Source organism: Pseudonocardia sp. 73-21 (assembly GCF_001899645.1).
Classification (GTDB): Bacteria; Actinomycetota; Actinomycetes; order Mycobacteriales; family Pseudonocardiaceae; genus Pseudonocardia.
Genome location: NZ_MKVV01000062.1, coordinates 7703 through 63029, shown reverse-complemented (window position 1 = coordinate 63029; position 55327 = coordinate 7703). Strand labels below are relative to the sequence as shown.

Annotated in this window: 53 protein-coding genes and 2 pseudogenes (1 of these 55 only partly in view); 17 read left to right on the top strand and 38 right to left on the bottom strand. The window is 73.5% G+C overall.

The annotated features are described in order from the left end of the window. On the bottom strand, positions 1 to 361 hold the beginning of the coding sequence (locus BGP03_RS20745; RefSeq protein WP_298799185.1) for a carboxyl transferase domain-containing protein. Its footprint begins 1172 nt before the window's first position; only the first 361 of its 1533 coding nucleotides appear in the window; the start codon lies at positions 359 to 361; its stop codon lies beyond the left edge, outside the window. A 112-nt stretch (positions 362 to 473) separates the two neighbouring features. On the opposite strand from BGP03_RS20745, the gene BGP03_RS20740 reads away from it, so the two are divergent. Continuing rightward, positions 474 to 2204, top strand: a complete 1731-nt coding sequence (locus tag BGP03_RS20740; RefSeq protein ID WP_298799184.1) for a biotin carboxylase N-terminal domain-containing protein — start codon at positions 474 to 476, stop codon at positions 2202 to 2204. 103 nt (positions 2205 to 2307) lie between these two features. Here BGP03_RS20740 and BGP03_RS20735 read toward each other — a convergent pair whose 3' ends face one another. The 9 genes from BGP03_RS20735 to BGP03_RS20695 all read right to left on the bottom strand — a co-directional run bounded on the left by BGP03_RS20735 (position 2308) and on the right by BGP03_RS20695 (position 11622). After that, positions 2308 to 2958: a TetR/AcrR family transcriptional regulator gene (locus BGP03_RS20735; protein WP_296371911.1), complete on the bottom strand. Its 651-nt coding sequence runs from the start codon at positions 2956 to 2958 to the stop codon at positions 2308 to 2310. A 31-nt stretch (positions 2959 to 2989) separates the two neighbouring features. Further along, positions 2990 to 3823: a mycofactocin-coupled SDR family oxidoreductase gene (locus BGP03_RS20730; protein ID WP_296371913.1), complete on the bottom strand. Its 834-nt coding sequence runs from the start codon at positions 3821 to 3823 to the stop codon at positions 2990 to 2992. A gap of 243 nt (positions 3824 to 4066) precedes the next feature. Continuing rightward, complete coding sequence (locus tag BGP03_RS20725) at positions 4067 to 5626, bottom strand: AMP-binding protein (protein WP_296371915.1); 1560 nt, start codon at positions 5624 to 5626, stop codon at positions 4067 to 4069. A 14-nt stretch (positions 5627 to 5640) separates the two neighbouring features. Beyond that, a complete protein-coding gene (locus BGP03_RS20720; RefSeq protein WP_296371917.1) occupies positions 5641 to 6054 on the bottom strand; it encodes a nuclear transport factor 2 family protein in 414 nt (137 codons plus the stop codon). Between the two features lie 2 nt (positions 6055 to 6056). Beyond that, complete coding sequence (locus BGP03_RS20715) at positions 6057 to 7274, bottom strand: cytochrome P450 (protein WP_298799183.1); 1218 nt, start codon at positions 7272 to 7274, stop codon at positions 6057 to 6059. Between the two features lie 67 nt (positions 7275 to 7341). After that, a complete protein-coding gene (locus BGP03_RS20710) occupies positions 7342 to 8457 on the bottom strand; it encodes an LLM class flavin-dependent oxidoreductase (protein WP_298799182.1) in 1116 nt (371 codons plus the stop codon). Beyond that, complete coding sequence (locus tag BGP03_RS20705; RefSeq protein WP_296371925.1) at positions 8457 to 9839, bottom strand: FAD-dependent oxidoreductase; 1383 nt, start codon at positions 9837 to 9839, stop codon at positions 8457 to 8459. The genes BGP03_RS20710 and BGP03_RS20705 overlap by 1 nt, the downstream gene beginning before the upstream one ends. Next, positions 9836 to 10621: an SDR family oxidoreductase gene (locus BGP03_RS20700; RefSeq protein WP_298799181.1), complete on the bottom strand. Its 786-nt coding sequence runs from the start codon at positions 10619 to 10621 to the stop codon at positions 9836 to 9838. The genes BGP03_RS20705 and BGP03_RS20700 overlap by 4 nt, the downstream gene beginning before the upstream one ends. Continuing rightward, the gene (locus BGP03_RS20695) at positions 10618 to 11622 is read right to left on the bottom strand and encodes an LLM class flavin-dependent oxidoreductase (protein ID WP_296371928.1); all 1005 of its coding nucleotides are present in this window, start codon (positions 11620 to 11622) and stop codon (positions 10618 to 10620) included. The genes BGP03_RS20700 and BGP03_RS20695 overlap by 4 nt, the downstream gene beginning before the upstream one ends. A gap of 47 nt (positions 11623 to 11669) precedes the next feature. Between BGP03_RS20695 and BGP03_RS20690 the strand changes: the two genes are divergently transcribed. Continuing rightward, positions 11670 to 13247, top strand: a complete 1578-nt coding sequence (locus BGP03_RS20690; protein WP_298799180.1) for a class I adenylate-forming enzyme family protein — start codon at positions 11670 to 11672, stop codon at positions 13245 to 13247. Here BGP03_RS20690 and BGP03_RS20685 read toward each other — a convergent pair. Continuing rightward, positions 13239 to 13601, bottom strand: a complete 363-nt coding sequence (locus tag BGP03_RS20685; RefSeq protein ID WP_296371932.1) for a MaoC/PaaZ C-terminal domain-containing protein — start codon at positions 13599 to 13601, stop codon at positions 13239 to 13241. The genes BGP03_RS20690 and BGP03_RS20685 overlap by 9 nt on opposite strands. A gap of 35 nt (positions 13602 to 13636) precedes the next feature. Further along, a complete protein-coding gene (locus BGP03_RS20680) occupies positions 13637 to 14068 on the bottom strand; it encodes a hypothetical protein (RefSeq protein WP_296371934.1) in 432 nt (143 codons plus the stop codon). A 65-nt stretch (positions 14069 to 14133) separates the two neighbouring features. On the opposite strand from BGP03_RS20680, the gene BGP03_RS20675 reads away from it, so the two are divergent. Next, entirely contained in the window at positions 14134 to 15747 is a 1614-nt protein-coding gene (locus BGP03_RS20675; RefSeq protein WP_296371936.1) for an AMP-binding protein, read from the top strand. Here BGP03_RS20675 and BGP03_RS20670 read toward each other — a convergent pair. The 3 genes from BGP03_RS20670 to BGP03_RS20660 are packed head-to-tail and all read right to left on the bottom strand — an operon-like array spanning position 15707 to position 19271. Beyond that, entirely contained in the window at positions 15707 to 17257 is a 1551-nt protein-coding gene (locus BGP03_RS20670; protein WP_298799179.1) for a class I adenylate-forming enzyme family protein, read from the bottom strand. The two genes, BGP03_RS20675 and BGP03_RS20670, sit on opposite strands and share 41 nt — an antisense overlap. 14 nt (positions 17258 to 17271) lie before the next feature. Further along, on the bottom strand, positions 17272 to 18393 hold the full coding sequence (locus BGP03_RS20665; RefSeq protein WP_296371940.1) for an acyl-CoA dehydrogenase family protein: 1122 nt from the start codon (positions 18391 to 18393) through the stop codon (positions 17272 to 17274). A gap of 11 nt (positions 18394 to 18404) precedes the next feature. Beyond that, a complete protein-coding gene (locus BGP03_RS20660) occupies positions 18405 to 19271 on the bottom strand; it encodes a 3-hydroxyacyl-CoA dehydrogenase family protein (protein WP_296371942.1) in 867 nt (288 codons plus the stop codon). A 71-nt stretch (positions 19272 to 19342) separates the two neighbouring features. Between BGP03_RS20660 and BGP03_RS20655 the strand changes: the two genes are divergently transcribed. From BGP03_RS20655 to BGP03_RS20640, 4 genes are read left to right on the top strand one after another with little or no spacing between them, the layout of a single operon-like run. Further along, complete coding sequence (locus tag BGP03_RS20655; RefSeq protein ID WP_296371944.1) at positions 19343 to 20203, top strand: hypothetical protein; 861 nt, start codon at positions 19343 to 19345, stop codon at positions 20201 to 20203. After that, entirely contained in the window at positions 20200 to 21006 is an 807-nt protein-coding gene (locus BGP03_RS20650) for an enoyl-CoA hydratase-related protein (protein ID WP_296371947.1), read from the top strand. Before BGP03_RS20655 ends, BGP03_RS20650 begins: the two co-directional genes overlap by 4 nt. A 10-nt stretch (positions 21007 to 21016) precedes the next feature. Further along, positions 21017 to 22525, top strand: coding sequence for an AMP-binding protein (locus BGP03_RS20645; RefSeq protein ID WP_298799178.1), 1509 nt, complete (start codon positions 21017 to 21019; stop codon positions 22523 to 22525). After that, positions 22526 to 23098, top strand: coding sequence for an NIPSNAP family protein (locus tag BGP03_RS20640; RefSeq protein WP_296371951.1), 573 nt, complete (start codon positions 22526 to 22528; stop codon positions 23096 to 23098). 413 nt (positions 23099 to 23511) lie between these two features. Here BGP03_RS20640 and BGP03_RS20635 read toward each other — a convergent pair whose 3' ends face one another. The 8 genes from BGP03_RS20635 to BGP03_RS20600 are packed head-to-tail and all read right to left on the bottom strand — an operon-like array spanning position 23512 to position 32497. Next, positions 23512 to 24297, bottom strand: coding sequence for an SDR family oxidoreductase (locus BGP03_RS20635; protein ID WP_296371953.1), 786 nt, complete (start codon positions 24295 to 24297; stop codon positions 23512 to 23514). Further along, complete coding sequence (locus BGP03_RS20630; RefSeq protein ID WP_298799177.1) at positions 24294 to 25490, bottom strand: thiolase family protein; 1197 nt, start codon at positions 25488 to 25490, stop codon at positions 24294 to 24296. The genes BGP03_RS20635 and BGP03_RS20630 overlap by 4 nt, the downstream gene beginning before the upstream one ends. Beyond that, the gene (locus BGP03_RS20625) at positions 25483 to 26265 is read right to left on the bottom strand and encodes an enoyl-CoA hydratase-related protein (protein WP_298799176.1); all 783 of its coding nucleotides are present in this window, start codon (positions 26263 to 26265) and stop codon (positions 25483 to 25485) included. The genes BGP03_RS20630 and BGP03_RS20625 overlap by 8 nt, the downstream gene beginning before the upstream one ends. Further along, on the bottom strand, positions 26262 to 27119 hold the full coding sequence (locus tag BGP03_RS20620; RefSeq protein ID WP_298799175.1) for an enoyl-CoA hydratase-related protein: 858 nt from the start codon (positions 27117 to 27119) through the stop codon (positions 26262 to 26264). The genes BGP03_RS20625 and BGP03_RS20620 overlap by 4 nt, the downstream gene beginning before the upstream one ends. Beyond that, entirely contained in the window at positions 27116 to 28921 is a 1806-nt protein-coding gene (locus BGP03_RS20615) for an AMP-dependent synthetase/ligase (protein WP_298799174.1), read from the bottom strand. The genes BGP03_RS20620 and BGP03_RS20615 overlap by 4 nt, the downstream gene beginning before the upstream one ends. Before the next feature lie 36 nt (positions 28922 to 28957). After that, positions 28958 to 29752 (bottom strand): hypothetical protein, encoded by a 795-nt coding sequence (locus BGP03_RS20610; protein ID WP_298799173.1) that lies wholly within the window; start codon positions 29750 to 29752, stop codon positions 28958 to 28960. Further along, positions 29752 to 31263 (bottom strand): carotenoid oxygenase family protein, encoded by a 1512-nt coding sequence (locus BGP03_RS20605; protein WP_298799172.1) that lies wholly within the window; start codon positions 31261 to 31263, stop codon positions 29752 to 29754. Before BGP03_RS20605 ends, BGP03_RS20610 begins: the two co-directional genes overlap by 1 nt. A gap of 16 nt (positions 31264 to 31279) precedes the next feature. Then, positions 31280 to 32497, bottom strand: a complete 1218-nt coding sequence (locus BGP03_RS20600) for an acetyl-CoA acetyltransferase (RefSeq protein WP_296371965.1) — start codon at positions 32495 to 32497, stop codon at positions 31280 to 31282. A 146-nt stretch (positions 32498 to 32643) separates the two neighbouring features. Here BGP03_RS20600 and BGP03_RS20595 point away from each other — a divergent pair, with 146 nt between their 5' ends. Beyond that, positions 32644 to 33618 (top strand): helix-turn-helix domain-containing protein, encoded by a 975-nt coding sequence (locus BGP03_RS20595; protein ID WP_298799170.1) that lies wholly within the window; start codon positions 32644 to 32646, stop codon positions 33616 to 33618. Between the two features lie 191 nt (positions 33619 to 33809). Here BGP03_RS20595 and BGP03_RS20590 read toward each other — a convergent pair. Next, positions 33810 to 34382: pseudogene (locus BGP03_RS20590) on the bottom strand (SDR family NAD(P)-dependent oxidoreductase); the annotation flags it as partial. Beyond that, positions 34379 to 34651, bottom strand: a complete 273-nt coding sequence (locus BGP03_RS20585) for a hypothetical protein (RefSeq protein WP_296371969.1) — start codon at positions 34649 to 34651, stop codon at positions 34379 to 34381. The pseudogene BGP03_RS20590 and the gene BGP03_RS20585, both read right to left, overlap by 4 nt. A 116-nt stretch (positions 34652 to 34767) precedes the next feature. Here BGP03_RS20585 and BGP03_RS20580 point away from each other — a divergent pair, with 116 nt between their 5' ends. The 3 genes from BGP03_RS20580 to BGP03_RS20570 are packed head-to-tail and all read left to right on the top strand — an operon-like array spanning position 34768 to position 38175. Then, complete coding sequence (locus BGP03_RS20580; RefSeq protein WP_296371971.1) at positions 34768 to 36468, top strand: class I adenylate-forming enzyme family protein; 1701 nt, start codon at positions 34768 to 34770, stop codon at positions 36466 to 36468. Continuing rightward, on the top strand, positions 36468 to 37448 hold the full coding sequence (locus tag BGP03_RS20575; protein WP_296371973.1) for an LLM class F420-dependent oxidoreductase: 981 nt from the start codon (positions 36468 to 36470) through the stop codon (positions 37446 to 37448). The genes BGP03_RS20580 and BGP03_RS20575 overlap by 1 nt, the downstream gene beginning before the upstream one ends. A 31-nt stretch (positions 37449 to 37479) precedes the next feature. Next, positions 37480 to 38175 carry an alpha/beta fold hydrolase gene (locus BGP03_RS20570; RefSeq protein WP_298799169.1) on the top strand — a complete coding sequence of 232 codons (696 nt, stop codon included), beginning with the start codon at positions 37480 to 37482 and terminating at the stop codon, positions 38173 to 38175. On the opposite strand, the gene BGP03_RS20565 is transcribed toward BGP03_RS20570, so the two are convergent. Continuing rightward, the gene (locus BGP03_RS20565; protein ID WP_298799168.1) at positions 38063 to 38617 is read right to left on the bottom strand and encodes a TetR/AcrR family transcriptional regulator; all 555 of its coding nucleotides are present in this window, start codon (positions 38615 to 38617) and stop codon (positions 38063 to 38065) included. The two genes, BGP03_RS20570 and BGP03_RS20565, sit on opposite strands and share 113 nt — an antisense overlap. A gap of 60 nt (positions 38618 to 38677) precedes the next feature. On the opposite strand from BGP03_RS20565, the gene BGP03_RS20560 reads away from it, so the two are divergent. Together BGP03_RS20560 and BGP03_RS20555 are read left to right on the top strand one after the other, a co-directional pair. Further along, positions 38678 to 39493, top strand: coding sequence for a mycofactocin-coupled SDR family oxidoreductase (locus BGP03_RS20560; RefSeq protein ID WP_298799167.1), 816 nt, complete (start codon positions 38678 to 38680; stop codon positions 39491 to 39493). Positions 39494 to 40187: 694 nt separating this feature from the next. Then, positions 40188 to 41642: a protein adenylyltransferase SelO gene (locus BGP03_RS20555; RefSeq protein ID WP_298799166.1), complete on the top strand. Its 1455-nt coding sequence runs from the start codon at positions 40188 to 40190 to the stop codon at positions 41640 to 41642. Between the two features lies 1 nt (position 41643). On the opposite strand, the gene BGP03_RS20550 is transcribed toward BGP03_RS20555, so the two are convergent. The 4 genes from BGP03_RS20550 to BGP03_RS20535 all read right to left on the bottom strand — a co-directional run bounded on the left by BGP03_RS20550 (position 41644) and on the right by BGP03_RS20535 (position 46066). After that, positions 41644 to 43149 (bottom strand): FAD-dependent oxidoreductase, encoded by a 1506-nt coding sequence (locus BGP03_RS20550; RefSeq protein WP_298799165.1) that lies wholly within the window; start codon positions 43147 to 43149, stop codon positions 41644 to 41646. Positions 43150 to 43163: 14 nt separating this feature from the next. Next, entirely contained in the window at positions 43164 to 44045 is an 882-nt protein-coding gene (locus BGP03_RS20545) for a diiron oxygenase (protein WP_296372183.1), read from the bottom strand. A gap of 158 nt (positions 44046 to 44203) precedes the next feature. Then, positions 44204 to 45157: a D-erythronate dehydrogenase gene (denD, locus tag BGP03_RS20540; protein ID WP_298799164.1), complete on the bottom strand. Its 954-nt coding sequence runs from the start codon at positions 45155 to 45157 to the stop codon at positions 44204 to 44206. A 219-nt stretch (positions 45158 to 45376) separates the two neighbouring features. Next, complete coding sequence (locus BGP03_RS20535) at positions 45377 to 46066, bottom strand: hypothetical protein (protein ID WP_298799163.1); 690 nt, start codon at positions 46064 to 46066, stop codon at positions 45377 to 45379. A 114-nt stretch (positions 46067 to 46180) separates the two neighbouring features. Here BGP03_RS20535 and BGP03_RS20530 point away from each other — a divergent pair, with 114 nt between their 5' ends. Together BGP03_RS20530 and BGP03_RS20525 are read left to right on the top strand one after the other, a co-directional pair. Continuing rightward, positions 46181 to 47647 carry a hypothetical protein gene (locus BGP03_RS20530; protein ID WP_298799162.1) on the top strand — a complete coding sequence of 489 codons (1467 nt, stop codon included), beginning with the start codon at positions 46181 to 46183 and terminating at the stop codon, positions 47645 to 47647. After that, positions 47644 to 48189: an SCO family protein gene (locus BGP03_RS20525; protein WP_296371993.1), complete on the top strand. Its 546-nt coding sequence runs from the start codon at positions 47644 to 47646 to the stop codon at positions 48187 to 48189. Before BGP03_RS20530 ends, BGP03_RS20525 begins: the two co-directional genes overlap by 4 nt. On the opposite strand, the gene BGP03_RS20520 is transcribed toward BGP03_RS20525, so the two are convergent. The 3 genes from BGP03_RS20520 to BGP03_RS20510 all read right to left on the bottom strand — a co-directional run bounded on the left by BGP03_RS20520 (position 48128) and on the right by BGP03_RS20510 (position 50439). Further along, a complete protein-coding gene (locus BGP03_RS20520) occupies positions 48128 to 48451 on the bottom strand; it encodes a putative quinol monooxygenase (RefSeq protein ID WP_296371995.1) in 324 nt (107 codons plus the stop codon). The genes BGP03_RS20525 and BGP03_RS20520 overlap by 62 nt on opposite strands. A 179-nt stretch (positions 48452 to 48630) precedes the next feature. Next, positions 48631 to 49218, bottom strand: coding sequence for a TIGR03086 family metal-binding protein (locus tag BGP03_RS20515; RefSeq protein ID WP_298799161.1), 588 nt, complete (start codon positions 49216 to 49218; stop codon positions 48631 to 48633). Between the two features lie 201 nt (positions 49219 to 49419). Then, positions 49420 to 50439 carry an acyltransferase gene (locus BGP03_RS20510; RefSeq protein WP_298799160.1) on the bottom strand — a complete coding sequence of 340 codons (1020 nt, stop codon included), beginning with the start codon at positions 50437 to 50439 and terminating at the stop codon, positions 49420 to 49422. 138 nt (positions 50440 to 50577) lie between these two features. Here BGP03_RS20510 and BGP03_RS20505 point away from each other — a divergent pair, with 138 nt between their 5' ends. Further along, positions 50578 to 51276 (top strand): response regulator transcription factor, encoded by a 699-nt coding sequence (locus BGP03_RS20505; protein WP_296372001.1) that lies wholly within the window; start codon positions 50578 to 50580, stop codon positions 51274 to 51276. Here the strand turns inward: BGP03_RS20505 and BGP03_RS20500 are convergent. Continuing rightward, the gene (locus tag BGP03_RS20500) at positions 51265 to 51486 is read right to left on the bottom strand and encodes a hypothetical protein (RefSeq protein ID WP_296372004.1); all 222 of its coding nucleotides are present in this window, start codon (positions 51484 to 51486) and stop codon (positions 51265 to 51267) included. The two genes, BGP03_RS20505 and BGP03_RS20500, sit on opposite strands and share 12 nt — an antisense overlap. Beyond that, entirely contained in the window at positions 51486 to 52496 is a 1011-nt protein-coding gene (locus tag BGP03_RS20495) for a universal stress protein (RefSeq protein ID WP_299737085.1), read from the bottom strand. Before BGP03_RS20495 ends, BGP03_RS20500 begins: the two co-directional genes overlap by 1 nt. A 151-nt stretch (positions 52497 to 52647) precedes the next feature. Here BGP03_RS20495 and gap point away from each other — a divergent pair, with 151 nt between their 5' ends. After that, positions 52648 to 53664 carry a type I glyceraldehyde-3-phosphate dehydrogenase gene (gene gap / locus BGP03_RS20490; RefSeq protein ID WP_296372009.1) on the top strand — a complete coding sequence of 339 codons (1017 nt, stop codon included), beginning with the start codon at positions 52648 to 52650 and terminating at the stop codon, positions 53662 to 53664. 2 nt (positions 53665 to 53666) lie between these two features. On the opposite strand, the gene BGP03_RS36010 is transcribed toward gap, so the two are convergent. The 3 genes and pseudogenes from BGP03_RS36010 to BGP03_RS36000 form a co-directional block, all read right to left on the bottom strand. Next, entirely contained in the window at positions 53667 to 53906 is a 240-nt protein-coding gene (locus BGP03_RS36010; protein ID WP_363094176.1) for an acyl-CoA dehydrogenase family protein, read from the bottom strand. A gap of 155 nt (positions 53907 to 54061) precedes the next feature. Further along, complete coding sequence (locus BGP03_RS36005) at positions 54062 to 54154, bottom strand: acyl-CoA dehydrogenase family protein (RefSeq protein ID WP_363094174.1); 93 nt, start codon at positions 54152 to 54154, stop codon at positions 54062 to 54064. Between the two features lie 496 nt (positions 54155 to 54650). Further along, positions 54651 to 55211 (bottom strand): annotated as a pseudogene (locus BGP03_RS36000) (acyl-CoA dehydrogenase family protein); the annotation flags it as partial. Positions 55212 to 55327 lie beyond the last annotated feature (116 nt).

The following is a 55327-nucleotide window of genomic DNA, read 5'->3' as shown; positions in this document are numbered from 1 at the left end:
CGTGGCGCTGGGCGTGCTCGATGAGCCGGCCCTGCTTGCGCATGCTGATCGGCGCGGTGGTGCCGGCCACGACGCTCGCGTCGATGCCGATGACGCCGACACGCCGCCCGTCGAGCAGGCCGAAACCGGTGACCACGGCGTCGCCGGGGATGGGCTTCTCCCGGCGCAGCTCGGGCAGCGCGAGCGCGCCGATCTCGAACCAGGATCCGGGGTCGAGCAGCAGGTCGATGCGCTCACGGACGGGCAGGCGGCCCGACTCGCGGTGGCGGCGAAGGCCCTCGGGCCCGCCGCTCGCGTGGGCGGCGGCCTGCTTCTCGCGCAACACGGCGAGCCGGTCGGTCATGCTGTCGGTTGCCGTCACGGGACCTCCTGGAAGTGCAGTGCCGGTGGGTCCGGGGTCTCGCCGACGGACGCTAGACTACCAGACGGTCGATTGGTAGACAGGACGCAGCAAGCCGGACAGGGGTGGTGGAGTGCGGACGGTACTGGTCGCGAACCGCGGTGAGATCGCCGTGCGGATCGTGCGCGCCTGCCGGGAGCTCGGCCTGCGCAGCGTCGCCGTGTACAGCGACGCCGACGCGGGAGCGCTGCACGTCCGCACGGCCGACGAGGCCCACCGGATCGGCCCCGCGCCCGCCCGCGAGTCCTACCTGGACATCGACGCCGTGCTGCGCGCGGCCAAGGCCTCGGGCGCCGACGCCGTGCACCCCGGGTACGGGCTGCTGAGCGAGGACGCACGCTTCGCCGAGGCCGTGCTCGGGGCGGGACTGGTGTTCGTCGGGCCGTCGCCGCAGGTCATCGCCACGATGGGCGACAAGGTGGCCGCGCGGGCGGTCGCGGTGGAGTGCGGGGTGCCGGTGCCCCCGGGCACGACCGACGTCGCGGCGGCCGCGGACATCGGGTACCCGCTGGTGGTCAAGGCGTCGTTCGGCGGCGGCGGTCGCGGCATGCGCGTCGTGACGTCGCCCGACGGGCTCGACGAGGCGCTGGCCGCGGCCGGGCGCGAGTCCCTGGCCGCGTTCGGGCGGGACGAGGTGCACCTCGAGCGCTACCTGGAGCGGCCCCGCCACGTCGAGGTGCAGGTCCTCGGCGACACGCACGGGTCGGTCGTCCACCTCGGCGACCGCGACTGCTCGGTGCAGCGCCGCCACCAGAAGCTCGTCGAGGAGGCACCCGCGGCCGGCCTCTCCCCCGCCCTGCGCCGGGCCCTGACCGACGCGGCCCTGACCGTCGCCCGGCGCGTCGGCTACGTCGGGGCGGGCACCGTCGAGTTCCTCGTCCTGCCGGCCACCGACGAGTTCTTCTTCCTGGAGATGAACACGCGCCTGCAGGTGGAGCACGGCGTCACGGAGCTGGTCACGGGCGTCGACGTCGTCGCCACGCAGCTGCGGGTGGCCGCCGGGGCGCCGCTGCCGTTCGGGCAGGACGACGTGCGGGTGGCCGGTCACGCGATCGAGGCCCGGATCGCCGCCGAGGACCCGTGGGAGGGCTTCCGGCCCGCGCCCGGGCGGATCACGGCGCTGACGCTGCCGCAGGGGCCGGGGATCCGCAACGACGTCGGCGTCGCGTCCGGGGACGCCGTCGCCGCCGAGTACGACTCGATGGTCGGCAAGGTCCTCGCGCTCGGCGGCGACCGCGAGACCGCCCGCCGCCGGCTCGTCGCGGCGCTCGGTGAGCTGCGGGTCGAGGGCGTGCCGACGACGGCGCCCTACCTGCGCACCGTGCTCGACGCGGACGCGTTCGTGGCCGGCACGCACGACACGGGATCGGTGGAGCGCGACTGGCGGCCCGACCCCGCCGCCCGGCCCGCGCCCGCCGCACCCCCCGTGGCCGGGCGAACCGGACGGCGCGTCGTGATCGCCACCGACCGGGGGCCGGTGGAGATCGCGATCCCCGGCCGCGCCGGTTCGCCGGCGACGACCGGGGACGGGGCCGCCGCGACCCGGCCGGCGAGGCCCGGCACCGGGCCGGTCCCCGGCCGCGTCGGCGACGGACCCCCGGTCGCCCCGATGGACGCCGCCGTCGTCGCGGTCCGGGTCGAGGTGGGCCAGGAGATCGCCGCCGGCGACGTCGTCGTGGTGCTGGAGGCGATGAAGATGGAGATGGAGATCCGCAGCGGGGTGGCCGGCACGGTCACCCGCGTGCTGGTCGCACCGGGCGCCTCCGTCACGGCGGGCGCACCGCTGGTGGCACTGGAACCGTGATCAGCGTCCGGCGCACGACGCCGCCCCGGCGAGGGCGGTGCGGTGCGGCGGACCGCGATCACCCGCCCCCGCAGCGCCCTTCCGGGGCCGGGGCGGCGCCGGCTCACGCCCCGCGCTGGGCGAGGCCCTCGGCCGTGGCGATGCCGCGGATCGACATCTCGGCGAGCTCCGAGCCGATCTGCTCCGGCGTGAACGCCCCACCCGGACGAAACCAGCGGTAGACCCAGTTCGTGGAGCCCAGCACCGACAGCGCGGCCAGCCGCGGCTCGAGGTCGGCGCGCACCAGCCCCTCGGCCTGGGCCTTCTCGATCAGGTCGCGGAACACGCCCTGGTAGGCGTGCTCGCTGCCCAGGATCTCGCGGCGGCGCTCCTCGGGCAGCGAGGAGAGCTCGTGCAGGAACACCGCGGTGGGCACGAGGTTGCGGCACGTGTGCTCGACGTGCCCGACGATCACGCTCTCCAGCCGCTCCAGAGGCCCGCCCGGCACCTCGGCCCGGGCCCGGACCACCGCCAGCCCCTCCTTGTGGACCGCGCTGATCACGTCGAAGAGCAGGTCCTCCTTGGACTGGATGTAGTAGTAGAGGCTGCCCTTGAGCATGCCGAGCCGGTCGGCGATGTCCTGCAGGGAGGCGCCGTCGTAGCCCTTCTCGTAGAACACCTGGGTGGCGACGTCGATGAGCTCCACCCAGCGTTCCTCACGGGGCTTGCGCTCCCCGCCGGTGCGCCGCGCGCTCCGTCCAGCCGGCTGTCTCATGATCCGAGTCTACCGTTTGGTAGAAACCGTCCTACTTCACGGCGGCCCCGGCGTCGACGGGTAGCGCGACGCCCGTGATGTAGCGCGCCTCGTCGCTGGCCAGGAACAGTACGGCGTTGCTGATGTCGACCGGCTCCACCCACGGCACCGGCATCGCGTTGAGTGAGGTGAACCCGGCCATCGCCTTCTCCTGGGTGGGCTCCGGGTCGCCCGGTGCGAACATCCCCCAGGTCCCCGGGTTCTGGATCATGTGGGTGTCGACGTTGGTGGGGTGCACCGTGTTGACCCGGATGTGCTGCGCGGCGAACTCGTTGGCCATCGTGCGCATCAGCCCCACGATGCCGTGCTTGGCCGCGACGTAGTGCGCCACCTGCTGGATGCCCTTGAGCCCGCCGATCGAGCTGGTGAACACCATCGACCCGCCGCCGCGGGAGATCAGGTGCGGCACGGCGGCCTTCGCCGTGTGCCACACGCCGGTGAGGTTGACGTCCAGCATCTGCTGCCACATCTCCTCCGTGAGCTCGGTGGACAGGCCGTAGGAGGCGATGCCCGCGTTGGCCACGACGATGTCGAGGCCGCCCAGCTCGGAGACCCCGGCGTCGAGTGCGGCCGCCAGGCCGGCGGCGTCGCGCACGTCGGCGACCGACGCGACGATCCGACGGTCGAGCTTCTCCACCTCCGCAACGGTCTCGTCGAGGTCGGCGCGGGTGGCCAGCGGGTACTTGTCGACGCTGGAGATCGGCGTGCAGGCGTCGACGGCGATGATGTCCGCGCCCTCCTGCGCCAGCCGCACCGCGTGGCTGCGGCCCTGCCCCCGGGCCGCTCCGGTGATGAACGCGACCTTGCCCTCGACCCGTCCCGCCATGTGCTGTCTCCCGTCCCGGTACCGCATGGTGTCGGCGAACGGCGCGAGCCGGCGGCCCCGCACCGCCTCCGCCGTGGTGCTGCCCGAGCGCGGCCTTGTCGATGCCGATGCCGCGCGAGCGCGTGGTGTCGCCGGTGAGCCACTCGACGACCTGCTGCGTCATGCGTCGAACCCGTCCATCTGCGATGTGGTCAGGGGGAGATCGCGCGGCGAGATCTTCCGGGTTCATCGCTGCTCCTCCGCTCACACGGACCGGTCGCGGTCCGCCCAGTACGGGGCGCGCAGATCGCGCTTGAGGATCTTTCCGGTGGGGGCCTTGGGCAGGGCGTCGACGAACTCCACCGACCGCGGCTTCTGGTACGAGGCCAGGTGCCCGCGGGCGGTGGCGATGATCTCCGCCTCGGTGGCCGTGGTCTCCGGCTTCAGCACGACGAACGCCTTGACGGCCTCGCCCCACTCGTCGTCGGGCACGCCGATCACCGCGCACTCCAGCACCGACGGGTGCTGGTTGACGGCCTCCTCGACCTGGATCGAGTAGATGTTCTCGCCGCCGGAGATGATCATGTCCTTGGAGCGGTCGACGATGAAGACGTAGGAGTCGGCGTCCCAGGTGGCGACGTCGCCGGTCCACATCCAGCCGTCGCGGATCGTGGCCTCGGTGAGGTCGGGCCGGCCCAGGTAGCCGAGCATGTTCGCCTCGGACGCCACGACGATCTGACCCGCGGTGCGGCCGTCCTTCGGCACGTCGACGCCGTCGGGATCGACCACGCGCACGCGCGTCACGAAGCCCTCGCGGCCGCACGACATGAGCCGTTCGGGATGGATGCCGCGCACGGCGTCGAGGTGGTCCTCCTGGGAGAGGAAGCACATCGTGGTGCCCTCGGTCTGCCCGTAGCCCTGGATGAGCGTGCACGGGAAGTTGTCGAGCGCCGCCTTCACCACGCTCGACGGCATCGGCCCGCCGCCGTACTGGATGTTGCGCAGCGAGGAGATGTCGAACGCGGAGAAGCCGGGCACGGCCATCATCCAGTTGAGCATCGTGGTGATGCCGAGGAAGGCCGAGACCTTCTCCTCCTGGATCAGCTCCAGCGCCGTGCGGGCCTCGAAGTTCATCAGCACCAGCGGGCAGCCGTGGCGCATGTAGTTCATCGAGAGCACCACCGGGATGTGGTACATCTGCCCGGTGAGCATGTAGACGTCGGTCGGCACGATGCGCTCGGCCACGGTCTGGTTGAGCATCCCGAACGACACGCTCCGGTGGCTGTGCAGCGCGCCCTTCGACTCCCCCGTGGTGCCGCCGGTGTAGAGGATGAAGAACGGGTCGTCGTCGCCGACGGTGCTCGACCAGATCGGCTCGTCGTCACTGCTGCGGGCCACGAGGTCCTCATAGGAGCCGTCGCCGCCCGCGCCGTACTCCAGCCAGTGGGGCACGTCGACGCGGCTCTGCAGCTCCTTCTCCGTCTCCAGCCACTCGTCGGACGTCAGGACGGCCTTCGGGGCCGCGTCGGCGACGATCCTCGCGAGCTCGGGCGCGCCGAGGCGCCAGTTCAGCGGCTGCGCGACGAGCCCGGCGCGGCCCGCGGCGTAGTACAGCTCCTGGTACTCGATCGAGTTCTTCGCCAGGATCGCCACGCGGTCGCCCCGCTCCAGGCCCAGGTGCGTGCGCAGGCCGTTGGCGACGCGGCGCACCCGCCCGTCGAGGCTCCGCCAGTCGATCCGGCGGCCGGACGGGGCGTCGACGATCGCGTCGCGGGTGGGGGTGAGCGCCGCCCACTTCGCCGGGATCTGGCCGATGTTGACCATTGTTGTTCCCGGACTCAGTACGGCAGGTCGAGGTAGATGTGGCGGCTCCGGATGAGCCAGTCCTCGCCCTGGCGGACCATCTCGTCGCGGTACCAGCCACTGGAGAGGACCTTCACGGCCCCGTTCTCGATCGACAGCAGCGTCAGGTTCGCGACCGTCGACGCGGAGCCGTCGGTCTCCTTGTCGATGATCAGGTTGCTGAAGTTGTGGCGCCGCTGGTCGGTCTGGGAGGCGAGCGAGTCGGCGTGCAGCTTCCGGATCGCCTCGCGCCCCTCGAAGGGGCCGATCAGGTCGCCGTCCCGGCCGATCTGCATGGTCATCGAGGCGTTCTCGGTGAACTGGGCGGCGATGAGCCCCACGTCGTTCTCGTCGTATCCCCACGCCGCGCGGTGCAGGGTGTTCTCGATCAGCGGTCGGATCGGTGTCATGATCAACTCCTGGTGGGGGTGAAGGTGAGCCGGAGCTCCGCGGGGGCCCGGGTGAACACGCCGTGCTCCGGCGGCGGGGTGCCGTCGGTGAAGCGGATGTCGTCCATGGCGTCGAGCAGCTGCCCGATGCCCGTCTCCAGCTCGGTGCGGGCGAGCATCGCCCCGACACAGAAGTGCCGGCCCAGCGCGAACGCGGTGTGGTTGGCGCCGGCGGTGTAGGCGCGGCCGAGGTCGAGGTCGGGCCGGTGGAGGTCGAACGCGTCGGGGTCGGCGTACTGCTGCGGATCGCGGTTGGCCGCGCCGATCAGGCAGGTGACCGTCTTCCCGGCCTCGACGACCCCGCCCGACAGCTCCACGTCCTCCGCCGGCTGTCGCATGATCATGTGCACCGGTGGGCTGTGACGCAGCGTCTCGGCGAAGGCCGCGGCGATGAGGCCGTGGTCCTCGCGCACCGCCTGGAGCTGGTCGGGGTGCTGCACGAGGTTGGTCATCACGCTGGCGATGGCCTTGTCGGTGGTCTCGCCACCGGCGGTGAGCAGCAGGCTGCAGAACGCCTTGATCTCCTCGTCGCTCATCCGGACGCCGTCGATCTCGGCCGAGCAGAGCGTGGAGAGCAGGTCGTCGCCCGGGTGCTCGCGGCGCTCCCGGATGACCGGGATCAGGTACTCCTCGAACTCACCCCTGGTGCGGATGCCGTCCGCGGTGACCTGCTCGTCACCGGCGAGGTTCGACAGGAACCCCATGATCGAGGTGTACCAGCGGTGGAAGTGCTCGTGGTCGGACTTCGGCAGCCCGAGCATGTCCACGATGACGTTGATCGGGAAGCGCGTGGCGTACTGCCCGACCAGGTCGACCTCACCGTCGCCGACGAACGCGTCGATCAGCTCGCGGGAGTTGTGCTCGATGACCGGTGCGAACTTCTCCGCCAGGTCCCGCCCGCGGAACGCCGGCGCCACCAGGTTGCGGTGTGTGGAGTGCTCGCGGCCGTCCATCTGCAGGATCGTGCGGCCGTGCACCGGTTCGAGCTGCCAGTCGTAGTTGCGGCTCGTGAACACCGGGTCCTTGAACGCCCGCACGACGTCGGCGTAGCGGCTGATCACGTAGCTCTGCGTGGGTTCGTGCCAGATCAGGGGGTGCTCGTCGCGCATCGTCCGGTACGCGCGGTAGGGATCGGCGGCGAACTCCGCGGACAGGATGTCGGGTGCCGGTGCAGCGGGCATCGCGGTACCTCCCGGGGCGTTGGTCATCGTTGTCTAACGGCCGTTTGGTAGCGATCAGGTTAGCGGCTCACTGCGCGTCCAGCAACAGCCGCAGCTCCTTCATCGCCTCGAAGGACCAGCGCGCCAGCGACGGGTCACCGAAGGCGGTGATGTTCCACATCACCAGGTGACGCAGGCCGTTCTCGCGGTACGGGGAGAGCTCCTCGGCCACCTGTTTCGGGGTTCCGCAGAACGCGTAGTGCCGCACGACCTCGGGCGGGATGGCGTCGATGATCCGCAGCGACTCGGCGCGTCCGATCGTGGTGGGAATGAAGTCGTGGAAGCCTGATCCCGCGTCGAGGGGCGGTTCGACCCCGAGATCGCGGAACACCTGGCTCGGCAGCAGTACGCACAGCGCGCGGACCAGCGGCGCCTCGGTGAGCCGGCGGACCGTCTCCTCGTCGGGGCCCATGAGGACGTAGCCGAGCATGCCCGGCGTGATCGCGTCCGGGTCGCGGCCGGCGTCCTGGGCGGACCGCGCGATCGTGGTCAGGGCGCTGCCGTAGTCGGGGGCGGTCATCTTGGTGGGCAGCCAGCCGTCGGCCTTCTCGCCGGTGAGGCGCAGCATCCGGGGGCCGTGCGCGGCCGTCCAGATCTCGGGCGGCGTCGCGCCGTACGGGGCGAGCCCGAGCACGGCGTGGTCGAGCCGGTGGAACGCGCCGTCGTAGGAGACGGGGCCGTCGGCCTCCCACAGCAGCCGCATCACGTCGATGCCCTCGGACAGCTTCGCCACCGGCTTGTCGAACGACATGCCGTACGGCGTGACGTTGAGCTTCTCGCCGCTGCCCAGGCCGATGATCGCGCGGCCCTTCGTGACGTGGTCGAGCGTGAGCGCCGACGCCGCGGCCATCGCCGGGTTGCGCCGGATGAGATCCGTGACGACGACGCCGACCTTGATCCGCTCGGTCTGCGCCCCGACCACACCCATCATGATCAGCGGGTCGAAGTAGGTGTGCGGGTTGGGCTGCACGGCCGCGAGCGGGGTGAGGTCGGGCGTCCACATCGTGTCGGCGTGCCAGCCCATGAGGTGGTCGGGCCACCACACGGCGTCGAACCCGTCGGCCTCGGCCCGCTGGGCGAAGCGCACGGCGCCCTCGGCCGGCGGCATGATCTGCCCCGGCACGCCCAGCTCCAGGCGCCTCATCAGTAGCGCCACCCGTCGCCGAACGTCGGGATGCGCGCACCCAGGTAGTCCTCCACGCACGTCAGCGCGGCACGGGCGGCGCGGTCGGTGCCGATGCCGCGGGAGCGGAAGGTCTCGCTGGCGAACCACAGCCCCTCGACGTTGGGCGCGCGCCAGTGCGGCCGGTAGCGGCCCACCAGGCCGGGCATCTGGATCACGCCGAAGCTCGGCTCGAACACGAGGTGGCGGCGCCGCCACACCGGCTTCGCGAAGCCCGGCCACATCACGGCGATGTCGCGCTCGAACGCCTCCATCGTCTGGCGGCACCACTCCCGGTCGCGCCCCTTCGACCCGGGGATGATCGCGCCCATCGTGTGCAGGTGGGTGCCCGGCGGGGAGCTGGAGGGGTCCATCGCCGACTGGTCGAACATGAAGCCCGAACAGTCGGTGGACGGCGTGGACGTCCACGTGCAGAGCTCGCGGGGGTCGAACTGCGTGACCGGCTCCTCGGTGGCCAGGTGCAGCCCGAGCCAGGCGATGCGGAACTTGTCCTGGGCCAGGAACTCGATCTGCGAGGCGTACCACTCGGGCAGCGCGCCGCGCGGCACGACGTTGAGCACCGTCCACACCGGCAGCGTGGAGATCACCGCCGGGGCCTCGAGGATCTCCTCCTCGAAGAACTCGTTGGGCAGGATCCTCGGCTCCCGGCCCACGGCGACGCCGAGCACCTCACCGTTCTCGATCACCACGCGCTCGACGTTCGTGCCCAACCGCAGCTCGCCACCGTTGCTGGTGATGGCGTCGGCGAGGTCGCGCCACATGCCGTCCCAGCCCTGCCCGGGCCAGCACGAGTACGCGGCGGTGCCCCGCTCCTCGAAGTGCATCTTGCGGACGTAGAGGTTGTCGCTGGCCGAGTGGTCGTACCAGTTGTCGGTCATGCACTCGAGCACCGAGATGAACTCGAAGAGATCCACGACGCCCTGGTCGTCGGTGTAGCGGTGGATCCACTCCCGCAGCGAGCGGTCGTCCCAGTCGTCGAGGTCCTCGTAGGGCGTCTCGACGAGAGCCTTGATCACCTTCTTGAGCTCGGTGCGGTCGGTGTAGCGGTCGCGGATCGAGCCCCAGCCCTTCCCGTTCTCCCAGATCGGCATGTCGTTGCTGACCTCGCCGTGGACCAGCTCCTTGCCGACGTGCTCGAAGACCTTCGTGATCCCGGATCCGGGGTCCTCGATGAGGTGACCGCCCAGGTTGACGGTGAAGCCCTCGTCCGGCACGGCCATCGCCCGTCCGCCCAGGTGCGGGCTGCGGTCGACCACCACCACCCGCTTGCCCTCCTTGGCCAGCAGGGCTCCGGCGGTCAGCCCGGCGGCCCCCGCCCCGATCACCACGACGTCGTAGCTCATGCGCGTCTCCCCGGTTGTGCGCTGGTGATGCCGCCGTCGACGACGAACACCTGGCCCGTCGTCCACGCCGACTCGTCGCCGGCGAGGTGCACGGCCATGGCCGCCACCTCCTCGACGGTGCCGACCCGGCGCATCGGGTACACGTCCCCGATCCGGGCCATGGCCTCGTCGATGTCGAGGCCGGCGCCCATCCCGCCACCGGCCTCGTAGGTCCTGCGCACCAGCGGGGTGGGCACGTTGCCCGGCGCGATCACGTTCACCCGGATCCCGTGCGGGCCGTAGTCGATCGCCGCCTGCCGCGCCATGCCGATGCACCCCGCCTTCGCCGCGGCGTACGGGAAGATCCCCGGCACGCCGCGCAGCCCGCCGATCGAGGCCTGCACGATCACCGAGCCGCTGCCCCGCTCCACCATGCCGGGCAGGGCGAACTTGAAGGAGAGCCACTTGCTCGTGAGGTTCACCGCGATCACGCGGTTCCACGTCTCCATGTCCGTGTCGGCCGCCGTGCCGGCCCCGGCGATCCCGGCGCAGGCGTAGACCACGTCGACGCGGCCGTAGCGGGCGAGCGCGGCCCGGGTGACGGCCTCCGCCGCCGACGGATCCGACAGGTCCCCGGTGACCGACGACCCGCCCGCCTCCTCCGCGGTGGCCGCGACCGCGGGGTCGATGTCGGTGCACAGCACCGTCGCCCCCTCCCGCGCGAACGCGAGCGCGCTGCCCCGCCCGATGCCCGAGGCCGCGCCGGTGACCACGGCGATCTTCCCGTGCAGCCGGCCGGTCATCGGCCCGCTCCGACGTGCGCGGCGTCGGCGAGCGCGGAGATGGTGGCCAGCGGCCCGTCGAGGTCACCCGGAACGGCTCCGGGGGTGAGTACCACGGCGAGCTCGACGCCCGCCTCGCCCAGCGCGCGGGCCCGGTCCGCGACCGCCGCGCCGTCCCCGACGACGCACAGCCGGGCCACCGCTTCGGGCGTGACGAGTGCGAGCGCCTGCCGCCGCTCACCGGCGCGCCACAGCTCGGTGGCCCGCTCCAGCTCGGGGAACGTCGCGGCGAACGAGGCCCGGTGGGTGGGCACCATCGCGTACTGCAGCACGACGCGGCGCAGCTTCTCGGCCGCCTCGTCCGCCCGGTCGCCCGCGTACCCCCAGAACGACGACATCGCCCACACCGTGCCGGGCGCCCGGCCCGCGGCCCGCTCCCCCTCGCGGACCAGCGCGAGCTTGGCGGCCACCTCGTCGGGCGTGCACCAGGTGATGAACACGCCGTCGGCGATGCGCCCGGCGAGCCGCAGCATCCCGGGGTTCATGGCACCGAGCACGATCGGCGGCACCACCGGCGGGAGCAGGCCCGAGCGGAACCCGTGAACCCGCGGGAACTCCACCTCCACGCGCTCCCCCGCCCACGCGGCGCGCAACGCCCCCACGTAGCCCTCGACGGTGGCCAGCGGCCGGGCGAAGTCACGGCCGTGCCAGTCCTGCACGATCATCGGGCTGCTCACCCCGAGCCCGGCCAGCACCCGGCCCGGCGCGGCGGAGGCCAGTGTCGCGAAGCCCATCGCCGTGAGCGCGGCCGACCGCGGGTGGATGCCCGCGATGCCGCTGCCCACCCGGATCCGCGACGTGGCGCCGGCCATCAGCCCGAGCATGGAGAACACCTCCGGCCCGGCCACCTCCCCGACCCACACGGAGTCGTAGCCGTGGTCCTCCGCGGCGCGCGCGAGCTGCAGGTACTGGGGCGCGGACAGGCCGTCCTCGACGGGCAGGGTCACGCCGAGCTTCACCATGCTCCCGAAACTATCAAACGGACGGTTGGTACGGCTACGATCCCCGGGTGTACTCCGCTGACACCTGCCTGGCCGACCTCGTCGACCACGCCGCGGATCCGGACGCCGAGGCCCTCGTGTTCCCCGACGAGCGGGTCACCTACGCGCGCCTCGCCGAGCTCAGCCGGGCGTTCGCCGACCGGCTGTGCGGACTCGGCGTCCGGCCCGGTGACCACGTGGGGCTGCTGCTCACCGGCGGTCTCGACGTCGTCGTCGCGCTGCTCGGAGCGGCCCGCCTCGGGGCCGTCACCGTGCCCGTCAACGCCCGGTACAAGGCGCACGAGCTCGCCTACCTGGTGGCGCACGCCGACCTGCGGGTCGTGGTCACCAGCGCCGCGGGCCGGCCGCACGTCGACCTGCCGGGCCTGCTGGAGGAGGCACTGCCCGGGTTGCGGATCGGCGACGAGGTGCGCCTCGACGCCGCCCCGTCGCTGCGCCGGGTGGTCCTGGCGGGCGACGCGGACGCCGGCACCCCGCACACTCCCGGCGCCCACGACGTCGCCCTGATCCTCTACACCTCGGGCACGACGTCACAGCCCAAGGGCTGCATGCTCACCCACGCCGGGCTGATGGCGCAGTCGCAGGCGCTCGGCGAACGGCTCGGGCTCACCCCGGCCGACCGGTACTGGACACCACTGCCGCTGTTCCACATCACGGCCATCTCCTGCCTCGTGGCCGCGCTGGGCGCCGGGGCGACGTTCGTGCACGCCGGGCCGTTCCGCCCGGACGCCGCGTTGCGGCAGCTCGCGGCGGAGCGGATCACCGTGGCCAACCCGGCGTTCGAGACGATCCTGCTCCCGGTGCTCGACGAGCCCGCCTTCGCCGACACCGACCTGGGCGCCCTGCGCACCGTGTTCTGCGTCGGCGTGCCCGCGCGGCTCGCCGCGATGCAGCGGCGCCTGCCGACCGCCGCGATGATCAGCGGATTCGGCTCCACGGAGGCGGGCGGCTCGCTGAGCATCGGCGTCACCTCCGATCCCGACGACGTCCGGCTGGGCACCGGCGGCCTGCCGCTGCCGGGCACGGAGGTGCGCGTCGTCGACCCGGAGACGGGCCGGGAGCAGCCGCCCGGGGTGCCGGGCGAGGCGTGGTACCGGGGGCCACAGCGGTTCACGGGTTACTACCGGGATCCCGCGTACACGGCGACCGTGATCGACGCCGACGACTGGTTCCACTCGGGCGACATCTGCGTCATGGACACCGGCGGCCGGCTCACGTTCGTGACCAGGCTCAAGGACATGCTCAAGGTCGGCGGGGAGAACGTGGCCCCCGCCGAGATCGAGGACTACCTGGCCGGGCACCCCGCCGTGCAGATCGTCGCGGTGGTCGGGGCCCCGGACGCCCGCTACGGGGAGGTGCCGGCGGCGTTCGTGCAGCTCGTCGCGGGAGCGAGCCCCGCGGAGCAGGACCTGATCGACTTCTGCCGTGGCCGCATCGCCACGTTCAAGGTGCCCCGCTACGTGCGGTTCGTGCGGGACTGGCCCATGTCGGGCACCAAGATCCGCAAGGTCGAGCTGCGGGAGCGGATCGCACGCGAGCTCGCGGCCGCCGGGATCACCGAGGCGCAGCGGATCACCTCACGCTGACCGCCGCCGGACTCCGACCACCGCCGTGCCCGACACCGCCCTCCCCCGACCCTCGACGTCGAGCCACACCTCGCACTCCACGCGGCCGTCGTCGTGCACCGCGGTGACCCGGCCCCCCGCGACGACCCGGTCGCCGGCCAGCACCGTGGCCCGGAACCGGAAGGCGGTGGCGAGCACGCGGTCCTCGCCACCCGCCCAGGCGGCCAGCATGGTGTGGACGTAACCGAGGTTGATCGGGCCCTGGTTGACCACGCGGTCGCCCAGCCCCAGCCGCGCCGTCTCCCCGGCGTCGAGGTGGATCATGTTCGGGTCGCGCAGCAGCGCGGCCATGATCTTCATCTTCTCCGCGTCCACCCGGAAGACCCTGTCCGGCAACGCCTCCCCGACGATCACGGCTGCGCCGACGTGTGGGGGAACACGTAGGTCGGCCGGACGGTGGCGTGCACCCGCCCGTCGGCGCCGGCCAGCTCGATCCGGACGGTGACGAGGTCGAGGACGCCGCTGCGCCCCGACGTCCGCCGCTGCGCCTCGACGACGCCGGTGACCGCGTACGCGGCGCCGACGCGCAGCGGCTCGGCGAACTCCGCCGCCCACTCCCCCAGCATCGGCCCGTCGTCCGCCGAGATCCCGAACAGCGCGAACAGCTCGCCGAGCTCGATGCCGAGACCGCCCTGGGCGGCGAGGAAGGCGACGGTGGGGTGCGCGATCCCGTCGCCCGACGGTGGCGGAGCCCCGACGACGTCCCGGACCAGCAGGTCCACGTACGGCTCCACCACGGCGCGGCCACCGGGGAACCGGTGACCCACGCGCGCCTCGGACACTTGTCCACCGTCGACCCGCCCGCTAGTTTTGTCAAACGATTGGTAGGTGCGATCGGAGGGCGACGATGCCGGGAACGACCGTGCCGGACCTGCTGGATCGACGGGCCCTCGATGCCCCCGACCAGGGCATCGTCTTCCCCGACGGGCGTGCCACCTGGCCCGAGGCCGCCCGCTCCTCACTCCGCCTCGCCCGGGCGCTGTGGGCCCACGGCATCCGGCCGGGCTCGTGCGTCGGGGTGCTCGTGCCCGGCGGACTGGACAGCGCACTGCTGTGGCTGGCGTGCAGCCGGATCGGGGCGATCACGGTGCCGCTCAACGTCCGGCTGCGGCCCCGCGAGCTGGCCTACGCCGTGGAGAACGCCGACCTCGCCGTGCTGTTCACCACGGGAGCGTTCGTCCCGGCGCTCACGCAGGCGCTGCCCGGGTTGCCCGGCGTCGCGTCCGCCCCCGTCCTGCACACGGTCGTGCTCCTCGACGACGCGCCCGCCCCACCCGGGTGGACCGGCCGGGCGGCGTTCGAGGCCGATCCCGCCGACGAGGCCGAGGTCCGGGCCGCGCAGGCCGCCCTGACCCCCGACGACCCGGTCGTCATGCTCTACACGTCCGGCACCACGTCACGGCCGCGCGGCTGCGTGCACAGCCACCGCTCGCTCGTCGAGGAGGGCGAGGCCGTCACCGAGCGGCTCGGCCTGACCCCCGACGACCGTTTCTGGACGCCGCTGCCGATGTTCCACTGCGGCGGCTACGACGTGGCCATGGCCGCGATGGCCGCCGGGTGCGGGATGGTGCACGTCGGCACGTTCGAGCCCGGCCTGGCGCTGCGCCAGCTCGCCGGGGAGCGCTGCACGGTCGGCTTCCCCGCGTTCGAGACGATCTGGCTCCCCGTGCTGGAGCACGCCGACTTCGCCGCCACCGACCTCTCGGCCCTGCGGCTGGTGCTCAACGTCGGCAGCGCGGAGCGGATGCGCTCGATGCAGGCCCGGCTGCCGCACGTCACGCAGCTGTCGTGCATGGGGATGACGGAGTCGTTCGGCTTCTGCTGCATGGGTTCCCCCGACGATCCCGCCGAGGTCCGCGCCACCACGAGCGGGGTGCCGCTGAGGCACATGGAGGCGCGCGTGGTGGACCCGGAGACCGGGCTCGACGTGCCGCCGGGCACGCCTGGTGAGTTCCGGTTCCGCGGCGGGTCCCGGATGTCGTACTACCACCGCGACCCCGAGCTCACCGGGCTGCGGACCGACGCCGACGGCTGGTTCGCCTCGGGCGACCAGGTCGTCGCCGACGACGCCGGTCGGCTGCGCTTCCTCACCCGCCTCGGTGACATCCTCAAGGTCGGCGGCGAGAACGTGGCCGCCGCCGAGATCGAGGGCTTCCTGTCCGAGCACCCGGCGGCGGGCATCGTGCAGGTCGTCGGCGCCCCGGACGCCCGCTACGGCGAGGTGCCGGCGGCGTTCGTGCAGCTGCGGCCCGGAGCGGGCGCCACCGAGGAGGAGCTGATCGCGTTCTGCCTCGGCGCCGTCGCGACGTTCAAGGTGCCGCGCTACGTCCGCATCGTGACCGAGTGGCCGATGTCGGGCACCAAGGTGCAGAAGTTCCGGCTGCGCGCCATGATCACCGAGGAGCTGGCCGCCCGCGGCATCACCGAGGCCCCGCGGCTCGTGGCTTCGGCGCCCGGGTGATCCCCGCCTGCCTCAGCTCGTCGGCGATCCGCTCCCGCAGCACGAACTTCTTGATCTTCGTGCCGGACATGGGCCACTCGTCGACGAAGCGGACGTAGCGCGGGACCCGGTAGGTGGCGATCCGGCCCAGGCAGTGCTCGATCAGCTCCTGCTCGGTGACCGTGGCCCCCTCCCGGACCTGGACGAACGCCGCCGGCACCTCCACGTAGTAGGCGTCGGGCGCCGCCACGACGGCCACGATCTCGACCGCCGGGTGCCCCAGCAGGTGGCCCTCCACCTCGGCGGCGGCCACGTTCTCACCACCCACCTTGAGCATGTCCTTGAGGCGCGAGAGGAACGTCAGCCGGCCGTCGGAGTCGGCCACGACGACGTCACCGCTGTGGAACCAGCCCTCGTCGTCGAAGACCGCAGCCGTCTGCTCCGGGTCGCGGAAGTAGCCGTCGAACGCGTTGGGCCCGCGGAAGACCAGCTCGCCGGGCGTCCCGGCCGGCTGGTCGAGGCCCGTCTCCGGGTCGATCACGCGGCACCGCATGCCCGGCATCGGGTGCCCGCCGGTGGTCGCCCGCTTCTCGGCCGGGTCGTCGAGCCGGTTGAGCGTGAGGAACGCCGACGACTCCGTCATCGCGACGCACGACACGTGCACGGCGCCGGGCAGCCGCGAGGCCATGTCGCGCAGGCGTTCCGGCACCCCGACGGCCATCACGACGCGGATGCACGAGAGGTCGAACGCGCCGAAGTCCGGCCGGTTGAGCACCGGCATCCAGATCGTCTCGAACGCGGCCAGCGCGACCGTCACGCGCTCGTCGCGCAGGTACTCGAGCGTGGTGGACGGGTCGAACTGGCCCGGGTGCACGAACGGCACTCCCGCGGTGATGCAGCTCAGCGCGAACGTGATGCCGCCGCCGTGGAAGAGCGGGATGGCCGTCCAGACGCGGTCGGCGTCGGTGAGCTCCAGCCGGTCGCCGATGCCGGCGGCGAGCCGCGTCAGTGCCTCGTGGCTGAGCATCGCGCCCTTGGGGGCGGCGGTGGTGCCGGAGGTGTAGACGATGACGGCGGTGTCGCGCACGCGGACGGTTTCCTGGTCGACGTGCTGTCCGGGCTCCCCCGCCGCCGCGACGGCGGCGACGTCCGTGTGCAGCTCCCCCACCAGATCGGCCGACGCCGGATCGCCGACGAGCAGCCGCATCCCGGAGTGCGTGACGATGTGGCCGAGCTCCACGCTCTTGAACCTGGCGTTGACCGGCACCGCGACGGCCCCGGTCTTCGCCACCGCGAACAGCACCGCGAGCAGGTCCACCGAGGCGGGCAGCAGGATGCCGACGCGGTCGCCCGGCGCCACCCCGAGCCCGAGCAGGCCGCGCGCGAGCAGCGTGGAGCGGGCGGAGAGCTCGCCGTAGGTCGCCCGCTCGGTGGGGAACACCACCGCGTCGGCGTCCGGGCGCTCGGCCGCCAGCCGGTCGATCAGGTCGCCGAGCGTGGTGGGGGCGATCCAGCGGCGGGTCTCGGTCATGGCACGTCTCCTGCTCAGTACGAGCGCGGCAGGCCCAGGCCCGCCGTCGCGACGTGGTTGAGGGCCATCTCCCGCGACACCGGCACCGAGCGCAGCAGCCGCAGGTAGGCGAAGCGGTCGAACATCATGGACTCCCCGGTGAACCCGCTGCCCCCGAAGGACTGCAGCGCCGCGTCGGCCGCCTTCAGCCCGGCGTCGCAGGCGGCGATCTTCGCGACGTTGGACTCCAGCCCGGCCTGCCCGCCCCCGCTGTAGAGCCGCGCGGCTCTCCCGACCAGTGCCCACGCCGCCTCCAGGGCCACGTAGGACTCGGCCAGCGGGTGCGCGACGGCCTGGTGGCTCCCGATCGGCACGTCGAACACCACCCGCTCGTTCGCGTAGGCCGCGGCGCGCGCCAGGCACCACCGCCCGATGCCCACCGCCTGTGACGCGACGACGAGCCGTTCCGGGTTCAGGCCGTCGAACACGGCCCGCATGCCCCGGCCCGGCTCGCCGATCAGCGCGTCCGCGGGGAGGTCGACGCCGTCGAGGAACACCGTCCACTGGTTCTCCGCGACGGGCACGTGCACGTCCACCGGCGTCAGGGCGAGCCGGTCGTCGGGCAGGTCGATCGAGAGCAGGCTCAGCCCGCCGCTCGCGGCGTCCCGGGCCACCAGCACCATCACGTCGGAGGAGTCGACGGCCGAGATGTAGGTCTTCTCGCCGGTCACCCGCCATCCGGTGGCCGTGCGTTCCGCCCGGGTCGCGAGGTTGGCGGAGTTCGAGCCCGCGCCGGGCTCGGTGATCGCGAAGCAGAACCGCAGCTCGCCGGAGCCGATGCCGGGCAGCCAGCGGTCGCGCTGCTCCGGCGTGCCGTGGCGGGCGAGGATGCTGCCGGCCACCGCCGTGGAGATCGTGAGCTTGGGCGCCGGGTAGCCGCCCGCCGCGAGCCGCTCGACCACGAGGCACAGGTCGGCCATGTCCCCGCCACCGCCGTGGGACTCCGGGAGTGACACCGCAGCCAGCCCGGCCCGGCCGATGTCGCGCCACTGCTCCTCGGCCGCCTTCTCGTCGCCGAGGCTGCGGCCGGCGTAGGTGGCACCGATCCGGAAGGCCAGGTCGGCGAGCGCGGCGCGCTCCTCCGTCCCTGTGCTCACTGGGTCCGTACTCACTGGGCCGAGCCGTAGTCGCTGAAACCCCGCCCGGTCTTGCGGCCGAAGTGCCCCGCGTTGACCAGGGCGCGCAGCAGCTGGGGCGGGCGGAACCGCTCGCCGAAGTGGTGCGTCATCGCGTCCGAGGCCTTCTCCATGGTGTCCAGCCCGCCCATGTCGACCGTCGCCAGCGGGCCCATGGGGTGGTTGAACGCCAGCATGCAGGCCTTGTTGACGTCGTCGGCGTCGGCGATGCCCTCCTCCACCACCCGGGCCGCCTCCAGCACCAGCGCCATGATCAGCCGCGAGGTCAGGAAGCCCTGGGTGTCCTTCTTGCAGACGATCGTCTCCTTGCCGTAGCGCTGCGCCAGCTCCAGCACGGTGGCCACGGTGGCGTCGGAGGTCTCCAGCCCGCGCACGACCTCGATCAGCCGCATCACCGGTGGCGGGTTGAACCAGTGCGTACCGATCACCCGGTCCGGGCGCTCGGTGGCGGCCGCGATCTTCGAGATGGCGAACTGGGAGGTGTTGCTGGCCAGGATCACGTCCTCGCGGCAGACCTCGTCGAGCCGGCGGAACACCGCGCGCTTGACGTCGACGTCCTCCACGATGCTCTCGATGGCGTGGTCGGTCTGCGCGGCGACGGCGTCCATGTCGGTGCTCGCGTCGATGCGGGCCCGCACGGCCGCGGCGTCGTCGGCGGTCATGCGGTCGGCCTTGACCAGGCGCCCGAGGCTCCGCTCGATGCGCCCGAGCCCGCGCTCGAGCGCGGCGTCGTCGAGGTCGACGAGGGTGACGTCGAAGCCCGCCGTCGCTGCCACCTGCGCGATGCCGTTGCCCATCTGCCCGCCCCCGCCGACGACCATCACCCTGGTGATCTGCATGTCCACGTCTCCCGGAGCTCGGCGGCATTTCCCTGATTGACTCTTATACCAACCGGTCGTTAGATAGTCACGTGGCCGGCATCGAAGCGTGGACCGAGTTCTGGGGACTGCAGTCCCCGGACGCCCCCGCGGTGATCGGTCCGGCGGGCGCGGTCGGCTGGGGCGAGCTCGCCGCACAGGTGCAGGGGATCGCGCGGAGCCTCGGTCCGGGCGACGTCGTCGCCCCGGGGGCCGACGGGTCCGATGTGCTCGAGCTCGTGCTCGGCTGCGCGGCCGCCGGGGCGGTGCTCGACCTGACGGGGGCCTGCGGGCCGGACGCTCCGGCCCGGTGGACGGCGCGCCCCGCGACCCGCGACGGCGGCGCGACGACCGGGATGCGCCGGCCCCTGCTCGTGCTCCCCGCCGACCTGACGCCGGACGGCACCGTCGCGCTCACCCACCACGACGTCGAGGCACTCGCCGTGGCCGGGATCGCGGCGGACGGGCTGTGGCCGGCCGACCGGGTCGCCACCACGGGTTCGCCCGTCGAGCGGCTGCTCGCGGCGCTCCCCGCCCTGCACGCCGGAGCGGCGATCACCGAAGACGACGCCACCGTGCTGCACGGCGCCGCCCCCGAGCCGGTCGCCGGCACGCGCCTGCGCCGGATCGTGGTCCGGGAGCCCGCCCCGCCCGGGATCGTCGCGGGGTGGGGCGCGCTCGGCGTCGACGTCGTGCTCACCTACGGGCCCGTCGAGGCCTCCGGGTTCGGGCTCCGGGAACCGCGGCCGGGCGCGCCGCTCGTGGCCCTGCCGGGCCGCCGCGCCCGCGTGGTGGACGGCGAGCTGCAGCTGGCCGGAGCCGGGGTCGTGGCCGGTGGGTGGCTGCGCACCGGCCGCCGGGCCGTCGAGGCACCGTCGGGGTTCCGGCTCGCCGACCTGGCGGTGGCGAGGTGAACGCCGGCCTCGTCGTCGAGCGCGACGGGCCCGTCACCACGCTGCGGCTCGACCGGCCCGACCGGCTCAACGCTCTCGACTACGCGCTGGTCCGGGAGCTGTACGCCGCCCTGGGTGCGCTGCACGCCGACCTGTCACAGCGCGTGGTGGTGCTCACCGGCACCGGGCGCGCGTTCTGCTCGGGGATCGACCTCAAGGAGCAGGCGGCCGGTGCGGCGTGGGATCCGTCGGTCGGGCACGTGCAGGAGCGCTACGCGCTGCAGCAGGCCGTGAGCGGGCTGGTCAGCGCGCTGCGCCGGATCCCGCAGCCGGTGGTCGCGATGGTCGGCGGGGTCGCCGCGGGCGGCGGGCTGTCGCTGGCCTGCGCCGCCGACCTGCGCGTCGCGGAGCCCACCGCGTCGTTCAGCGCCGCGTTCGTGAAGCTGGGCGCGTCGGGCGGCGACCTGGGCAGCACCTACTTCCTGCCGCGCATCATCGGTTGGGAGCGCGCCGCCGAGATCCTCTACACCGGTCGCACCGTCGACGCCGCCGAGGCCGAGCGGATCGGGCTCGTCGGGCGGGTCGTGCCCGCCGGCGAGGGGCTCGCGACGGCCCACGCGCTCGCCGCGGAGATCGCGACGACGGCGCCGATGTCGGTGCGCATGACCAAGTCGCTGCTCGACCTCTCCCGCGACGGCGCCTCGCTCGACCAGGTGCTCGAGTTCGAGAACCGCACACAGGTCCTGCTCACGGGCACCGCCGACTTCGCCGAGGGCGTCCGGGCCGTGGGCGAGCGCCGGCTGCCGACGTTCACCGACCACTGAGGGAGCCCGCATGGACCGGACCGAGCACGAGATCGGCACCGTGCAGTCCGTGGACGAGTGGCCGGCGTTCTGGGCCCGCTACGCCCCCGACCGCACGGTGATCCTGTTCGACGGACGCGCGATCACCTGGGCCGAGCTCGAGGACCGGTCCGCGCGGCTCGCGGGCGGGCTGCGCGCGGCCGGAATCGCGAAGGGCGACCGCGTCGGGTTCCTCTCCCGCAACACGCCCGAGTTCTTCGAGACGCTCATCGCCTGCGCCCGGCTCGGCGCGGTCTTCGTGCCGTTCAACATCCGGCTCGCGGCAGGCGAGATGGCCTATATGACCGGCAACGCCGGGCTGAGCCTGCTGATCGCCGAGACGTTCTTCGCCGACCGGCTGGACGGCGTGCTCCCCCAGGTCGCCGACGCGTACTTCCTCGACGGCACCCCGTCGGCCGACGCCCTCTACGACGCCGAACCGGTGCGGGCCGCCGACGACGTCACGCCGGCCGACCCGCTGCTGCTCGTCTACACCAGCGGCACCACCGGGCACTCCAAGGCCGCGGTGATCAGCCACGGCAACGCCGCGGGCACGGCGATCGCGGTGATCAACGCCGAGGGCCTGCACCCCGACGACCGCGTGGTGCTGCCCGCTCCGCTGGCCTTCGCCGGGTCGGTGCTCTCCATCGGGCTGCCGTTCCTGCAGGCCGGGGCGAGCATGGTCATCGAGCGCGAGCTCGACCCCGTCCACCTCCTGGACGACATCGAGCGCCTCGGCGTCACCATGCTCAAGCTCGTGCCGGTGATCTACCAGATCATGGCGGCCAGCCCCGGGTTCGCCAAGCGCGACCTGTCGGGCCTGCGCAGCCCCACCTACGGGGGCGCGCCCGCGTCGATGGAGCTGCTGCGCACCTACCAGGACCGCGGGGTACCGCTCAGCGGCGCCTACGGGCTCACCGAGGGCTGCGGCTACAACCTGCTGCTGCCCGCCGCCGAGGCACTGACCCGGATCGGGTGGGCGGGCAAGCCGCTGCCGTTCCAGCGCTGCCGGATCGTCGACGAGTACGGCGACGAGGTGCCTGCCGGTGAGGTCGGCGAGCTCGTGATCTCCGGGCCGTGCGTGATGCAGGGCTACTGGCGCGATCCCGCGGCCACCGCCGCGACGATCCGCGACGGCTGGCTGCACACCGGTGACCTGGCGCTGACCGACGGCCTCGGGTACTTCACGATCGTCGACCGGGCCAAGGACATGTTGATCTCCGGCGGGCTCAACGTCTACCCGGCCGAGGTGGAGCGGGCGCTGCGCCTGCATCCCGCCGTCGTCGACGTGGCCGTGATCGGGGTGCCCGACGAGCGCTGGGGCGAGACGCCGCTGGCCTGCGTGGTCAGCAACGACCCGAAGCTGACGCTGGAGTCGCTCGTGGCGGGCGTCGCGGACGAGCTGGCCGACTACAAGCGCCCCCGCCGCCTCCGCCTGCTCGACGAGCTGCCCCGCAACGCGAACGGGAAGATCCTCAAACGAGCGCTCCGGGAGCTGTAGATGCTGTTCATGCACGCCACCCTCACCCCGGTGCCCGGCCGGCTCGCCGACCTCGGCGACACCGTCGCGTGGCTGAAGAAGGGCTTCGAACGCAGCGGTATGACGCTGCGCCGCGCCTGGGCGTCGACGTCCGGGGAGCCGGGCACGATGGTGGACCTGTGGGAGCTGCCCGACGCCAACGCCGTCGTCGGGGCGCTCACCGCGGCGGCGGAGCACCCGCGCCACGAGGAGGCGATGGCCAAGCTCGCCACGGTGCTCCAGGACGAGGTGCTGCGCCTGCTCAGCCCCGCGCCGCACTGCCCGGACTTCCGGCCCGCCGGCGGGTCCCGCTGCCTGCAGGTGACCTACCGCGTCGGCTACGGCGGCGGCCGGGCTGCGTGGCCGCGGCTCCCCGGTCCCGACGGCTGGCACCTCGCCGGCGCGTTCGAGTCCACCATCGGCGACCTGTGCGAGATCGTCGAGATGTGGGAGCTGCCCGACGACGCCGACGCCTCGGCCCTGGGCGAGCAGCTGCCCCCCGGTGTCCGCGCGCGCAGCACGGTGGAGCTGGAGCCGCTGGCCTGGTCGCTGTAGGGCCCGGCGGGTCGGGCGGCCGGGCGGCCGGGCGGCCGGGCGGCCGGGCGGCCGGGCGGCCGGGCCATGATCACCGCCTCGGGACACGGAGCCGCCTCTGCGACGACTCGGCGTCCCCGACCGACGATCACGGGCCCCTGCCGTCCACAGATCAGCGTTCGGGGACCACCAACCGCCGCGGACACGGCCGCGCGTCCCCCAACGGTGATCACGGGCACCACCCCGGTGGGCCGTACCGGCCGCGTCGCCCCGCTTGGCCATGATCGCCAGGAGTGGGGTCGGGCACGGCCACATCTGACCGCTGGTGACCACGCTCGCCGATCATGAGCCGGTCGCCGGGCCCGGCCGAGGTCGTGCGCGGATATCGGTGCCCTGGCACCGATATCCGCGCACGGGCGGCGCAGCCGCACTCCCTACGGCAGGTGGTAGCCGCTCCAGGAGTGGCCGCCGTCGACCGTCAGGGTCGCGCCGGTGACGAACGTCGCCGCGTCGGACACCAGGAACACCGCGGCGGCCACGATCTCGTCCATCCGCCCCACCCGGCCCAGCGGCAGCGCCGCCCCGATCTCGGCGAAGGCCTCGCGGCGGCCCAGCGCCTGGGTGCCGCCGTCGGTCTCGAAGGGGCCCGGGGCCAGGGCGTTCACCCGGATCCCGGCCGGACCCCACTCCTTGGCCAGCGTGCGCGTGAGGTTCGCGATGCCGGCCTTCGCCGCGGCGGCGTGGGCCATGCGGTCACCGTGGGTGTCGACGAAGTCGCCGGTGACGTTGAGGATCGCGCCGCCGCCCCGCATCGCGGCGGCCGCGGCCTGGGAGCAGAAGAACGTGCCGTTGAGGTCGATGTCGACCACCGTGCGCCAGGCGTTGGGCGAGAGGTCGGCGGCGGCGCAGCGGAAGTTGCCGGCCGCGGAGTTCACCAGCACGTCGATCCGGCCGAACTCCGCCACCGTCGCGGCGACGGCGGCCGCCACCGCGTCCGGGTCGCGGACGTCGGCTTGCACGGCGAGGGCCCGCCCACCGGCCGCGACGATCGGGTCGGCGACCGCGCGCAGGTGCTCGACGTTGCGGCTGAGCACCGCCACGTCGGCGCCCAGCGCGGCGTAGCCGGCGGCGATCGCCGCGCCCATGCCCGTCCCACCGCCCGTGACCAGCGCGACGCGACCCGCCAACGCCGTCGGGCTGAACGCCGAGAGGGCCGTCACCGGCCGTCCAGCGCCACGGCGTCCGCCTGCCCGAGCCCCCCGCAGATCGACGCCGCCCCGCGCCCGCCGCCGCGCCGCCGCAGCTCCCGGGCCAGCGTGAGCACGAGCCGCGCCCCGGACGCCCCGGGCGGGTGCCCGATGGCCACCGCGCCGCCGTTGGGGTTGAGCCGCCCCAGCACCGACTCCTCGACCGCCCGGTCGCCGCGGGCCAGCACCCGCGCCGACGTCAGCGGCACGCACGCGAACGCCTCGTTGATCTCCAGCACGTCGAGGTCGGCCAGCGCCCAGCCCACGCCCGCCAGGGCCTTCTCCATCGCCGGGGCCGGGGCGACGGCGATCTCGCGCGGGGCGCGGGCCACGCTCCCGGTTCCGGCGATCCGGGCGAGCGCGGTGAGCCCGTGCTCGGCGGCGAACCGCTCCGAGACCAGCACGACGTAGCAGGCCCCCGCGTCCTGCCCGGGTGCGTTGCCCGGCGTCACGATCGGCCCGTCGAAGATCGTCTTCAGGCGGCCCAGCTTCTCCGGCGACGAGTCGGGGCGCGGGCCCTCGTCCTCCTCGAGAGTGGTGCCGTCGGCGGCCTCGAACGGCACGATCTCGTCGGCGAAGAAGCCGGCGTCGCGGGCCCGGAAGTACTCGCGGTGCGACCGCACCGCGAAGCGGTCGGACTCCTCGCGCGTGATCCCGTGCTCGGCCGCCACCTCCCCGGCGTCGACGGCCACGGGCTTGCCGCCGATGTCGGAGCCCGGCTCGGCCATCGGGTCCTTCAGGGTCGGGCCGCCGCGGCGGATGCCCCAGCGGATCGAGGGCGTCATGAGGAACGCGGCGCGCCCCATGTTGTCCGCGCCCCCGGCGAGCACGACGTCGGCGTCGCCGCTGCGGATGGCCCGGGCGGCGAGCTGCACCGCCGTCATCGACGAGCAGCACGCGCGGTCGATCGTCAGCGACAGCCGGTCGGAGGGGATGCCGGCCCGCAGCATCGCGACCCGGGCCGGGATGGAGCCGTCCAGCGCCTCCTCGGCCGGGATCGTGACGCCGGAGTACACCTCGTCGACGTCGTCGGGCGCCACGCCGACGCGCTCCAGCGCGGCGCGCATCCCGAACGCGGCGAGCTCGACGCTGGCGACGTCACGGATCGCGCCACCGAAGCGGCCGAACGGGGTGCGGGCACCGCCCAGCAGCAGGGCATCACTCATGGCTGAACACCGGCTTCCGCTTCTCCAGGAAGGCCGCGAAGCCCTCCTCGAAGTCCTTCGACGCGAACGTCTCCAGGAAGATCTCGCGCTCGCGGTCGAGCGCCGGACCGAGCACGGCCCCGTCGACGGCCCGTTTGGCCGCCGTCACGGCGACGCGGGGCAGCGCCGCGATCCGGGCCGCCAGCTCGTGGGCCGCGGCGAGGGCGCCGCCGGGTTCGCTGACGCGGTTGACCAGCCCCAGCGCGAGCGCGCGCTGCGCGTCGACGAGCGACCCGAGGAACAGCAGCTCCTTGGCCGCGGCGGTGCCGATCCGGGCGGGCAGCCGCTGGGTGCCGCCGCCCCCGGGGATGAGACCGAGCTTCACCTCGGGCAGCCCGAACCGCGCGCCCGGGTCGGCGACGATGAGGTCGCAGATCAGGGCGATCTCCAGCCCGCCGCCCACGGCGCTCGCCTGCACCGCGGCGATCAGCGGCTGCGGCAGGGCCTGCCAGGCGTCGAACACCGCGCGGGCGCGGAGGCTGTGCTCGTCCATCGCCCCGGGCTCGGCGCGCAGGGCCTCGAACTCGCCGATGTCGGCTCCGGCCATGAACGCGGCGGTGCCCGCCCCGGCGAGCACCACCACGCGCACCCCGTGGTCCGGGCCGACGCACGCGGCGGCGCGCCCGAGCCCGTCGATCACGGCGGTGCCCATGGCGTTGACCGGCGGGCTGTCCACCAGCACCGTCGCCACCCCGTCGGCGACCGTGACGGTCACCGGGCCGAACTGTTCACTCATGCCTGGGTCCTCATGCTCGGGGCGTCCTCACGGTCGGGGGGTACCAGCAGCTCGACGGGCGGCGCCGCGCCGAGCCGGGTCGGGGGCAGGGGCGGGAAGTCGGGGCGCTCGCCGCGGCCCAGCCGGGCCCCGACCTCCACGAAGTCGCGCCCGGTCAGCGAGCGGCGCGTCAGCTCGTCGGCGTCGTCGATCGCTCCCTGCAGGTCGGAGTCCTCGGCGCGCAGGAGCTGCCACTTCATCGCCGCCATCGACGCGGGCGAGGACCAGGTGGCGAGCCCGCGGGCGTAGTCCAGGGTGCGCTCGAGCAGCTCGTCGGCGGGGTGCACGTCGGTGACGAGCCCGTAGGCCGCGGCGTCCGCGCCGGTGACCAGCCGCCCGGAGAACAGCAGGTCCGCGGCCCGGGTCGGGCCGACCGACCGCGACAGCAGCCACGCGAGACCCTGCTCGGCCACCAGCCCGTGCGTGGCGAACCCCGTGCCGATCTTCGCCTCCGGCGTGGTGAACCGCAGGTCGCACATCAGCGCGACGAGCAGCCCGATCCCCACGCAGGCCCCGTTGACGGCGGCGATCACCGGTTTGGCGATCGTGCGCGGCGTCGAGAACGGGCTGAACGGCTCGGCGAACGCACGGGAGCCGTCGCCGAGGTCACCGAGCACCGTGAAGTCGGCGCCCGCGCAGAACCCGCGCCCGGCCCCGGTGAGCACGATCGCGCGGACGTCGGAGCGGTCCGCGGCCTCGCCGAGGAACCCGAACAGTCCCTCGCCGAGCTCGTCGTCGTAGGCGTTGAGGCGTTCGGGCCGGTTGAGCCTGATCAGCGCGACGCCGTCGGCGACGTCCATCAGCACTGCCGTCACGAGACCTCCCCTGCGTGGAAACCGTCGGCGTAGAGCCCGTCGATGACCTCGGCGTAGCGCTCGACGATCCGGTGGCGCCGCAGCTTGGCCGTGGGCGTCAGCTCCTCGCCGCCGGGCAGCCACTCCGTCGCGAGGACCCGGAACCGCTTGACCTGCTCGGGCCGCGACAGCTGCGCGTTGCCCTCCTCGACGGCGGCGCGGATCTCCGCCAGCGCCCGCTCGTCGCGGGCCACCTCGTCCACCGTGACGCCGTGCCGGGCCGCCCAGCTCGCCGCGTAGACCGGGTCCAGGACGATCAGCGCCACGAGGTAGGGCCGGGCGTCGCCGACGCAGCAGATCTGCCCGATCAGCGGGCTGCGCGGGCCGATCGCCGACTCGACGGTGACCGGCGCGATGTTCTTGCCCTGCGCGCTGATGATCAGCTCCTTGGCGCGGCCGACGATGGAGAGGTAGCCGTCGGCGTCGAGCGCGCCCAGGTCGCCGGTGTGCAGCCAGCCGTCCGGGTCGATCGCGGCGGCGGTGGCCTCGGGCAGGTTGTGGTAGCCGGCCATGACCTGCGGACCCCGCAGCAGGACCTCCCCCGTGTCGTCGATGCGGACCTCGATGCCCCGCGACGCCGTACCGACCTTCCCGATCCGGATGGCGTCCGGTGCGACGACGGTGCCCGAGCCGCTGCTCTCGGTGAGCCCGTACGCCTCGCCCATCGGCGTGCCGATCGCGTGGAAGAACTCCATGATCGGGCCGGGGTTCGGGGCCGTCGCGACGAGGACGACGACCAGCCGGTCGATCCCGACGCTGCGCTTCCAGTCCTGCAGGGGTCCGGCCCGGAACGCCGCGGCCCCCTCGGCCACCGCGGTCGCCACGACCTCCCCCGCCTGCGTGGCCCGGACCTGCGCGTACCCGGCGGCCAGGCCCTCGTCCACCGACTCGCGGACGTCCGCGGCGAGGCCGGCGCGCCAGACGTCGAAGTCGGCCCGGAGCTTCTCGAAGATCCGCGGCGGCCCGTAGAAGTAACCGGGGTGCGCGCCGGCGAGCACGTCGAGGACGGCCCGCGGGTCGGCGCACGTCACCACCTCCCAGCCGGTGACCATCGGGATGTAGTAGCCGCCGCAGCGGTCGCCGACGTGCGCCGAGGGCAGCCAGGAGATCACCGTGGTGCCCGGCGGCAGGCCCAGCACCGAGTTGGTGGCCACGGCGGTGGCCAGCACCCCGCGGTGGGTGATCTGCACACCCTTCGGCTTCCCGGTGGTGCCGCTGGTGTAGATCATCGTGAGGACGTCGCCGGGATCGGGCGGCGGCGGGTCGAACGCCGTGCCGGCCCCCGCGGCCACGACGTCGCCCAGCGTCCGCCACCCGGGCGGCGCCTCCCCGTCCGCGTCCCCGTCGACGACGAACCTCAGCGACGGCAGCGCGAGCCCGTCCAGGGCGCCGACCAGCCCGCGCTCGCTGATCACCGCGGACACCCCCGCGTCGGAGAGCACGTGCTGCAACTGCGGTGGGGCCGAGGTGACGTAGAGCGAGACGGTGACGGCGCCGATCGTGACGGCGGCCAGGTCGACGGGGTAGAACTCCGGACGGTTGCGCAGCAGCAGCGCGACGGTGTGGCCCGGCCCGAGCCCCAGCGCCGCGAACCCGGCGGCGAGCGCCGTGGACCGCTCGGCGAGATCACCCCAGGTCAGCGCCAGGGAACCGTCGTGGGCGCGGACGGCCACCTCTCCTCCGCGGTCGGCCACGGTGCGCCGGAACGCGGACAGGAGCGTGTCGGTGTCGCCCACGGTGCGCACTGCCTGCTCGATCGACATCCGGGCGCTCCCATCGGTGGGGTGACGCCTCGGACGCTAGCAAACAAACGGGCGGTAGTTAAGGGTGCGGAGCTCGCGTGCGGGGGACCTCCGCCGTGGCGTCCCGGAGGAGCTGGGCACCGGACGTCGCGGGGCTGACGTCACCCGGAACCGGACGCCCGGCAGGCCGGGATCGACGGCGTCCGGCCCCGAGCGGCGCACGACCACCGTCCACTCCGCCGACGGGCCGCCGGGCGTGAACCGCACCCACGTGCCACCCAGGTCGATCTCGTCCGGGCGCACCGGCGCACCCAGCTCGAGCAGCTCGTGCCACAGGGCCGCCGTGGCGGCGGGGTCGGCGACCGGCACCTCGACGCCGAGGATCGCGTCGATCCCGGCATCGGGCTCCGGGCCGGGGTCGACGTCGTCCCAGAACCACTGCCCGGGTTCGGCGATGCCGTCGACCTCCAGCACGAGCCCGACGTCCTTCGGGTGCAGCTGGAGCACGACCTTCCCCATCGCCGTCTCCTCGACCGGCACCCGGACGCCACGGGCCCGGCAGCGTTCGAGGACGCCCGCCGCGTCGGGGTGCTGCACCGACAGCACGAACCCGCCGCGCCCGCCGACCGTGCGCAACCGGCCCGCGACCGGGCCGTCGGCACCGAGCGGGGCGACGAACTCGAGATAGCGCCCGGGCGCCACCGGTAGCGTGGCGTCGGCCAGCCCGTGGGCCCTCAGGTCGGGATCGGCGAACCCGGCCCCCAGCCCGAACGCGCGGCGCACGGTCGCGACGTCGGCGTCGAGAGCCGTCGTGCCGATCACGACCTGGCGCAGCGTGGCCCAGGCGACCATCAGAGCCCGACGGCCGTCGCCGGGTCGTCGTGGGTGCGCCAGTCCGGGATCTGCGCGCCGGGCGCCCACGTGGAGTGCGTGCCGCTGGAGACCCGCTCGGGCAGCCGGATGCGGGCGATCGGCCCGTCGCCGACGGTGCGGGCGTCGAAGATCAGGCACTCGGACAGGTCGCGGTTCATGTCCGAGACGATGGTGACGAGGTAGCCGTCGTCCTCGCTCCGCGATCCCGTGCGGGGCGCCATCGCGGTCTCGCTGCCGAACACGCCCTCGCCGAACGCGTAGCGCTCCTCGGTGCCGGTGTCGGCGTCGTGCTTGAGGATGCCGTCGAAGAGGAACCAGCCCGGCAGCGTGGTGGCCGCGTAGGTGTAGCGGTGCCGCCGCCCGGCGTGCCGCTGGTTGATCATGCCGAACTCGCTGATCCGGTCCGAGAGGTGATCCTCGGTGCACTTCCCGGTGACGGTGTCCAGGCGCCAGCGGTGCAGCCGCGGGCCCATCTGCTCGTTGTCGAGGAAGCGGAACATGCGCTGGTAGATGGTGCCGCCACCGGACGGGGGCTCAGGGTTCTCCTGGTAGTAGCCGTCGACGACGATCTCGTCGCCGTCCTCGTAGGCGTTGGTCCAGTGCAGGACGTAGGTGGGGTCGGCCTCGAACCACCGGATGTCGCTCGTCTCACCGCGGCGCGGGATCACCGCGAACCGGGTGGGGATGTCGGGGTGGAACTTGGCCGCGTACTTGCCCTTCGCCAGCGCCTCCGGGGCCCAGAACAGCGGCATGTCGTTGAGGATCGCGAAGTTCTCGGTGAACACCATGTCGTGCGGCAGGCGCGGGCCGGGCAGCGGCACGTCGATGTAGTGCACGAGGGCGTCGGCCGCGTCCACCACGCCGTAGTGCATGTACGGCGCCTCGGTGCCGTAGTTGAAGAACAGCAGCTCGCCGGTGGCCTCGTCGAACTTCGGGTGCGCCGAGACCCCGACGTCGGACGGGAACGCGCCGTTCCAGCTCGCCTTGCCCAGGGTGTCCAGCGTGGTCGGGTCGAGGCGGTAGAGATCGCCGCACTGGTAGAAGCTCGTGAGCGCGACGCCGTTGTGCATCACGATGTCGGTGCTGGACGCGTCCTTCATCCGCCCGCGCGCGCCCCATCCGGTCTGGGTCGGGGACGTCGCGGGGTTCTCGGCGAGCCCGGCCCACAGCGGCCGCCCGGCCTCCTGCTCGGCGAGGAAGCCGTCGGTGCGCACGAACCGGTTGCGGTAGAACGCCTTCCCGTCCCGGAACCCGACGACGTGCACCATGCCGTCGCCGTCGAAGGGGTGGTAGAGCTCCAGCGCCGGGTGCACCGGGTTCTCGGTGTTGCGCAGGTAGACCCCGTCGAGGTCGGCCGGGATCTCGCCGACCACGTCGAGGTCGTCGGCCTTGCGCTCGACCGTCTGGGGCCGCCACGGGCCCGTGCGGTAGGGGTGGTCGTCGTCGGCGGGCAGCGTCGTGAGGGCGCGGCCGAGCACTTCCAGTTCCATAGTGCCTTCCTCCTGGCTAGGGCGCTCCCACGACGAAGCTCGCACACGTGGTGGTGCTGCCGCCGATGTTGAGGGTGGCGACCGTGCGGGCACCGGCCACCTGGTACTCCCCGGCCTGGCCGGTGACCTGCTTGTAGGCGTCGAGCATCATGCGCACGCCGGTGGCGCCGACGGGATGGCCGCCGCCGATCAGGCCGCCGCCCGGGTTGACCGGGATGCGGCCGCCGTGCTCGATGTCGCCGGAGTCGACCGCCTTCCAGCTCTCCCCCGGCGCGGTGATGCCGAAGTGGTCGATGGCGGCGTACTCGCTCATCGAGAAGCAGTCGTGGGTCTCGATCGCGTCCAGATCGTCGACGCCCGCGATGTCGGCGCGGGTGAACGCGTCGGTGATGGTACGCCGCACGTGGGGCAGCACGTAGGGGTCGTCGGCGGAGCGGTCGAGCTTCTGCTGCAGCGACAGGCCCGCCGTGCGGTGGCCCCAGCCGAGGATCTGCGCCCGCTGCTTCTCGGGGTGCGCCGCCAGGTACCGGTCGCTCACCACCACGACACCGGCCGCGCCGTCGGTCATCTGGCTGCAGTCGGTGCGCCGCACCCGGCCCTCGACGCGCGGGTTGGCCTCGTCGTCGTCGGTGAAGCTGGCGTCGGTGAAGCTCCAGCCGCGGGTCTGGGCGTTGGGGTTGAGCTTGGCGTTGCGCATGTTGATCTCGGCGATGGCGTGCACGTAGCGGTCGTCGACGCCGTAGCGGCGGTCGTACTCCTCGGTGAGCCGGTCGAACATGTACGGCCACATGAACCGCGCGTCCCGGCCCTCGTGCCCGATCCACGCGGCCGCGCCGAGGTGCTGCGCCCCCAGCTCGCCGCCGACCGTGCGCTCGATCTCCGCCCCGATCACCAGCGCGACGTCGTAGCGGCCGGCCTCGATCTCGGCCATCGCGGCGATCAGCGCCATCGACCCCGACGCGCACGCGGCCTCGTGCCGGACGGCGGGCACCTCCCACAACGCAGGCTCGACGGTGGCCGGCATCGCGCCGAGCTGGCCCTGCCCGGTGAACAGCTGACCGAAGGCGTTGCCGACGTGCACGACGCCGACGTCGGACGCGGGGATGTTCGCGTCCTCCAGCGTGCCCTGGACGTTCTCCGCGAACAGCTCCGCGAACGAGACGCCCTCGCGGGCGGTGTTGCGCGCGAAGTCGGTCTGGTGGCCGCCGATGACCCAGCTTGACGGGACGCTCATGGAGTCAGTACTACAACAAGCAGAGTTGCTCGTCAACGGAGGCGTCTCGGCGCGCTGATCGCGGAGAGCCGCCGTGGCCCCGCCCACGCCGACGCCCAGAGCGGCTTCGCCGACTTCGCCGGCGAACTCCCGTAGCGTTCCCGTCCATGGACTCCCCGGACTCCTCCACGCGGCGCGTCACCGTGCTGGACGAGGGCGGCCCCAACTCCATCGCCGTCGCGAACGGCATCGTCGGTGACGAGTGGACGCTGTGGATCGTGCAGAGGGCACTGGGCGGGCTCACCCAGTACAGCGAGTACCTGCACGCCGGCCCGATCTCCAGCGCGGTGCTGACGGCGCGCCTGGCCCGGCTCGTCGAGGTCGACGTCATGGAACGCGTCCCCTACAACGCCCGGCCACCGCGCCACGACTACCGGCTCACGGCCCGGGGCCGGGCGATGTGGCCGATCCTGCTGACGATGTGGGCGTGGGAGCGCGCCTGGGTGGACGGTCCCGCGCCGCGCCTGCCCGCGATGCGCCACACCACGTGCGGGGCCGTGTTCAGCCCGGTGCTGGTGTGCGCGGCGTGCGACCAGGAGACCGTCGCCCGCGACGTGTCGGGCGAGTTCGGGCCCAGCGGGGGCTGGTCGCGCAGCATCCCCTCGGCCACCACGCGCCGGCGGTCGCACTCGGGCAGCCGCCCCGACGAGCTCGTCGTCCAGACGATGGCGATGATCGGCAACCGCTGGTCCACGGCCCTGCTGGGCGCCGCGTTCCTCGGGGCCACGCGCTTCGGCGAGTTCGAGCAGCGCGTGGGCGCGCCGCCGACGATCGTGGCCGAGCGGCTGCGCAGCTTCTGCGAGATCGGGGTGCTGGAGCAGAGCCCCAACCCGCAGCGCCCCGACTGGATCGTCTACCGGCTCTCGACGAAGGGCCGCGCGTTCTTCCCCGTCATGGCCTCGGTGCTGGAGTGGGGCCGGCAGTGGTTCGTCTCGCCCGAGGGCCCGGCCCTGCGCCTCGAACACGCCGGTTGCGGCCGCACCTTCCACCCTCGCCTACGCTGCAGCGAGTGCCACGAGCGCCTGCGGGGCGCCGACGTGGAGATCGTCCGCGACGGACGGGCCGCTCGGACGGCCGTCTGACCGGGGTCAGCGCCCGGTCGACAGACGGCCGGCCTGGTGGAGCATCGCCATGCCGCGTTGCCAGCGCACCGGGTCCACCGCGTACCTCGCCCTCGCCTCGATCGCCATGCGGTCGGTGTCGACGATCCGCTCCCGCGGGCCATGGCGCGCAGGCCGGTGACGGCGATGTCGCGGGGGTCCTCCTTCTCCCCCTCGACGTGGTCGGCCATCCGCGTGTCCACCGACCCGACGACGAGAGCCGTGACGCTCGTGCCCTGCGGCTCCAGCTCGGCGCGGGCGATGACCGACAGGAACAGCGCCGCCGACTTCGCCGGCGAGTAGCCGCCCATGAACACCGTGGGGATGGCGCCGGCCACCGACAGCACGTTGACGATCGCGCCGCCGCCGTTGCGCGCGAGCACCGGGGCGAACGCGCGGGTCATGGCCAGGACGCCGAAGTAGTTGACCTCCATCTCCCGGCGCGCCACGGCGGGGTCGGCGGCGAGAACCAGGCTGTCGCGGCCGTGCAGGCCCGCGTTGTTGATCACTACGGTGGCGTCCGCGCAGGTCCGGGCGGCGGCGGCCACCGACTCCTCGTCGGTGACGTCGAGCGGAACCGGCACCGCGCCCGCCGCCACGAGCTCGGCCGGCACCGCGTCGACGTCGCGGGCGCCGCAGTAGACCCGCGCCGCGCCGGCGGCCAGCAGCTCCTCCACGAACGCGCGTCCGATGCCGCGGTTGCCACCGGTGACGATCGCCGTGCACCCCTGCGCGGTGGCGCTCACACCCGGATCCCGTCGTCGACCACGTCGGGCGGGAACGTCGCGCCGAACAGCAGGCCGAACAGCAGGTCGGCCGGGTGGGACAGCGCGGCCTCGATGGTGTCGACGTAGCCCTGCGCCGGCCCGGAGCAGAGGCCGCCGTGCTCCTCCGTGGCGCCGTCGGGGTGGCTGGCCCGCCGCGTGGCCACGTCGCCGGGGTCGACGGCGCGCAGGTAGCGGGTGAGCAGCTCGGCGATGGCGTTCCCGTCCAGCAGGAGCCGCAGGTCGTTCATGATCCGAAGCTACAACTGACGGCGTGACCTGCCTAGTGTTGACCTCGTGGCGGGCACGGAGTACGAACGGCACTGCTAACTGTAGCGACGCAGGAGGTGCCGTGCCCGGTCGACGGATGCATCCTCAGGACCGCGTCGACGACTACGTCGGCCGGGGCTGGTGGACCGGGGAGACGGTGCAGCAGCTGTTCGCCGACCGGGTCGTGGAGCGGGGCGACGCCCTCGCCGTGGTGGACCCGCCGAACAAGGCCGACCTCGTGGACACCGCACCGCTGCGGCTGACCTGGACCGGGGTGGCCGCCCGCGTCGAGGAGCTGGCCGGGGTGCTGCTTGCCCACGGCGTGGGCGAGGGCGACGTGATCGCGCTGCAGTTGCCCAACATCGTCGAGCTCGCGGTGGCCTACCTGGCGGCCTGGCGGGTCCGGGCCGTCGTGTCGCCGCTGCCCGTGCAGTACCGGCGCCACGAGATCGTCGAGCTGGGCCGGATCGGCGGGATCGCGGCGTTCCTCACCAGCGACCGGATCGGGGCGCGGCCGGCGGCGGCGGAGACCGTCGCGTTGCGGGCCGAGGTGCCGTCGCTGCGCACCGTGTTCCACATCGGACCGACCGACGTGCCGGGCTCGGTGCGCCTGGACGGCGCGGCCGGTGAGCCACCCGCCGCCGTCGCGGCGTACGCCGACGCCCACCCGGTGGACCCCAACGACTGCATCACGGTGTGCTGGACCTCCGGCACCGAGGCCGCGCCGAAGGGCGTGCCCCGCGCGCACTACGAGTGGCTGGTGATGAGCCACAGCACGGTGGCCGCCCCCGGCCTGACGGCCGACTCGCGCATCCTCAACCCGTTCCCGATGGTCAACATGGCGGGCATCAGCGGGATGTTCCTGCCGTGGCTGCACACCGGGTGCTCGCTGGTGCAGCACCACCCGTTCGACCTGCCCGTGTTCCTGGCCCAGGTCCGTGACGAGGCCATCACCTACACCGTGGCCCCGCCCGCGCTGCTGGCGCTGCTGCTGCAGCGCGAGGAGATCCTCGCCGCCGCCGACATCTCGTCGCTGACGGCCCTCGGGTCGGGCTCGGCGCCGCTGCAGGAGTGGATGGTGCGGGGCTGGCACGACCGCCACGGCCTCGACGTCATCAACTACTTCGGCTCCAACGAGGGCATCGCGCTGATGACCGACGTCGAGCGGATGACCGACCCGGGCATGCGCGCCCGCTGGTTCCCGCGCTACGGCGGCGGCCGGGAGTGGAGCTTCCCCGCGGCCGCCCAGACCACCGTGAAGCTGGTGGATCCCCGGACCGGCGCGGAGATCGACGAGCCGGGCGTGCCCGGCGAGCTGCTCCTCAAGGGCCCCAGCCTGTTCGCGGGTTACCTCGGCGCGGTGGCCAGCCCGTTCGACGAGGACGGCTTCCTGCGCACCGGCGACGTGTTCGTCATCGACGGCCCGCACCAGGAGTTCCTGCGCTACGTCGACCGCGCGAAGGACCTGATCATCCGCGGCGGCACGAACATCGCGCCCGCGGAGCTGGAGTCGCTGATCGCCGGCCACCCGGACGTCGCCGAGGTGGCGGTGGTCGGCTACCCCGACGACGTGCTGGGCGAGCGGGTCTGCGCCGTGGTCGTGCCGCGGCCGGGGCGCACCGTCACGCTGCCCGACGTCGTGGCCCACCTGGTGGCGCAGGAGATCGCCACCTACAAGCTGCCCGAACGGCTGGAGACGCGCGACGCGTTGCCGCGCAACCCCGTCGGCAAGGTCCTCAAGCGCGAGCTGCGCACCGCCGTCTGCGAAGGAGCCCCCATGACCGACGAGGAGCACTGATGCGTGCGCCGGTGCCGGCCGTCGAGGTCTCGCTCGGGCTGTGGCAGGACCGGCCGCCCGAGGAGGTGCTGCGCACGGCCGCGCTCGCCGACGAGCTGGGCTACCCGCGCGTGTGGATCGGCGAGATGGCCACCTGGGACGCCTTCGCCCTCGGCACCCACGTCGGCTCCGGGTTCCGGCGCAGCGGCCTCGTGCTCGGCCCGTTCGCCGTGGCCGTCCGCGACCCGGCCATGATCGCGATGGGCGCGGCGTCGGTGGCCGCGCTGACCGGCCGCGACGTCGCCGTGGCGCTGGGCACGTCGTCCACCACGGTCGTCGAGGGGTGGCACGGGCGCAGCCGGCAGCGGTCGGTCACGGCCCTGGACGAGTCCGCGCGCGCCGTGCGGGCCCTGCTCGACGGGAAGAAGACCGACGTCGACGGCGCGGTGGTGCGGTCGTGCGGCTACCGCCTGCGGCTGCGCCCGCCGTCGTCGAGGCTGGTCGTCGCCGCGTTCGGCGACGGCGCCGTCCGCGCCGCCGTGCGCCACGCCGACGAGGTCGTGCTCAACCTCGTCGACCCCCTGCTCGTCCACGAGCTCGTGACCCGGATCCGCGCGGTCGCCGACGAGCTGGGCCGGCCGCACCCGCCGGTGGCGGTGTGGGCGCCCGCCGCGGTCGATCCCGGGCCCGCCGCGGCGGAGCAGCTGCGCCGCGGCGTCGTCGGCTACCTGGCCGCGCCGGGCTACAGCGACATGTTCGCCCGTGCCGGGTTCGCCGATCTCGTGGCGTTCGCGCGCACCCGGCCCCACCCGGCCGAGCTGCTGGCCCGGGTGCCGGCCGAGCTGAACCGGGTGGTCGGGCTCGTCGGCGACCGGGCGGCCGTCGCCGCCCGGCTGGGCGAGTACGCCGCCGCCGGCGCCGACACGGTGGTCGTGGTGCCCTCGTCCACCGACGACGACCCGGCCGGGGAGCACACACTGCGCGCCCTCGCTGGGGCATGATCCGCTCCGACGACGACGGCGGAGGTCAGTGATGGTGCGGATAACGGTCGACGGCGCCGAGCTGGCGCTCGACGGGTACGGCGAGGGCGACCCGCTCGTGCTCGTGCACGGCACCGGGGCGCAGGCCTCGTCGTGGGGGCGTTCGACGGCCGACCTCGCCGCCGGCGGCCGGCGCGTGCTGGCCTACGACCGGCGTGGGTACGGCCGGTCGGTGCACCGCCCCGTGCGGGACTACCGCGTCCACATCGACGATCTCGCCGCGGTCCTGGAACACCTCGGCAGGCCCGCCGATGTGCTCGGATGGAGCTCCGGGGGCAACCTCACGCTGGCGCTCGCGGCCCGGCGACCCGAGCTGTTCCGTTCCGTCGTCGTGCTGGAGGCGCCCTGGCACGGGCTGCGCGGCGCCACCCCGGACCTGCTGGCCGCACTCGCGAAGGCCAAGCGTGCGCCCGCCGGCCGCGGTCACGACCGGCGCCTCGTCGACCGCGGCCAGGGCGCGGGGCCCGCGGGCGCCTCGCCGTCGCGAGCAGGCCGGTCCGTCGCCTGGCTCGCCGAGGTGCCCACGGCGGTCGAGATCGTCGGCGGCGCGATCAGCATCGCCGGCGTGGTGGCGCTCAGGAGCGCAGGCCGTGCTGCAGCATCGCCCAGGCGGCGTCGGCGGTGGCGCGCCGGTCGGCCGGCGGCACGGTGGCCAGGAACGCCGCAACCATCCCGATCGCGATCATGATGTCGTCCACGCGCAGCCCCGGGCGCAGGCGGCCGGCGCGCTGCGCCTCGCCGAGCGCGGCGGCCAGCACCCCCCGGACGCGGTCGGTCACGGCCTCGAGGCGCGGGTCGGCCGCACCGGCGGTGATCACCCCGACGAAGGCGACCGACGCGATGATCTGCTCGGTGATGCGGGCCAGCAGGTCCTCGAGGGTCACGCCGGGACGGGCCGCCAACTCCTCGAGCCCGTCGACGTTGTCGCCGAACACGGCCAGCGCCAGGCTCACGCGGTCGGGGAAGTGCCGGTACAGGCTCCCCTGGCCGACGCCGGCCCGTTTCGCGACCGCCGAGAGCGGCGCGTCGTAGCCCTGCTCGCCGAAGACCTCCACCGCCGCGGCCACGAGGGCGCGGCGGTTGCCGGCCGCGGCACCCCGGCCCCGGTTCGTTCGACGTCCGTCCGGCACGCGGGTACCCTACCCCCATAACCGGACATCACTGTCCGGTAGTGCGAACGGAGTGCTGAGATGGCTGGACGGGTTGCGGGGAAGGTCGCCCTGATCACCGGGGCCGCCCGGGGAATGGGCCGGGCCCACGCGGTGCGGCTCGCGCAGGAGGGCGCCGACATCATCGCGGTCGACGTGTGCGCGCCGCTGCCGAGCGTCCCCTACGACTCCGCGACCCCCGCCGACCTCGACGAGACCGTGCGCCTGGTCGAGAAGCTCGACCGGCGCGTCGTCACCGCACGGCTCGACGTGCGCGACCTCGGTGCGCTCCGGACGGCCGTCGACGGGGCCGTGGCCGAGCTGGGCCGGCTCGACATCGTGGTGGCCAACGCCGGCATATGCGTGCCCCGCGCCTGGGACAGGGTCACGCCGGAGATCTTCGACGACACGATCACCACGAACGTCACCGGTGTCTGGAACACCGTGATGGCCGGTGCCCCGCACCTCGTCGAGGCGGGCGCGGGCTCGATCATCCTGATCAGCTCGGCCGCCGGCATCAAGGTGCAGCCGTTCATGGTCCCCTACACCACCAGCAAGTGGGCCGTGCGCGGCATGGCCAAGGCCTTCGCCACCGAGCTCGCGAGGCACTCGATCCGGGTCAACAGCGTGCACCCCACCGGCGTCGAGACCCCGATGGGCTCCGGCGACATGCAGGCCGCCATCGGCGAGGCCATGGCGGGCGACCCGCGGCTGGGCGGGATGTTCGTGAACATGCTGCCGGTCAGGGGCACCCAGCCCGAGGACGTCTCCGACACCGTGCTGTTCCTCGCCTCCGACGAGTCGAGGTTCGTCACGGCGCACGAGATCGCCCCGGACGCCGGGGTGACGGAGTTCTGACTCGGTCCAGCGACTCCCGCGCCCGCCCGTCACCCGACCGGGCCAGCTGCACGCCCTTGCGGGCCCCGGCCTTCGCCCCGTCGGCCACCCGCTGCAGCGGCCGCGGGGAGGGCTCGGGGCGGGCGGCAGGTCCCCGCCGACCACCACCGCGATCATCTTCCGGTGGGGGCAGCCGATCCCGGCACCCGACCGGTCGAGCAGCACCCGCCCGCGCAGCGACTCCTGCACCCGGAACGTGCGCGCGGCGAAGGCGTTGGCCCGGAACGGCCCGATCGTGACCCCCGGGCACCGACCCGCTGAACACCGCGGCGGTGAGCAGCACCCGCACGTCGACGCCGCCGGCGGCCTTCTCGGCCGGCAGGTGCGGTCGGCGAGCGGTGCCCGTCGAAGGTCGGGCTCTCCGCCGTGCCCGCCACCAGGTGGCGACGGGCCACGTCCTCCAGATCACCCACGCGACGACCGTACCGGCGGCGATCTTGCGCGCGGCTGTCGCGTGGCGGCGAACGGCACCGCGCGGCTCCTCCGCGGCGAGGTCGCGCCGTGGCCGTCCGGCACAGGTCGTGGCCCCGCTCGTCATCAGTATTGACGATCCGAACACCGTTCAGGAAGACCACCGGCCGGCCACGGGTTGGAACCGGCGAGCGGCGCGTCTCCCGTGCCCGCGAGGCGCGCCGCTCACACCTACCCTGGAGCCATGACCACCGGGATCCGCCCCCTGTTCGCGTTCGACAACTCCTTCGTCCGCGACCTCGACGGCCTGTCCGTCCCGTGGAAGGCGGCCCCCGCGCCGGCCCCGCGGTTGCTGGCCCTCAACGAGGAGCTGGCGGCCGAACTCGGGCTCGACGCGGAGGCGCTGCGCACCCCCGACGGTGTGGCCGTCCTGGCCGGCAACGCCGTGCCCGACGGTGCGGAGCCGGTGGCGCAGGCCTACGCCGGGCACCAGTTCGGCAACTACTCCCCCCGCCTGGGCGACGGGCGGGCGCTGCTGCTCGGGGAGCTGCACGACGTCCACGGCCACCGGTGTGACCTGGCGCTGAAGGGCTCGGGGCGCACCCCGTTCGCCCGGGGCGGTGACGGCCGGGCCGCGGTCGGGCCGATGCTGCGCGAGTACGTGGTCAGCGAGGCCATGCACGCGCTGGGCATCCCCACCACCCGGTCGTTGTCGGTCGTCGCGACGGGCGAGGACGTCGTGCGGGAGCAGATGCTCCCGGGCGCGGTGCTGGCCCGGGTGGCGGCGAGCCACCTGCGCGTCGGCACGTTCCAGTACGCCGCGGCCACGGGCGACCGGGCCCTGCTGCAGCGCCTCGCCGACCACGCCATCGCCCGGCACCACCCCGGCGCGGCCGCGGCGGACAACCCGTACCTGGCGCTGTTCGAGCGGGTGGTCGACGCCCAGGCGGCGCTGGTGGCGCGCTGGATGCTGGTCGGGTTCGTGCACGGCGTCATGAACACCGACAACATGACGATCTCCGGGGAGACCATCGACTACGGTCCGTGCGCGTTCATGGAGGCGGTCGACCCACGCACCGTGTTCAGCTCCATCGACCAGGGCGGCCGCTACGCCTACGGCAACCAGCCCGGCATCGCGCAGTGGAACCTGGCTCGGCTCGCGGAGGCCCTGCTGCCCCTGATCGACGACGACCAGGGTGCCGCGGTGGAGGCGGCCACCGCGGTGCTCGCCTCGTTCGCCGACCGCTACCACGGGTACTCCTACACCGGCATGAGCGCGAAGCTCGGGATCACCGGCCCGGGTCACGAGCCGCTGGTCGCCGACCTGCTGGAGCTGGTGGAGGCCCAGCAGGTGGACTTCACGTCGTTCTTCCGCGCCCTGTCTCCGAAGGAATCGTCCGCCGGATCGGCGGCCCGGTCCCTGTTCACCGACCCCGCCGCGTTCGACGCGTGGTCGGCCCGCTGGGCCCCGCTCCGCACGGCTACGGCCGACGAGATGGACCGGGTCAACCCGGTCTACATCCCGCGCAACCACCTGGTGGAGGAGGCCCTCACCGCCGCCACCGACGGCGACCTGGGCCCGTTCACCCGGCTGGTCGAGGTCCTCGCCCGGCCGTTCGACGCCCGGCCCGGCCTGGAGGCCTACGCCGCGCCCGCCCCGGCGGACGCGGGCGACTACGTCACGTTCTGCGGCACCTGAGTCAGCGCACACGCAGCCGGCGCCGCGACCGGGCCGCCACGCGTCCCGCCACGACGTCGTCGACCAGTGCGCCGACGGTCTCCCCGGCGTCGACGCGGTTGGCGCCGATCCCGCCGGACGGGCCCCGCTTGATCCATCCGACGACGTAGACGCCGGGCATGCCCTCGACCCGGCCGCGGTCGTTCGGGACGGCGCCCGCGGCCTCGTCGAAGGGCAGGCCGGGCAGCGGCACGCCGCGGTGGCCGATCGCGCGCACGACGAGCCCGGCCGGGATGGCCGCGGCCCCGGCCGGCCCGGCCGTGCGCACCACCTGCACCCGCCCGTCGCCGTCGAAGGCCTCCGGGGCGGAGCCGAAGCGCAGCACCAGCCGCTTCGGGCCGTCCCCGGGCGGCGGCACGGACCAGTCGAGATGTTCCCGCCGGAGGCCGCGCAGCACCGCGGCGTGCTCGCCGTCGGCGGCGGCGTCGATGGCCGCCCCGGTGGCGGGGTCGGCGGCGTCGACCACCATCTCGACGCCGGTCCGGCGGGTGAGCGCCAGCAGCTCGGGGCGGGTGTAGGCGGCATCGGCGGGACCGCGCCGGCCCAGCAGGACCACCTCCCGCACCGCGCCCGCCCGCAGCCGCTCCAGCACCGGCCGGGCGATGGCGGTGCCCTCCAGGTCGGCCGGGTCGGCGGTGAGGATCCGGGCGATGTCGAGCGCCACGTTGCCGTTGCCGACCACGACGACGCGCTGCGCCGACAGGTCGACGGCGTCCGCACCGACCTCGGGATGGCCGTTGTACCAGCCGACGACGGTGGTGGCCTGCTCCACACCGGGCAGGTTCTCCCCCGGCACGCCGAGCTCCCGGCCCCGCGACGCCCCGACGGCGACGATCACGGCGTCGTGGCGGGCCGTCAGCTCCGCCATCATGACGTCCCCGCCGCTCTCGACACCGCCCACCTCGACGCCCAGCCGCATCCGGACGCGCTCGTGCCCGTGGTGGCGCGCGAACGTCTCGCCGATCTTCTTGGTGGCGGGGTGGTCGGGCGCCACCCCGAACCGCACCAGCCCGCCCGGCACGGCGAGCCGGTCATAGACCGTCACCCGCGCGGTGGTGTGCAGCAGCAGGTCCTGCACGGTGTACATCCCGGCCGGACCGGTGCCGACCACCGCCACGTCGAGCACGGGGAAGTCGGCGGGCAGGGCGGTGCGGAACGCCACCGGGCCCCACGCGTGGAACACCGGCGCCGCCGAGGCGGGCCTGCCCATCGGGCGGTCGGCGTAGAACCCGGCGTTCAGGGCCGGGTAGTCGGCCAGCGGGCCCGTCAGCAGCTCGGCGGGCCGGACCGCGTCCACCGGGCACGCGTCCGCGCAGGCGCCGCAGTCGATGCAGGTGCGCGGGTCGACGTAGAGCATGTCGGTGGTGCCGAAGTCCGGCTCGTCGGGCGTCGGGTGGATGCAGTTGACCGGGCACGCCGCCACGCAGGAGGCGTCGGTGCAGCAGTTCTGGGTGATCGCGTAGGGCATGGCCTCCCTCTCCGTCAGAGCAGGTTCGCGCGGCGGTAGATCGTCCGCGCGGCGCGCGTGAGCAGCCCGACCGAGCCGAGGAACTCCATCAGGCCGGCACAGCTCGACCGCAGCATCGAGTGGTGGTGCTCGTTGCCTGCGGCCTCGCGCACGGCGCGGTCGCGGTCGAGGCCCGCCGCGGTGTAGACGTCGGGGCTGACCATGCTGGTGACGATGAAGTACGCCGCGCTCGCGGTGGCCAGCGCGTCGATCTCGCGGCGCACGCGGCCGGTGCCCTTCATGCGCTCGCGCACCTCGTCGCGGGCGAAGCGCATGTGCCGCGACTCCTCGACGACGTGGATGTTGTTGACCGTGCGCACGAACGGGACGACGCGCTCGTCGCGCATCCAGTCCCGCTGCATGACGTCGAGGACCTCCTCGGCGACCAGGATGGCGCCGTACGCGGCCTGCCCGACAGCGATCGTCTTGAACGCCCGGCCCAGCTCGATCACGTGGCGCTTCGGACGGTAGGCCGGCGCGCCCAGCTTGGCCGCACCGCGGGCGAACATGATCGAGTGGCGGCACTCGTCGGCGATCTCGGTGAGCGCCCACCGGAAGGCCGGGTCGGTGGGGTCCTTGGCGTAGAAGTCCCGCAGGATCATCTGCTGCAGGATCATCTCGAACCAGATGCCGGTGCTGGCGACCGACGCCGACTCCTGGCGGGTCAGCTCCTTCTGCTGCCCCGGCGTCAGCTCGTCCCAGTAGGCGGTGCCGTACAGCGAGCACCACTCGGGGCTGGTGCCGTGGAAGCCGGTGTCCAGCGGCGTCTCCCAGTCGACCTCCGTCGAGGGGTCGTAGGACAGGATCTCCGAGGAGCGCAGCAGCCGGCTCGCCACGACGTCCTCGTCCGCGAGCATGGCGCCGTCCTGCTGGATCGTGCTGGTCACAGGGTCCTCCCCGATGTCGACTCTGGTGTTACCACCGGTAACCGTACTGCCGGTAACAGCACCGTGCAACGTGGGGGCCGGACGAGTCCCGGCACGGGTCGTGATCGACACCCGGCGGAACGCCCTGGTCACGGTGCGTGTCGACCGACCCGCATGTGCGCACGGATGATCGCGTCGATGTCGGGGTCGCCCCGCAGGCCCAGGGCCGTGGCCCGGGACGTGTCCCACTCCCCCGGCCATCCCGACGCGATGCGCTGGATCTCCGCGTCCGGCTCGTAGCGCACCAGCGCCGCCACCTCCGGGCCCGCGACCCGGCCCAGCGCCGCCACCATCTCCCCGACGGTGACCGACAGCCCGGGCAGGTTGACGCACCGCGCGGCACCGAGGTCCGCCGACCTCAGCTCGTGCCCGGCCACCAGGCAGTCGACTGCGCGCTCCGGCGAGAGGAGCCACAGCCGCGTGTCCGGCGACACCGGGCAGGCGCACTCCACACCGGCGAGCGGCTCGCGGATGACGCCGCTGGCGAACGACGACGCCGCCCGGTTCGGCGCCCCCGCGCGCACCGAGACCGTCGGCAGCCGCAGCACCCGCCCGTCCACGAGACCTCGGCGCGTGTAGTCCTGCAGCAGCAGCTCGGCACACGCCTTCTGGATGCCGTAGGACGTCTCGGGGGCGAGTGCCGTGGAGTCCAGGACGACGTCCGGGAGGTCGCCGCCGTACACCGCGACCGAGCTGGTGAACACGACGCGCGGACGGTGGCCCGCCGCCCGGCACGCCTCGAGCACGGACCGCGACCCGTCGAGGTTGATCCGCATGCCGAGGTCGAACTCCGCCTCCGCCTGCCCGCTGACGACCGCGGCCAGGTGGAACACCGACGACGTGGCCGGGCCGATCACCGCGTCCACGTCGGCGATGTCGCCGACGTGGACGCGGATCCGTGGATCGTCGGGAACAGCCGCCGCGACCTGGTCGAACAGGACGATCTCCTCGATCCGGCGCCCGTCCAGGACGCCGACGTCGAGCAACCGCGCCGCCAGCCGCGCACCCAGGAACCCGGCCCCGCCGGTGATGACCACTCTCATGGCCCCGACCCTGCCAGGCCGATGCCCTCGGCGCTGCGGATGGCGAACCCGGGGTTCCAGCAGCCCCAGGTGCTGGCAGTCAGGGAGCCCGGGGCGGGTCAGGACGCGGAGGCCACCGTGGCCACCGTGGCCACCGGATCGCCGGCGCGCCACCCACCGGGCCCGTTGCGATGATCATGAACTGGGCCGGAGTACCGATGGTCGTCCGAGCCCGACCGCTCAGAACGGCGGCGGCTCGAAGGGGTCGGTGGGCGGTGGCGGGGCCCGCTCCTGCGTGGGTTCCGGCGGTGGGCGGCGCAGGATGGCGCCGTCGTCGTACCGGATCCGGTCGTGCTGCTCCTCGGGCTCGGTGGGGGTGGCGGTGGGGTCGGGCAGCGGCGGGTCGAGGAACTCGCCTCGGGACCGGTAGCGCCCGCGGGCCAGCTGCCCCGTCGTCCTGCGGGGCGCGACCGGGACCGCGACCGCGCAGATCCGTGCGATCAGCTCCGGAGCCAGTCCCGTGAGGTAGCGGTCGAACACCCGCACCCGCGGCCGATCCAGATCACCGGACCACCAGGCGGCGAACACCACGGGCATCGCGTGCACGACGGACTCGGCGAAGTCGTGCTCGCTGTCGGCGGCGTTGCGCGTCCAGTACAGGGCGGCGCGGGTCTCCTCCGCGGCGTAGCGTCCCGGCCGCGACAGGCGCGCGACGAGCCCGGGCGCCGGGATCGTCTCGCAGCGGCCGACCTCGGCCAGGGTGGCGACCATGCGGGCCTGTTCGTGGTTGAGCTGGCGGTGCTGGGCGGCGAGGACCTCGAGCATCCGGTCGTGGGGCACCCGATCCAGCTCGATCGCCCCGAGCGCAGCGGCCAGCGCCGGGCCGGGCGGCATCGCCGCCAGGCCCTCGGGCACCACCACCGCCTCCATGGATCGAACATACCTTCGATCACCGACAGTCTTGAGCGGAGCGGGCCGGCCAGTCCTTTCCCCCCGGCAGGCGCGTGGACCCCGCACCGCGCCACCCGGTTGTAGCGTGACGGCGTGCCGGCAACCACGTTGGACCGCGAACAGCTCGGGCACCTGCGCCACTGGGACAACCTCTCCCGCCAGCAGCCCAACGACTGGTCGCTCATGCAGGGCAAGGGCTACGGCCAGGACGACTTCGGCGGCTACCGCTTCCAGCTCGCCTACATGCTCTACGGCCTCGCGCTGGCCCACCGCCACCGGCTCCCGGCCGCGCCCGGGCTGTTCCAGCCGATGATGCAGCGGCTGATCGCGAAGCTGCTGCTGCCCGAGGTGTGGATGTACTGGCGCGACGTCAGCCGCGGCGGCTCGGTGTTCAACGCCCACCTCGCCGACCGGCTCCACGAGGAGTGGGACCCGGTCGTCCGCGACAACATCATGTACAGCGCCTACGTGCAGTCCTGCGCCCTGTTGCACGACCACCTGTTCGCGGCCGACCGCTACGCCGCACCCGGATCCCTGACGTTCCGGCACTGGTCGTTCTTCTGGGGCGGGGCCGAGAAGCGGTTCACCTACGACCGCGACTCCCTCAACGAGCACCTGTACTGGCAGATGGTGCAGAACGGCTACATCGGCGTGGCCTGCGAGCCCAACTGCGTGTTCCAGATCTGCAATCAGCCCGCCATCCTCGGGTTCCGCCTCCACGACCTGATCACCGGCGGGGACCGCGCGACCGAGGTCGTCGCGGGCTACGAGCGGGCCTGGGCCGATTTCGGGCGCCTCGACGACCGCGGCCACTACGCGATGATGGTCTCCGAGGACTCCCGTGCCGTCCGCGCCAACGACGGGCCCTCGCCCTGGGTCGACGCCTGGTGCGGCGCGCTCATGAACACCTGGAACCGCGACTTCGTGCGCGAGCACTACCCCCGGCAGGTCGCGGCGTTCCTGGTCCCCGGAACCGACGGCACGCTGTCGGTGCGCAGCGCCCCGGCCCGCGAGGTCATGGGCCAGCAGGTCGTCTCCGACACCTGCGACACCGGCTGGGTGGCCGCGTGGGCGTCGGAGATGGGCGACTGCACCACCCTCGAGGGCCTGCTCACCCACGCCGACCGGTTCATGCACCCCACCTGGCGCGACGGCGGGCTCTTCCACCCCCGCAACGACACTCCGGCCGACGCCGACGGGCACCGCACCGAGATCGAGCCGATGACGGGCAACGTGCTGCTCGGCTACGCCCGGCTCAACGTGTCCGACGGGCTCTGGGGTCTCTACAACCGGCCCTGGGGCCCGGAGCACTTCACCGAGCCCGCCCTCACCGTCGTCGACCGCGACGTCGAGGTCAGCCGGGCCGAGGTCGTCGACGGCGTGCTGCACGCCCGGATGCGGCGCATCGGCGAGGTGCCCGGGGAGGGCACCGTCACGGTCGGCCGCGTCCCCGACGGCGCCCGCCTCGTCCTCGACGGCACCGACATCGCCACCACCGCCGGCGAGGTCGTCGTGCCGGTGCCGACCGGCCCCGCCGTCGACCTGGTGCTGACGCCGTGAGCGAGCTCGTCGCGTTCGACCTCGTCGACCACCACGGCACCCCCGTCACCGCGGAGACCTACCGGGGCCGCTGGCTGATGGTCCAGTTCGGGTTCACCGCGTGCCGGGTGGTCTGCCCGCGTGCGCTGGCCAAGCTCGACGCCGCACTCGACGGTCTCCGCGCCCGGCCGGTACCGCTCTACGTCACCGTCGACCCGGACCGCGACTCCCCCGACGTCCTGCGCACCCACCTCGAGGCCGCCCACCCCCGGTTCACCGGACTCACCGGCAACCCCGGGCAGATCGAGCGGGCGAAGCAGGCCTTCCAGATCTTCGCCCGCCGCCGGCCGGACGCCGAGGACCCCGACGGCTACGCGGTGCCCCACACCGCCATCACCCACCTCGTCGACCCCGACGGCCGCCGGGTCGCGCACTGGGCCGACACCGTCCCGGCCGACCGGATCGCCGCCGACCTCGTCGCTCGCCTCGCAGTGGCCGACGTCAGCGCGGCTGGATCTCCCCCATGGGGCCGAAGCCGTCGTGCGGGGTGTCGATGTAGATGATCTGGGGCTGCGCCGACACGAGGTCGGGCGCGGTGTCGAAGAACCGCTTCACGTACGGCTGGGCGACGTGGGTGGAGCCCGCGTCGCCGTCCTTGAAGCCCTCGATGCAGACGAACTCGTTCTCGTCGTCCAGGCTGCGGGAGAACTGGAAGAACAGGCAGCCCTCCTCCGAGTTGACGTCCTTGCTGTAGGAGTCGGCCAGCGCGAGCCACTCGTCCATCTTGTCGGGGCGGATGGACATCTTGATGTTGATCAGGATCATGCGTCGATCCTGGTGGGGTCGCGCGGGCCCGTCAACGATCGGCTCAGACTGCGACGCTCACGCCGGGACGGGCCACGCCACGCCGCATGCGCCCGCACAGGCGCGGCGCCGGTCGACGACGAGCACGGCGGCGACCGTGCCCCGCGGGGATGGTCACCCCGGTGGCGTGGCCGGCCTGATCAGGACGGCTGCCAACCCGGGTCGCGCCCGGCGAGGCCGACGAGGCGGTCGAGCACCGGCGCCGTGTCGGGAACCGCCACGGCCGGGCCGAACGGCCCCTCGCTCACCTCGCCGGGCACCGCGAACCCCGCCACCCAGCCGGCCACCGCCGTCACCGCCGCGGGGTCGGTCCCGTAGGGCTGCCCGGTGGCGCGGGCGAGGTCCCAGCCGTGCACGAGGACCTCGTTCAGCGCGATGAGTGCGGCCACGTGCCCCGGGACCTCGATCGGCCCGGCCATCGTCATGCCCTCGTACGCGGCGGGCTCGGCCCAGGCCGCGGCCAGCTCGGCCAGGTCGTCGGTGATGCGCTCCCGCCAGCCCTCCGGCAGGCGTGACCCGTCACCGGAGGCGTCACCGCCCAGGGCCTGCTTGCGCGCCGCCGCGGTGAAGGCCACCGTCAACCCGGCGACGTGGTCGAGCAGGTCGGCCACGGTGTACGCCGGACACGGCGTGGGGGCGTCGAGCTGGTCGTCCCGGACGCCGTCCACCACCTGGGCCAGCGCGCGGGCGGCGGGACCGAACTCGACCGTCTCTGTCGTCTGCGTCATGCGGGTAGGACCCGCGACGGGCGCCGGACTCATCGGTGGGCCGGTGCCCCGGTCTCACCAGGCGATCGGGAGGGCGTGGACGCCGTAGACGATCCCCGCCTGACCATCGCGAACATCACCGTGGCCGCCCCGCCGATCACCAGCCGAGCCGATTCCTCCGTCGGGCGGTAGTACGGACAATGCGGAATCGCGGAACGGGGATCACGATCCGATCAGCGACCGGCTGCGCGGTCCGAGTACCCGCTTCGCGACGGCGGTGCCGGCCGCCGCCGCCGCGACCACCGCCACGGTCAGCACGAACCACGACACCAGGTTGCCCTGCGGTACGGCGCCGAACAGCGCCACGGACGCCAGCGTGAACGCGAACAGCAGGTACACGTGAACGAAGAAGATCGTGAAACTGATGTCGCCGATGAACGTCAGCCGGTCGCCGATCAGTCCCTCGCACCGCTGCAGCAGACCGACCAGCGCGAACGCCAGCACGAGCTTCATCAGCAGCATCCAGTCGACCCACCCGTACTCGCCGGAGAACAGGTTGCGGGAGTAGTCGCCGCCGTGCACCGGCGAGAACAGGAACCTGATGACCACGGCGGCGGCCCACAGCCCGAGCAGCCACGGCCAGATCCGCAGCAGCAGCGGCCCGAGGCGGGCGCGCTCGTGGCCCACCCACATCCCGATGACGTAGACCGGCAGGAAGTAGAGGGCGATGGCGGGCGTCTGCGCCTCGGGCGGCCGCTGGGCCACCGTCGAGAGCACCAGCAACGGCACCGCCACCCAGTAGAGCCGCGGATGCCGCACGATGCGGATGAACAGCGGCGCCGCGAGGTAGAACAACGTGATCATCGGGATGTACCACATCGGGTAGTCCGGCGTGCCGAGACCGGTCACGAGAATCGTGGCGACCCGCAGCAGCGGGGAGCCGTCGGCGTGCCGGTTGGTCCACAGGACGAACGCGATCCCGGGCAGCAGGGTGATCACGTACGGGAGGATGACGTTGCGCAGCTTCCGCCCCAGATAGCCGCGGTAGTCGTACGACGCGGACAGGTACTGGAAGAGGAATCCGGCGATGAACAGGAAGAGGACGGTTCCGTAGTCGAGCACGTCGGCCAGCAGGTCCATCGTCCGCGGCTCGGCGTCGCGGCCCAGCGTGAACGCGGCGTGCCCGGCCACGATGACCAGGATCGCGACGGCCCGGAAATTGTGGATGTAACGGAGAAACACGGCACCCCTCTCGATGACGATCGGCCACCTATCGAGAGGTCGAGATCCGCTGTTACGGGGAACCGGAGGCGTTGGCGGTCCCTTCACCGGATGCTTGCCGTGCGGTAACCCGCGGGGCCGCGGGGTAGGTTCACGCCCGTGACCAGGCTGCTCATCGTGGAGGACGACGACATGATCGGCGGCGCACTGGCGGAGAGCCTGCGCGCCAACGGGCACGACGTGGTCTGGGCCCGCGCGGGCGCGCAGGCCCTGGACGAGGGGGGCTCGTTCGACCTGGTGCTGCTGGACCTCGGCCTCCCCGATCTCGACGGCGTGGAGGTGTGCCGCCGGCTGCGGCTGGCCCAGCCGGGCACCGTCATCGTGATCCTGACCGCGCGCAGCGAGGAGATGGACGTCGTCGTCGGGCTGGAGGCCGGCGCCGACGACTACCTCGTCAAGCCCGTTCGGCTCGCGGAGCTGCACGCGCGGCTGCGCGCCCACCTGCGCCGCGGCGCCCCCACCGCGCCCGAGCGGTCGCTGATCGGGGACCTCGTGGTCGACAGCGCGAGCCGGCGCGTCACCGTCGCCGGCCGGGAGGTGGTCCTGCGCTCCAAGGAGTTCGACCTGCTGGCCCGCCTGGCCGCCGAGCCGGGCAAGGCCGTGGGGCGGGAGACCCTCATGGCCGACGTCTGGGACGAGCACTGGTTCGGCTCCACCAAGACCCTCGACGTGCACATCGCCACGCTGCGCCGGCGGCTGCGCGAGCACGCCGACGCCGGCACCATCCCCGAGATCACCACGCTGCGCGGCCACGGGTACCGGCTCGAGGCCGGCCCGGAGATCCGCTCACAGCCGTGACACGCGGCGCAGCCCCAGCTCCTCCCGCACCTCCCGCTCGACGAGCACGCCGGTGAACCTCCGTACGCGCCGGTGGGCGTAGGTCGCGGCGGCACGCTCCAGCGCCCCGTCCAGCGCGGCCGGGTCCAGCCCGACGGCCTCGGCGTCCCGGAGCAGGGCGTCGTGCACGTCGGCCAGCTGCGCCGCGACCGCCGCGTCGTCGGCGGCCACTACGACCGCGCCAGGTCGGGGCGCACGACCATGACCGGGCAGGCGGCATGGTGCAGGAGTGTCTGGCTGACCGAGCCCAGCAGGGTGCCCACCAGGCCACCCCGGCCTCGGGAACCGACGACCAGCAGCTGGGCCCCCCGCGAACGCTCGCGCAGCGCGTGCGCAGGCCGGTCCCGGGCCACCACCCGCTCGACCGCGACATCCGGGTACTTGACCGCCCACCCGGCGAGGCGCTCGGCCAGCACCTGCTGCTCCTCGGCCTCGACGGCGGCCCAGTCGATCAGGGGCGCCACCGACCCGTCGACCATCGTGTCCCGCCAGGTGTGCAGGGCCACCAGGCCGACACCGCGCGCCGACGCCTCCTCGAACGCACAGGCCAGGGCGGCCTCGCTGACCGGTGAGCCGTCCACCCCGACCACGACCGGGCCCACCGCGGGGATCGGGCCACCCGGCTCGGTCCCCCGCACCACCACGGTCGGGCACGCCGCACGCGCCGCGACACCGGTGGCCACGGACCCGACCAGCAGGCCGGTGATGCCGGCCAGGCCCCGGTCCCCCACGACGACGAGCTGCGCGGCCGCGGACTCGGCGACGAGCCGGGGTATCGGATCGCCGGTGAGCAGGTCGGTCTCCACCGGCACGCCGGGCGCCACCAGGGCGGCGGCCGCGCCGGCCACATCGAGCCGCTCGCGGGCGGCCCGGGTCAGCACCTCGCGGTAGGACGGGTCGGCATGGTCGGCATGGTCGGCATGGTCGGCATGGTCGGCATGGTCGGCATGGTCGGCATGGTCGGCATGGTCGGCATGGTCGGCATGGTCGGCATGGTCGGCATGGTCGGCATGGCCGGGTTCGCCGTCCTCGACGGGCAGCCAGCCGAACGCCTCCACCAGCCGCAACCCCGTGCGGCGCCGCTCCGCCTCCACCGCGGCCCACCGCACCGCGTCGAGCGCCGACCTCGAACCGTCGATGCCGACCACCACCGGACGCGGGACAGGGTTCCTGCTGGCCATCGTTCTCCTCCACTCGTGCGGAGCAGCCAGGCTCGCGCGGCCGGCCGCGCGGCGGCAGGGCCGACCGGCCCCGCATCGGGGGGCCACCGGCACTGCCGCCGACGCGCCCGGCACTCCCAGGCTGGGGACCACCGACATCGAGGAGCACGTCATGCACGTCCGGATCGGGATCAACGGCATGGGACGGATCGGGCGCGCCGTGCTGCGGTCCGTCGTGCAGCGGCCGGACTCACCGGTGGAGGTGGTGGCGGTCAACGACATCGCGCCGGTGGCCACGCTCGCGCATCTCCTGCGCTACGACTCCACCTACGGCCGGTGGGACGTCCCCATCGAGACCGACGACGACCACCTCACCGTCGACGGGCACCTCGTGCGGGTGCTCGACCACTCCCGCCCCGAGGACGTGGACTGGCGCGCGCTCGGCGTCGACGTCGTGGTGGAGGCCACGGGCCGGTTCCGCATCCGGGAACGGGTGGGCGCGCACCTCGCGCACGGCGGTGCCCGCAAGGTCGTGCTCACCGCGCCCGGCGAGGTGGATGTGACGGTGGTCCTCGGCGTCAACGACGACGAGTACTCCCCCCACGACCACCACATCGTGTCCAACGCGTCCTGCACCACGAACTGCGCGGCCCCGATGGTCGACGTGCTGCACCGGTCGTTCGGGGTGCGGCACGGCCTGCTGACGACGGTGCACAGCTACACCGGCGACCAGAACCTCATCGACGGGCCGCACAGGGACCTGCGCCGTGCCCGCTCGGCCGCCACGAACATCGTGCCCACCAGCACGGGAGCGGCCCGCGCGATCACGACGATCATCCCCGAGCTCGACGGACGGCTCGACGGGGTGGCGGTGCGGGTGCCCGTGGCCGACGTGTCGCTCGTCGACCTGACCGTGCAGCTGGCCGAGCCCGCCACCGTCGGACAGGTCAACCGGGCGTTCGCCACGGCCGCCGAGGGCCACCTGAAGGGGATCCTGCGGTACACGAGCGACCCGATCGTCTCCCGCGACGTGCTCGGCGACCCCGCCTCGTGCGTCCTCGACTCCGGCCTGACCACCGTCACCGGCGACCTGGTGAAGGTCTTCGGCTGGTACGACAACGAGTGGGGCTACGCCCAGCGCACCGTCGACCTCGTCGAGATGGTGGCCCGCACGCTGCCCGGCCGCTGATCTCAGGCGGGCGCGGCCCCGACCGTCCGCAGGTGGTGGTCGGTGGCGCCGAACATCGCCTCGACGCCGAGGATCCGCTTGTGCAGGTGGCCCACCGGCAGCTCGTCGGTCATGCCGACCCCGCCGTGCGTCTGGATCGCGGCCTCGCCGAGCGACCGCCCGAGCCGTCCGGCCTGGGCCTTCAGGATCGCGATGTCGCGCGGACCCGCGCGCCCGGCCTCGGCGAGGGCCGTCGTGTACAGCAGGGTGGAGCGGGCCTTCAGGTACCCGAGCTTCCCGGCGTCGAGCGCACGATCGCCTGCCGGGCGTCGAACCCGTAGTCGCGCCGCAGGTAGCGCGACAGGGAGTCGCGCAGCATCGTCTGCTCCGCGGTGTAGCTGAAGTCCATGCCCGTCCCTCAGGTCCGCAGCGTGCGCGCGATGAGGTCGCGCTGCACCTCGTTGGTGCCGGCGTAGATCGTGGTGGCCCGGCTGTTGAGGTAGAAGGGCATCGCGACGAGGGCGAGATCGCCGCCGAGGGCCTCGATCCCGGCGCCCACCTCCAGGGCGCCGCGCTGGTCCGGCAACGCGTCGAGCCCGGCCACCCGCGTCATCATCAGCGTGCGTGAGCTCGGAGCCGAGCACCTTGTTCATCGACGGGAAGGCCGGGTCCGCGGCGATCGGGTGCCCGCCCAGCGCCAGCTTCTCGGCGTGCTCGTAGGAGGCGACGTCGGCCTCGAGCTCCCCCAGGTCCCGCTGGAACACCGCGTCGTCGGCGAGCGTGCCCCCGAACGCGGACGGTGCGGCGGCCGCGGCCCGCCGGACCACCTCGATCCGCCGGCGCAGCACGGGGCTGTCGGCCGACACGCCCCGCTCGTGCCGGAGCAGCTGCTTGGCCACCGACCACCCCTCGTTCTCGGCCCCGACCCGCCCCGACTGCGGCGCGCGGACGTCGTCGAAGAACACCTCGCACTGCTCGGGCACCCCGTCGAGCCCGACGATCGGCCTGATGACCATGCCCGGGAGGTCGGTGCGGTCCAGTAGCAGGAACGTGATGCCCTGCTGCTTCTTCCCCGCCCGGCTCGTGCGCACGAGCATGAACATCCGGTTGGACCGGTGCGCCAGCGTCGTCCAGATCTTGCTGCCGTTGATCACGTAGTCGTCGCCGTCGGCCACGGCGGAGCAGCTCAGGGAGGCCAGGTCGGAGCCGGCGTCGGGCTCGGAGTAGCCCTGGGTCCAGGAGTCCTCGGCCGAGAGGATGCGGGGCAGGTAGCGGGCCTTCTGCTCGGCCGTGCCCAGCTCCATCAGCAGCGGACCGATCATGCGCAGCGCGTTGGGCAGCAGCGGGGGCAGGCCGCGCTTCTGGTACTCGTCGGCGTAGACGTAGCGCTGCTGCACCGACCAGCCCGTGCCGCCGTGCTCCACCGGCCGGTCGGGGGCGGCCCAGCCGCGGGCGTGCAGGATCCGCTGCCAGGCCATGGTCTCGTCGAACGGGGCGAAGGCGCTGGTGGTCTTGCGGCCGGCCTCGCGGATCGCGTCCGTCGGGGCGGTGTCGAGGAACTCCGCCACCTCGGCGCGGAACCTCTCGAGATCGGCGTCCGGCTCGATGTCCACGGGAGCCGACACCAGCTCGTCATCGCCGCCCACCCACGCTGCGCACGAGACGAGCTGCCCCTCACCGCGCA

What these genes read in the sequence shown, in the direction of transcription:
- BGP03_RS20735 (WP_296371911.1), bottom strand. Translation starts at nt 2,958, where the DNA reads ATGAGACAGCCGGCTGGACGGAGCGCGCGGCGCACCGGCGGGGAGCGC.
- BGP03_RS20730 (WP_296371913.1), bottom strand. Translation starts at nt 3,823, where the DNA reads ATGGCGGGACGGGTCGAGGGCAAGGTCGCGTTCATCACCGGAGCGGCC.
- BGP03_RS20725 (WP_296371915.1), bottom strand. Translation starts at nt 5,626, where the DNA reads ATGGTCAACATCGGCCAGATCCCGGCGAAGTGGGCGGCGCTCACCCCC.
- BGP03_RS20720 (WP_296371917.1), bottom strand. Translation starts at nt 6,054, where the DNA reads ATGACACCGATCCGACCGCTGATCGAGAACACCCTGCACCGCGCGGCG.
- BGP03_RS20715 (WP_298799183.1), bottom strand. Translation starts at nt 7,274, where the DNA reads ATGCCCGCTGCACCGGCACCCGACATCCTGTCCGCGGAGTTCGCCGCC.
- BGP03_RS20710 (WP_298799182.1), bottom strand. Translation starts at nt 8,457, where the DNA reads ATGAGGCGCCTGGAGCTGGGCGTGCCGGGGCAGATCATGCCGCCGGCC.
- BGP03_RS20705 (WP_296371925.1), bottom strand. Translation starts at nt 9,839, where the DNA reads ATGAGCTACGACGTCGTGGTGATCGGGGCGGGGGCCGCCGGGCTGACC.
- BGP03_RS20700 (WP_298799181.1), bottom strand. Translation starts at nt 10,621, where the DNA reads ATGACCGGCCGGCTGCACGGGAAGATCGCCGTGGTCACCGGCGCGGCC.
- BGP03_RS20695 (WP_296371928.1), bottom strand. Translation starts at nt 11,622, where the DNA reads ATGGTGAAGCTCGGCGTGACCCTGCCCGTCGAGGACGGCCTGTCCGCG.
- BGP03_RS20675 (WP_296371936.1), top strand. Translation starts at nt 14,134, where the DNA reads ATGCCGGGAACGACCGTGCCGGACCTGCTGGATCGACGGGCCCTCGAT.
- BGP03_RS20670 (WP_298799179.1), bottom strand. Translation starts at nt 17,257, where the DNA reads ATGACCGAGACCCGCCGCTGGATCGCCCCCACCACGCTCGGCGACCTG.
- BGP03_RS20660 (WP_296371942.1), bottom strand. Translation starts at nt 19,271, where the DNA reads ATGCAGATCACCAGGGTGATGGTCGTCGGCGGGGGCGGGCAGATGGGC.
- BGP03_RS20645 (WP_298799178.1), top strand. Translation starts at nt 21,017, where the DNA reads ATGGACCGGACCGAGCACGAGATCGGCACCGTGCAGTCCGTGGACGAG.
- BGP03_RS20640 (WP_296371951.1), top strand. Translation starts at nt 22,526, where the DNA reads ATGCTGTTCATGCACGCCACCCTCACCCCGGTGCCCGGCCGGCTCGCC.
- BGP03_RS20630 (WP_298799177.1), bottom strand. Translation starts at nt 25,490, where the DNA reads ATGAGTGATGCCCTGCTGCTGGGCGGTGCCCGCACCCCGTTCGGCCGC.
- BGP03_RS20625 (WP_298799176.1), bottom strand. Translation starts at nt 26,265, where the DNA reads ATGAGTGAACAGTTCGGCCCGGTGACCGTCACGGTCGCCGACGGGGTG.
- BGP03_RS20615 (WP_298799174.1), bottom strand. Translation starts at nt 28,921, where the DNA reads ATGTCGATCGAGCAGGCAGTGCGCACCGTGGGCGACACCGACACGCTC.
- BGP03_RS20610 (WP_298799173.1), bottom strand. Translation starts at nt 29,752, where the DNA reads ATGGTCGCCTGGGCCACGCTGCGCCAGGTCGTGATCGGCACGACGGCT.
- BGP03_RS20605 (WP_298799172.1), bottom strand. Translation starts at nt 31,263, where the DNA reads ATGGAACTGGAAGTGCTCGGCCGCGCCCTCACGACGCTGCCCGCCGAC.
- BGP03_RS20600 (WP_296371965.1), bottom strand. Translation starts at nt 32,497, where the DNA reads ATGAGCGTCCCGTCAAGCTGGGTCATCGGCGGCCACCAGACCGACTTC.
- BGP03_RS20595 (WP_298799170.1), top strand. Translation starts at nt 32,644, where the DNA reads ATGGACTCCCCGGACTCCTCCACGCGGCGCGTCACCGTGCTGGACGAG.
- BGP03_RS20585 (WP_296371969.1), bottom strand. Translation starts at nt 34,651, where the DNA reads ATGAACGACCTGCGGCTCCTGCTGGACGGGAACGCCATCGCCGAGCTG.
- BGP03_RS20580 (WP_296371971.1), top strand. Translation starts at nt 34,768, where the DNA reads ATGCATCCTCAGGACCGCGTCGACGACTACGTCGGCCGGGGCTGGTGG.
- BGP03_RS20575 (WP_296371973.1), top strand. Translation starts at nt 36,468, where the DNA reads ATGCGTGCGCCGGTGCCGGCCGTCGAGGTCTCGCTCGGGCTGTGGCAG.
- BGP03_RS20570 (WP_298799169.1), top strand. Translation starts at nt 37,480, where the DNA reads ATGGTGCGGATAACGGTCGACGGCGCCGAGCTGGCGCTCGACGGGTAC.
- BGP03_RS20560 (WP_298799167.1), top strand. Translation starts at nt 38,678, where the DNA reads ATGGCTGGACGGGTTGCGGGGAAGGTCGCCCTGATCACCGGGGCCGCC.
- BGP03_RS20555 (WP_298799166.1), top strand. Translation starts at nt 40,188, where the DNA reads ATGACCACCGGGATCCGCCCCCTGTTCGCGTTCGACAACTCCTTCGTC.
- BGP03_RS20550 (WP_298799165.1), bottom strand. Translation starts at nt 43,149, where the DNA reads ATGCCCTACGCGATCACCCAGAACTGCTGCACCGACGCCTCCTGCGTG.
- BGP03_RS20545 (WP_296372183.1), bottom strand. Translation starts at nt 44,045, where the DNA reads ATGCTCGCGGACGAGGACGTCGTGGCGAGCCGGCTGCTGCGCTCCTCG.
- denD (WP_298799164.1), bottom strand. Translation starts at nt 45,157, where the DNA reads ATGAGAGTGGTCATCACCGGCGGGGCCGGGTTCCTGGGTGCGCGGCTG.
- BGP03_RS20535 (WP_298799163.1), bottom strand. Translation starts at nt 46,066, where the DNA reads ATGGAGGCGGTGGTGGTGCCCGAGGGCCTGGCGGCGATGCCGCCCGGC.
- BGP03_RS20520 (WP_296371995.1), bottom strand. Translation starts at nt 48,451, where the DNA reads ATGATCCTGATCAACATCAAGATGTCCATCCGCCCCGACAAGATGGAC.
- BGP03_RS20515 (WP_298799161.1), bottom strand. Translation starts at nt 49,218, where the DNA reads ATGACGCAGACGACAGAGACGGTCGAGTTCGGTCCCGCCGCCCGCGCG.
- BGP03_RS20495 (WP_299737085.1), bottom strand. Translation starts at nt 52,496, where the DNA reads ATGGCCAGCAGGAACCCTGTCCCGCGTCCGGTGGTGGTCGGCATCGAC.
- gap (WP_296372009.1), top strand. Translation starts at nt 52,648, where the DNA reads ATGCACGTCCGGATCGGGATCAACGGCATGGGACGGATCGGGCGCGCC.
- BGP03_RS36005 (WP_363094174.1), bottom strand. Translation starts at nt 54,154, where the DNA reads ATGCCCTTCTACCTCAACAGCCGGGCCACCACGATCTACGCCGGCACC.